Source organism: Chitinophaga sp. (assembly GCF_039596135.1).
Taxonomy (GTDB): domain Bacteria; phylum Bacteroidota; class Bacteroidia; order Chitinophagales; family Chitinophagaceae; genus Chitinophaga.
In genome coordinates this window covers 1-51535 of sequence record NZ_JBCNKH010000048.1, presented here as the reverse complement: position 1 = coordinate 51535, position 51535 = coordinate 1, and the positions used below count along the sequence as shown (strand labels likewise).

General features: G+C 45.8%; 46 protein-coding genes. 19 read left to right on the top strand and 27 right to left on the bottom strand.

Annotated elements, in window-relative coordinates:
• The 6 genes from ABDW16_RS22880 to hppD form a co-directional block, all read right to left on the bottom strand.
• Positions 1–1184: hypothetical protein (locus tag ABDW16_RS22880; RefSeq protein WP_343673000.1), on the bottom strand; the 1184-nt coding region annotated here is incomplete at its 3' end.
• Positions 1185–1325: 141 nt separating this feature from the next.
• A complete protein-coding gene (locus ABDW16_RS22875; RefSeq protein ID WP_343672999.1) occupies positions 1326–3020 on the bottom strand; it encodes a GMC family oxidoreductase in 1695 nt (564 codons plus the stop codon).
• Positions 3021–3070: 50 nt separating this feature from the next.
• A complete protein-coding gene (locus ABDW16_RS22870) occupies positions 3071–4768 on the bottom strand; it encodes a GMC family oxidoreductase (protein WP_343672997.1) in 1698 nt (565 codons plus the stop codon).
• Between the two features lie 66 nt (positions 4769–4834).
• Positions 4835–5410, bottom strand: a complete 576-nt coding sequence (locus tag ABDW16_RS22865) for a gluconate 2-dehydrogenase subunit 3 family protein (RefSeq protein ID WP_343672996.1) — start codon at positions 5408–5410, stop codon at positions 4835–4837.
• 166 nt (positions 5411–5576) lie between these two features.
• A complete protein-coding gene (locus ABDW16_RS22860) occupies positions 5577–6335 on the bottom strand; it encodes a L,D-transpeptidase family protein (RefSeq protein WP_343672995.1) in 759 nt (252 codons plus the stop codon).
• A gap of 638 nt (positions 6336–6973) precedes the next feature.
• A complete protein-coding gene (hppD, locus tag ABDW16_RS22855; protein ID WP_343672994.1) occupies positions 6974–8110 on the bottom strand; it encodes a 4-hydroxyphenylpyruvate dioxygenase in 1137 nt (378 codons plus the stop codon).
• 418 nt (positions 8111–8528) lie between these two features.
• On the opposite strand from hppD, the gene ABDW16_RS22850 reads away from it, so the two are divergent.
• A complete protein-coding gene (locus tag ABDW16_RS22850) occupies positions 8529–9584 on the top strand; it encodes a hypothetical protein (protein WP_343672993.1) in 1056 nt (351 codons plus the stop codon).
• Here the strand turns inward: ABDW16_RS22850 and ABDW16_RS22845 are convergent, their stop codons facing one another.
• Entirely contained in the window at positions 9585–10556 is a 972-nt protein-coding gene (locus ABDW16_RS22845) for an MBL fold metallo-hydrolase (RefSeq protein WP_343672992.1), read from the bottom strand.
• Positions 10557–10671: 115 nt separating this feature from the next.
• On the opposite strand from ABDW16_RS22845, the gene ABDW16_RS22840 reads away from it, so the two are divergent.
• The gene (locus tag ABDW16_RS22840) at positions 10672–11046 is read left to right on the top strand and encodes a helix-turn-helix domain-containing protein (protein ID WP_343672990.1); all 375 of its coding nucleotides are present in this window, start codon (positions 10672–10674) and stop codon (positions 11044–11046) included.
• A 77-nt stretch (positions 11047–11123) separates the two neighbouring features.
• Here ABDW16_RS22840 and ABDW16_RS22835 read toward each other — a convergent pair whose 3' ends face one another.
• Together ABDW16_RS22835 and ABDW16_RS22830 are read right to left on the bottom strand one after the other, a co-directional pair.
• Positions 11124–12116, bottom strand: coding sequence for an aldo/keto reductase (locus ABDW16_RS22835; RefSeq protein WP_343672989.1), 993 nt, complete (start codon positions 12114–12116; stop codon positions 11124–11126).
• 90 nt (positions 12117–12206) lie between these two features.
• The gene (locus ABDW16_RS22830; RefSeq protein WP_343672988.1) at positions 12207–13364 is read right to left on the bottom strand and encodes a homogentisate 1,2-dioxygenase; all 1158 of its coding nucleotides are present in this window, start codon (positions 13362–13364) and stop codon (positions 12207–12209) included.
• A gap of 528 nt (positions 13365–13892) precedes the next feature.
• On the opposite strand from ABDW16_RS22830, the gene thrA reads away from it, so the two are divergent.
• The 5 genes from thrA to rpe all read left to right on the top strand — a co-directional run bounded on the left by thrA (position 13893) and on the right by rpe (position 20449).
• Positions 13893–16340, top strand: a complete 2448-nt coding sequence (gene thrA / locus ABDW16_RS22825; RefSeq protein ID WP_343672987.1) for a bifunctional aspartate kinase/homoserine dehydrogenase I — start codon at positions 13893–13895, stop codon at positions 16338–16340.
• 37 nt (positions 16341–16377) lie between these two features.
• Complete coding sequence (locus tag ABDW16_RS22820; RefSeq protein WP_343672986.1) at positions 16378–17313, top strand: homoserine kinase; 936 nt, start codon at positions 16378–16380, stop codon at positions 17311–17313.
• Position 17314: 1 nt separating this feature from the next.
• Positions 17315–18601 carry a threonine synthase gene (gene thrC, locus ABDW16_RS22815; protein WP_343672985.1) on the top strand — a complete coding sequence of 429 codons (1287 nt, stop codon included), beginning with the start codon at positions 17315–17317 and terminating at the stop codon, positions 18599–18601.
• 149 nt (positions 18602–18750) lie between these two features.
• Complete coding sequence (locus ABDW16_RS22810) at positions 18751–19755, top strand: tetratricopeptide repeat protein (protein ID WP_343672984.1); 1005 nt, start codon at positions 18751–18753, stop codon at positions 19753–19755.
• A gap of 34 nt (positions 19756–19789) precedes the next feature.
• Positions 19790–20449 carry a ribulose-phosphate 3-epimerase gene (gene rpe / locus ABDW16_RS22805; protein ID WP_343672982.1) on the top strand — a complete coding sequence of 220 codons (660 nt, stop codon included), beginning with the start codon at positions 19790–19792 and terminating at the stop codon, positions 20447–20449.
• A 55-nt stretch (positions 20450–20504) separates the two neighbouring features.
• Here rpe and ABDW16_RS22800 read toward each other — a convergent pair whose 3' ends face one another.
• Together ABDW16_RS22800 and ABDW16_RS22795 are read right to left on the bottom strand one after the other, a co-directional pair.
• A complete protein-coding gene (locus ABDW16_RS22800) occupies positions 20505–20900 on the bottom strand; it encodes a response regulator (protein WP_343672980.1) in 396 nt (131 codons plus the stop codon).
• Between the two features lie 8 nt (positions 20901–20908).
• Positions 20909–23089: a PAS domain-containing sensor histidine kinase gene (locus ABDW16_RS22795; RefSeq protein WP_343672979.1), complete on the bottom strand. Its 2181-nt coding sequence runs from the start codon at positions 23087–23089 to the stop codon at positions 20909–20911.
• 264 nt (positions 23090–23353) lie between these two features.
• Here ABDW16_RS22795 and purE point away from each other — a divergent pair, with 264 nt between their 5' ends.
• The 4 genes from purE (at position 23354) to ABDW16_RS22775 (ending at position 26321) form a co-directional block, all read left to right on the top strand.
• Entirely contained in the window at positions 23354–23809 is a 456-nt protein-coding gene (purE, locus tag ABDW16_RS22790; RefSeq protein WP_343672978.1) for a 5-(carboxyamino)imidazole ribonucleotide mutase, read from the top strand.
• Between the two features lie 76 nt (positions 23810–23885).
• Positions 23886–24902, top strand: a complete 1017-nt coding sequence (locus tag ABDW16_RS22785) for a PhoH family protein (protein ID WP_343672977.1) — start codon at positions 23886–23888, stop codon at positions 24900–24902.
• 205 nt (positions 24903–25107) lie between these two features.
• Positions 25108–25581, top strand: a complete 474-nt coding sequence (locus ABDW16_RS22780) for a DUF4878 domain-containing protein (RefSeq protein ID WP_343672976.1) — start codon at positions 25108–25110, stop codon at positions 25579–25581.
• 200 nt (positions 25582–25781) lie between these two features.
• Complete coding sequence (locus ABDW16_RS22775; RefSeq protein ID WP_116854765.1) at positions 25782–26321, top strand: inorganic diphosphatase; 540 nt, start codon at positions 25782–25784, stop codon at positions 26319–26321.
• 66 nt (positions 26322–26387) lie between these two features.
• Here ABDW16_RS22775 and ABDW16_RS22770 read toward each other — a convergent pair whose 3' ends face one another.
• Positions 26388–27149 (bottom strand): C40 family peptidase, encoded by a 762-nt coding sequence (locus tag ABDW16_RS22770; RefSeq protein WP_343672974.1) that lies wholly within the window; start codon positions 27147–27149, stop codon positions 26388–26390.
• A 72-nt stretch (positions 27150–27221) separates the two neighbouring features.
• Between ABDW16_RS22770 and ABDW16_RS22765 the strand changes: the two genes are divergently transcribed.
• From ABDW16_RS22765 to ABDW16_RS22750, 4 genes are all read left to right on the top strand, one after another.
• The gene (locus tag ABDW16_RS22765; protein ID WP_343672972.1) at positions 27222–27782 is read left to right on the top strand and encodes a hypothetical protein; all 561 of its coding nucleotides are present in this window, start codon (positions 27222–27224) and stop codon (positions 27780–27782) included.
• Positions 27783–27786: 4 nt separating this feature from the next.
• Positions 27787–28848 (top strand): tetratricopeptide repeat protein, encoded by a 1062-nt coding sequence (locus ABDW16_RS22760; protein WP_343672970.1) that lies wholly within the window; start codon positions 27787–27789, stop codon positions 28846–28848.
• Between the two features lie 114 nt (positions 28849–28962).
• Positions 28963–29532, top strand: a complete 570-nt coding sequence (locus ABDW16_RS22755; protein WP_343672969.1) for a sigma-70 family RNA polymerase sigma factor — start codon at positions 28963–28965, stop codon at positions 29530–29532.
• 2 nt (positions 29533–29534) lie between these two features.
• The gene (locus ABDW16_RS22750) at positions 29535–29906 is read left to right on the top strand and encodes a zf-HC2 domain-containing protein (protein WP_343672968.1); all 372 of its coding nucleotides are present in this window, start codon (positions 29535–29537) and stop codon (positions 29904–29906) included.
• A gap of 418 nt (positions 29907–30324) precedes the next feature.
• On the opposite strand, the gene ABDW16_RS22745 is transcribed toward ABDW16_RS22750, so the two are convergent.
• A complete protein-coding gene (locus ABDW16_RS22745) occupies positions 30325–31578 on the bottom strand; it encodes a hypothetical protein (RefSeq protein ID WP_343672967.1) in 1254 nt (417 codons plus the stop codon).
• Between the two features lie 127 nt (positions 31579–31705).
• Positions 31706–34306, bottom strand: a complete 2601-nt coding sequence (gene gyrA / locus ABDW16_RS22740; protein WP_343672966.1) for a DNA gyrase subunit A — start codon at positions 34304–34306, stop codon at positions 31706–31708.
• Positions 34307–34698: 392 nt separating this feature from the next.
• Between gyrA and ABDW16_RS22735 the strand changes: the two genes are divergently transcribed.
• On the top strand, positions 34699–36024 hold the full coding sequence (locus ABDW16_RS22735; protein ID WP_343672965.1) for a saccharopine dehydrogenase C-terminal domain-containing protein: 1326 nt from the start codon (positions 34699–34701) through the stop codon (positions 36022–36024).
• A gap of 57 nt (positions 36025–36081) precedes the next feature.
• On the opposite strand, the gene ABDW16_RS22730 is transcribed toward ABDW16_RS22735, so the two are convergent.
• Positions 36082–36780, bottom strand: a complete 699-nt coding sequence (locus ABDW16_RS22730; protein WP_343672964.1) for a Sir2 family NAD-dependent protein deacetylase — start codon at positions 36778–36780, stop codon at positions 36082–36084.
• Positions 36781–36847: 67 nt separating this feature from the next.
• Between ABDW16_RS22730 and ABDW16_RS22725 the strand changes: the two genes are divergently transcribed.
• Entirely contained in the window at positions 36848–37726 is an 879-nt protein-coding gene (locus ABDW16_RS22725) for a phosphatase PAP2 family protein (protein WP_343672963.1), read from the top strand.
• Between the two features lie 42 nt (positions 37727–37768).
• Here ABDW16_RS22725 and ABDW16_RS22720 read toward each other — a convergent pair whose 3' ends face one another.
• The 7 genes from ABDW16_RS22720 to pdhA all read right to left on the bottom strand — a co-directional run bounded on the left by ABDW16_RS22720 (position 37769) and on the right by pdhA (position 45598).
• Complete coding sequence (locus ABDW16_RS22720; protein WP_343672961.1) at positions 37769–38305, bottom strand: hypothetical protein; 537 nt, start codon at positions 38303–38305, stop codon at positions 37769–37771.
• 35 nt (positions 38306–38340) lie between these two features.
• On the bottom strand, positions 38341–40986 hold the full coding sequence (locus tag ABDW16_RS22715) for an outer membrane beta-barrel protein (protein ID WP_343672960.1): 2646 nt from the start codon (positions 40984–40986) through the stop codon (positions 38341–38343).
• Positions 40987–41618: 632 nt separating this feature from the next.
• On the bottom strand, positions 41619–42032 hold the full coding sequence (locus ABDW16_RS22710; RefSeq protein WP_343672959.1) for an EVE domain-containing protein: 414 nt from the start codon (positions 42030–42032) through the stop codon (positions 41619–41621).
• 184 nt (positions 42033–42216) lie between these two features.
• Complete coding sequence (locus tag ABDW16_RS22705) at positions 42217–42936, bottom strand: (Fe-S)-binding protein (protein ID WP_343672957.1); 720 nt, start codon at positions 42934–42936, stop codon at positions 42217–42219.
• 223 nt (positions 42937–43159) lie between these two features.
• Positions 43160–43663 carry a 6,7-dimethyl-8-ribityllumazine synthase gene (gene ribH, locus ABDW16_RS22700; RefSeq protein WP_343672956.1) on the bottom strand — a complete coding sequence of 168 codons (504 nt, stop codon included), beginning with the start codon at positions 43661–43663 and terminating at the stop codon, positions 43160–43162.
• 79 nt (positions 43664–43742) lie between these two features.
• Positions 43743–44444 carry a tetratricopeptide repeat protein gene (locus ABDW16_RS22695; RefSeq protein ID WP_343672954.1) on the bottom strand — a complete coding sequence of 234 codons (702 nt, stop codon included), beginning with the start codon at positions 44442–44444 and terminating at the stop codon, positions 43743–43745.
• A gap of 143 nt (positions 44445–44587) precedes the next feature.
• A complete protein-coding gene (pdhA, locus tag ABDW16_RS22690; RefSeq protein WP_343672953.1) occupies positions 44588–45598 on the bottom strand; it encodes a pyruvate dehydrogenase (acetyl-transferring) E1 component subunit alpha in 1011 nt (336 codons plus the stop codon).
• Positions 45599–45725: 127 nt separating this feature from the next.
• Here pdhA and recF point away from each other — a divergent pair, with 127 nt between their 5' ends.
• Both recF and ABDW16_RS22680 read left to right on the top strand, forming a co-directional pair.
• Positions 45726–46802, top strand: coding sequence for a DNA replication and repair protein RecF (recF, locus tag ABDW16_RS22685; RefSeq protein WP_343672952.1), 1077 nt, complete (start codon positions 45726–45728; stop codon positions 46800–46802).
• Positions 46803–46818: 16 nt separating this feature from the next.
• Positions 46819–47106 carry a DUF721 domain-containing protein gene (locus ABDW16_RS22680; protein ID WP_343672951.1) on the top strand — a complete coding sequence of 96 codons (288 nt, stop codon included), beginning with the start codon at positions 46819–46821 and terminating at the stop codon, positions 47104–47106.
• A gap of 274 nt (positions 47107–47380) precedes the next feature.
• Here the strand turns inward: ABDW16_RS22680 and ABDW16_RS22675 are convergent, their stop codons facing one another.
• The 5 genes from ABDW16_RS22675 to ABDW16_RS22655 form a co-directional block, all read right to left on the bottom strand.
• Positions 47381–47911 (bottom strand): DUF4252 domain-containing protein, encoded by a 531-nt coding sequence (locus tag ABDW16_RS22675; RefSeq protein WP_343672949.1) that lies wholly within the window; start codon positions 47909–47911, stop codon positions 47381–47383.
• Between the two features lie 379 nt (positions 47912–48290).
• A complete protein-coding gene (locus ABDW16_RS22670) occupies positions 48291–48812 on the bottom strand; it encodes a DUF4252 domain-containing protein (RefSeq protein ID WP_343672947.1) in 522 nt (173 codons plus the stop codon).
• Between the two features lie 112 nt (positions 48813–48924).
• Positions 48925–49437: a hypothetical protein gene (locus ABDW16_RS22665; RefSeq protein ID WP_343672946.1), complete on the bottom strand. Its 513-nt coding sequence runs from the start codon at positions 49435–49437 to the stop codon at positions 48925–48927.
• Positions 49427–49942: an RNA polymerase sigma factor gene (locus tag ABDW16_RS22660; RefSeq protein WP_343672945.1), complete on the bottom strand. Its 516-nt coding sequence runs from the start codon at positions 49940–49942 to the stop codon at positions 49427–49429. The genes ABDW16_RS22665 and ABDW16_RS22660 overlap by 11 nt, the downstream gene beginning before the upstream one ends.
• A 166-nt stretch (positions 49943–50108) precedes the next feature.
• The gene (locus ABDW16_RS22655) at positions 50109–51161 is read right to left on the bottom strand and encodes an ABC transporter permease (protein ID WP_343672944.1); all 1053 of its coding nucleotides are present in this window, start codon (positions 51159–51161) and stop codon (positions 50109–50111) included.
• Positions 51162–51535 lie beyond the last annotated feature (374 nt).

Genomic DNA, 51535 nt, shown 5'->3' with positions numbered 1-51535 from the left:
TAAAAAGTCCCCTTCAATTTCCAATCCACATAAGACCTCAACCCCACACCCTGGTGCGTAAAAGCAATATGATTCCAACCCGTACCCATCCCTAACTTATAAGACACGCCTACACCAGCAGAACCATTTTTGTGAAACTTATATCCCACCTGTCCGGCAATATCCGTAGTAGTAGGATAATAAGACGTATTCTTCTGGAATTGCAGGTTGCCACCAAACTCCAACCGCTGTAGAAAACTCTTTGTCTTCATCGGGTTGGGTTTGAAATCAGGCATATCTCCCGCGTTATCTAAATTGGAATATTTATCCTTCAACTCATTCAACTGCGACTTTGCCTGCGCCATCTGCTGACTCACCGCCTGCTGCGCACTGGGATCATTCCCCAACCGCTGGGAGATAATTGACTCCACCTGGCTACGGGTCTGTAAGCCGGACAAACTGGCCGTACTGGAACTGCTGGCTCCAATCAGGTTGAACAAACTCGCATATTGTGAATGTTGTGTTATAAAATTATTATATGCAGGTAAGGTTTTCAGCAGTTTCACTGCCTTCTCCTCCGCTTTTTTTCTATCTGATAAGGTAGCCTTGTATTCATTGAGCTGCTGCCCATAATAATAAGCCTCTTTATTCAGGTTTGTCAGATCCTTGCCAAAACCCGTATAATTCGCCAGTTGCTGCTTTAATAACTGCCTTTGCTCCCGCAGGTAAGCCTTCACCTGCTCCGCCTGTTGCAGGCTATTTTGCAGGTTATCTACGCTCTGCGTAGCGCTCGCCAGTTTACTGCTACCCGCCCCCAATACATTATTCGACCCCTGCAGGAATTTCAACGAATTCTGCAATGTATCCATATAAGCCCCCCCGGCATTTGAGGTAATGCCACTCACCTTCCTTCCTAAACCGGCCTTCATGTTGTTGAGACTATCTATCGACTGGGAAAATATTCTTTTTGCGGCTGTCGAATCCACTTTCATCAGCTTCGCCTGCATTCTTTTTTCCTGACGTGCAAAGCGGTCCAGGGCCTGCGCTGTTCGCTTATCTACCTGCGCTTCGACGTGTGCTGATTTGCGTTTTACCTGGTTCAGGTACCTGTCAGGCAGGGTGATAATACTATCTTTTCTAAGGGTAGAATCGCTGGCCGGATTATTGAACAATGCAGCGAATGTAGCAAGTAAAAATAAATTCATAGTTGTATAGGAAAAGGTTTACAAACTTGTATAGCAAAAGTATTGCTATAAATGCAAGGCGAATATAACACCTTAGTACTAAATACGAATGCCCTCCCTACTACCAAAGATAGTAAAGAGGGCATTCACAAATAAAATTATTTATATATTCCTCTTCTTCAACTCCTGCACCGCATAATCGCAGGCCCTTGCCGTCAGCGCCATATACGTAATAGAAGGATTCTGGCAAGCCGACGAAGCCATACAAGCCCCATCTGTAATAAACACATTTTTTGCTGCATGCACCTGGTTGTACCCATTTAAGACAGATGTCTTTGGATCGCGCCCCATACGGGCAGTGCCCATTTCATGAATACAATGCCCCGGAGGCGGCATCTCATCGGCCGATTGTATGTTTTTCATCCCCACTGCTTCCAGCATTTCCACCGCACTCGCCACCATATCTTTCCGCATGGCCAGTTCATTTGCCTTGAATTCACAATCAATATCGAGGGTAGGCAATCCGTATTTATCTTTCTTGTCTTTATTCAGGGTCACCTTGTTTTCATAATAAGGCAAATGCTCCCCCCAGGCCCAGAAACCCATCGTCCACTTACCGGGTTCACTCAATGAATTTTTCAATGACGCTCCTACTCCATCTAAGAAACCTGGTCTGTCACGCCCCGCACCACCCTGATAACCGAAACCACGTACATAGTCTGAACGCTTCGTTGCTTCACTGATATTTCTGAAACGGGGAATATAAACGCCACTGGGTCTACGCCCCGCATTGTAATACTGATCTTCGAAACCATCAAACTCGCCACCTGCTCCCAGTCCATAATGGTGGTCCATCAGGTTATGCCCTACCTGCTCACTGTCATTGCCAAAGCCATTGGGAAACCGCCTGGATACAGAGTTCAATAATATACTGGCGGTACCTAACGTAGAAGCATTTAAAAATATTACTGGCGCATAGTATTCTGTCGTTTGCATGGTATGCGCATCTAACACTCTTACGCCTGTTGCTTTGCCTAATGTGTCATCATACATCACTTCCAGTACGATTGAATCAGGACGCAGCGTCAGATTGCCTGTTTTGGCAGCGGCAGGTAATGTGACCCCATTGCTGGAAAAATACCCCGTAAAAGGGCATCCTCTTGCACACAAATTACGATACTGGCATTGCCTGCCGTTATGCATTTCAGTAGCATGTGCCGCACGACCTATTGTGAGTATCCTGTCGTTGAATTTCTTTTTGAATTGCTCACGTGCGTGTTTTTCCAGGCAGTTTAGCTCCATTGCCTTCAGGAACTTCCCGTCCGGCAATTGCGGCAGCCCTTCTGCCTGGCCGCTGACACCGACGAAGGTTTCAACATAATCATACCAGGGGGCTATATCCTTATAGCGAATAGGCCAGTCTACCCCATGCCCGTCTTTGGCATTCGCCTCGAAGTCTATATCACTCCACCGATACACCTGCCTGCCCCACATGAGTGAGCGGCCGCCTACGTGATAACCACGCAGCCAATTGAACGGCTTTACCTGGTTGTATGGATTTTCTATGTCATTGACCCAGTACTGTTGCGTTGCTTCGTCAAATGCGTAGCACTGACTCTGGATGGGATAATCTGCACGAACGGCCTGGGTATTATTCAGGCGATGCGGAAACTCCCACGGGGCTTTGGTAGCGGTTGTATAATCTTTGATATGCTCTACGTTGTTGCCTCTTTCCAGTACAATGGTCTTGAGTCCTTTTTCACACAGCTCCTTCGCTGCCCAACCGCCGCTGATACCAGACCCTACTACAATCGCGTCGTAGGTATTTTCTTTGGTGGCTCTAAGGTTGAGGTTCATATGGGTTCATTTAAAAAAGGCTGACTTTTTGGAGTCAGCCTTTCTATGTTTTAGATATTGCCTTTCTTCAGTTCCTTGTACATGTAGTCGACTGCACGTGCAGTGAGCGCCATATACGTGAGCGAGGGGTTCACACAGGCTGCCGATGTCATACACGCACCGTCTGTTACGAATACATTCTTCACGGCATGCATCTGGTTATAACCATTCAGGACAGACGTTTTAGGATCACGGCCCATGCGTGCGGTACCCATTTCATGGATGGCCATACCAGGGTAAGAACCGTTGTCATAAGTCCTGATATCTTTCATACCAGCTGCTTCCAACATTTCCGCCGCATCGTTCATCATGTCTACGCGCATCTTCTTTTCATTTTCCTTGAACTCTGCGTCGAATTTCAGTACCGGCTGTCCCCAATCGTCTTTTACAGAGGTATCGAGGGTTACCTGGTTGGATTCGTAAGGCAGACATTCGCCAAAACCGCCCAGGCCTATTGACCATTTACCCGGTTCTGAGAGCATGTTTTTGAAGTCTTTACCTACACCCAGTTCTGCTACACCACGTGCCCAACCTTCGCGGCTGGCGCCACCCTGGTAACCAAAGCCACGCAGGTAGTCACGCTTGTCGCTGCCAATGTTGCGATAACGGGGAATATAGATACCGTTTGCACGGCGGCCAAAGTAATATTTATCGTCAAAGCCTTCGGCCCTGCCGGATGCACCGGTGCGGAAATGGTGATCCATCAGGTATTTACCAAGTACGCCACTGTCATTGCCCAGGCCATTCGGGAAACGGCTGGAGGTAGAGTTCAGCAATACAAAGGTGGTGCCCAGGGTAGAACCATTTACAAAGATGACTTTTGCATAGTATTCTGTCATCTGTTTGGTATGTGTATCGATCACACGTACACCGGTTGCTTTGCCCTGCTTTTCGTCGTAAATGATGGAGTTCACAATGCTATCCGGACGTAAGGTCAGATTGCCGGTAGCCACAGCTGCAGGCAGTGTGGAAGACTGTGTGCTGAAGTAGGCGCCAAACGGGCATCCACGGCTACACAGGTTACGGTACTGGCAATTGGTACGACCAGGCAATGGTTTGGTGATGTTTGCCACACGCCCCATGGTCATAATACGGCCTTTGAAACTGGCTTCAATGCGTTTTTTTACTTCCTTCTCTACACAGTTCATTTCCATTGCCGGCATAAACTGGCCGTCTGGCAGTTGCGGCAACCCTTCGGCCTGGCCGCTGATGCCCGCGAATTTTTCTACATAATCGTACCAGGGTGCTATATCCTTGTAACGGATGGGCCAGTCCACCGCAATACCATCTTTGAGGTTGGCTTCAAAATCGATATCGCTCCAGCGGTAAGACTGACGGCCCCACATAATGGATTTACCACCTACAATGTCAGGACGGAACCAGTCAAAACGCTTTACCTCGTTGTAAGGTGATTTGGAATCATTGAGCCAGAAGCGCTCATTGTATTCACTATATGGATAGTCACGGCTTAACTTAGGATGTGTTTCTTTCTGTTCAGCAGTGATTTTGCCACGGTGTGGGAACTCCCAGGGAGCCTTGGTGGCGGTATCGTAATCTTTAACGTGTTCTAATTTTTTGCCCCTGTCCAGCATGAGCACTTTGAGACCTTTTTCTGTCATTTCCTTGGCAGCCCAGCCACCACTTACGCCAGAGCCGATCACGATGGCATCATACGTGTTCTGCTCCTGAGCCTTAGTATTCAGATTCATGGAATTTCTACTTGAGTGAATGAATTAATGTGCGCGAACGAGTCTTATCTATTTAACGTCGAATTACTACATAGCCCAGGCTTTCTCGCCTTTGGCATAAGGTATACAACCTTCGTATTTGCCTGGTACCGGTACGTAGCGGAGGGCTTTGGTAGCGCCGGGTTCGGAGGTGAAATAACCGGTGAGGGTCAGTTCTTTCAGGATCTGGAAATAGTGCGCGGGATCCTTTTCGTTTTTGTGCTCACGTTTATTATAAGCTACACGTTCCTTGTCTATATCCGTCAGAATCGTTGTTTTCTCTTCTGCGGTCAGGTCTACGAATGGCTTTTTGAATTGCTTTTGTGCTGCATCGTCGATCTTTTTCAAACCATCCAATACCAGTTGCTGGTCTTCCGGTTTGTAGCAGTCATTCAGCATGAGGGCAATAAACTCGTCTACTTTGGCAGCCTTAGCACCAGGCGTATCGGTTTCCGGAATGATGGTTTCTACGATTTCGGCCAGCATCTTTTTAGTCTCAGGCGCCTGCAATGCATAATTGTCAGGGCCTTTTGGATTACAGCCTTCCAGGGCTGACAACGTGGACGCGGAAATTGCCGACCCTAAGAGAATGGCAACGTTCCGAATGGCTTCTCTTCTGTTCATAATAGTAAATTGATTTGACCTTTAGCCTCAAGTTTCGAAAAAAAACTGACTTTTCATAGAAAAAATAAATGAACGGAAGGAAAAGTTACAAAAAGAAAGGGGGGTATGAAAGCAAAAAGCGCTCCTGCCGGCGGCAGGAGCGCTTTTTATGGAAGCAATGAATTTCTTACATAATATATTGGCCTTTGTTGTCTACCAGGACAACCGGAAGGCGATGGTGCTCTTCAAAATAATCATAAGCGGTTTTCAGGTCTGCCCAGAACTTTGTCGACGTTTTATCATCCGGGTTCAGCTTTACCCCCTGCAGGTATTCCATGGAGCGGGTACGACCGAATTTAACCGGGAATACGTGTACGGGAATGAAGTCCTGCCCGGCGTTCTTGGCATTTACTGCCAGGATGTATACCTCCTCGATAAATTCGTCGGTGAGCGGAATACAGCCGATGGTCAGGCAACTACCATGGATATAAATCTCATTGCCAGGCTTCTTCTGATCGCTGAGGATCTTGTCGGAGAAGTTGGGATAATTGATGCCCAGTGACAGGTGGTAGTTACTATTCGGATTGAAGTCATTGATATAATAGAAACCTTCCGGTACCTGCTGGTCTCCTTCCTTGCGTTTAGGGCCCATTTTGCCTGACAGGGTACATACCCGGTAAGATTTAAACAGGCGGAAAGTGTCGGTAGCCTTGTTTTTCACCCAGATTTCCAGTTCACTATCCAGTTTGAACGAGCGCAGGAAGATGTACTTAGCCGGGTACTCCAGGCCTTTCTTTTCAAATTCCTTCTTTAACTGCTCCTCCTTATCCCTGTAGGCTACGCCTACTTTCGGGAACATCTTCTGGTTGTCCAGGAATGACTGCTGCTGGGCAAACACTTTTCCTACCCCAAGTAGTATCATTACTGCTAAAACGACCTGCTTCATAGATATTTTAACCCTTTTACAATTTCATGTTTCGTATCACTTTCAACTAATCCGCTAAGCTTATTGACTGGTAATCACCATATTGCATCAACTCCTATAAGCTTTCTCCGACTGTTGTTCGATTGTTCTTCGACTGTTGTTCGATTGTTCTTCGACGCGTCTTCGATGCTTCTTCGACGCTTCTATATCCGCCTTATGGTTTTACCGGTGTGGTGTCCGGTTGCGCATTGAAAGTTCTATATGCAAGATAAAACAATAATATTGAAAAAATAACGTATATCACGATTCCTACTTTCCGATTTGCGAAACGAAGGATGTAATGACGTTCTCCCTGATAGATCAGCACAGCTGTGATCATTTGAAAAATTCCTGCCAATAGAAATAACGCGCCTAATAATGTTTGTACTCTCATAAACAACGATCTCTTATGCAAATTATTTCAAATTTTGCAACATTAGCAATCCCCCGAATGTGGCATGCCGGAGGCATCTGCCCCATAGTCGCGGCTGATGGGCATAATGTGCTCATTGTCAAGGAAATGTTAAACTATAAAAAAGGGCTGCTCCTGTTGGAACAGCCCTGCTTGCTAAAACAACAATAGAACGGCGGATCTTCGATAGAACAGACTCACCCGGTTTTTACAGGTTACCTCTTAATGCCTGTTCTCTTTCAATAGATTCAAACAATGCCTTGAAGTTGCCCTTACCAAATGACTGGGCACCTTTGCGCTGAATAATTTCAAAGAAAACAGTGGGTCTGTCCTGTACGGGTTTTGTGAATATCTGTAACAGGTAACCTTCGTCGTCGCGGTCTACGAGAATACCCAGCTCTCTCAGTGGCTGCAGGTCTTCGTCGATCTCGCCGACCCTGTCCAGCAGGGTGTCGTAGTAAGATCCGGGTACTTTCAGGAACTCTACTCCCCTGTTCTGCAGGTCGGTTACTGTTTGAATAATATTGTTGGTAGCGATGGCTACGTGCTGTACGCCCGGGCCACCGTAAAAGTCGAGGTATTCTTCGATCTGTGATTTCTTCTTCCCTTCTGCAGGCTCATTGATGGGGAATTTCACACGGCCGTTGCCATTGCTCATCACCTTACTCATGAGGGCAGAATACTCGGTAGAAATGTCTTTATCATCGAAGGAGAGCAGGTTGCGGAAACCCATTACCTTTTCGTAGAAGTCTACCCAGGTATTCATTTCATTCCAACCTACATTGCCTACGCAATGGTCTACATATAAGAGACCTGTGTCAGTAGGGTTGTAAGTCGTTTTCCATTCTTTGTAACCTGGCAGGAAAGGGCCGTTGTAGTTCTTTCTTTCTACAAAGAGGTGTACGGTATCGCCATAAGCGTGAATGCCGCTACGAACTACGGTGCCAAATTCATCTTTTTCTTCTTTTGGCTCCATATAAGGTTTAGCGCCCCGCTTTACAGTTTCTTCAAATGCAGAGCGGGCATCGTCTACCCAAAGGGCGAGCACTTTTACCCCATCGCCGTGTGTGGCAATGTGTGCAGCGAGGTCATTGTTTGGCTGAAGCGGCGTGGTCAGTACAAAACGGAGTTTGTTCTGCACCAGTACATACGATGCGCGGTCTTTCACACCTGTTTCAGGGCCGGCGTAAGCGAGTGACTGGAAGCCGAAAGCGGTTTTGTAATAATGGGCAGCCTGTTTTGCATTGCCTACGTAAAATTCAACGTAGTCAGTGCCATTCAATGGTAAAAAGTCTTTTACATTGGCAGGAGCTGCTGCCAAAGCAGCATCAGGAGCAGTACTCATGGTGGTTTGATTTTAAAGAGATGTAGAAAGTTTTGGTGTATGTGAACGGGTGACGGCAATGCGGATATGCATTGACATCAATAAGGAGAGGTTACAGATATGTATGTAATAGAGAAAAATACCTGTAATCAGGCGATTGCAGCATCCATTGCCAGCGTAGCCATCAGGAAGTAGTACTTGCTGTGACGCTGATCTGATTTAGAGGAGTGGTATGTGCGCGTAATGTGCATTAGATAGTTGCTAATGCAATAATATGCAATAGTTTTGATAATAACAAGTGGGTGGTTGTGTCTCGGTTTCGATTTTTTTAGCCGGCCGCAGGCAAAAATGTAAACCGAGCCCGCACTTGTATTTTTAAAATTTGTCTGCTGCCTGCAGATAGTTTATTTTCATAACCATATCGAATAATCAATACCGCATGTACAAAATTCCCTTTGCCAGGAAGCTGATCGCCTGTATCATTGCAGGTTTGGTGATCGGAGCAGCTACGTTACGCTTCTGTATCACCTATCTCCGCACCTGGATACCTATCCCCCAACTTTCGATCATCCCCTTCATCTCAGTCCTTGCCGCTCTTATTTACCTTATTATATGGCAGTCCCGCAAGACCAATAATCCTGCTACGCTTGCTTTCTGGCAGGGTCTTATCCGCTATGGCGTAGCCTTTGACCTGGCTGAATTCGGGTGGTCAAAGATCTGTCACCGCCAGCTGGTAATGTCCTTATATCAGCTCGATCTTCCCTATCGCAGTCTATCGCCCAACCAATTGTTCTGGCTTTTTTACAGCCATTCTTATCTATTCGGTTGTATCATAGGTGGGCTTCAGATCATAGGCGCTATACTCCTGCTTTTCCGCAGAACAACGCTGGTGGGTGTCTTTGTATTGCTGCCTGTTCTTGCCAATATTTTATTGATGGACATCTTCTACCAGATCGGCGACAGCGTCGTTGTTCATGCCTCCTTCATGATGCTGGGTATCTTATATTTCCTGTTCATTGAATTCGACCGGCTGAAAGCATTCTTCTTTACCGTAACCAGTAACCTGCCCGTCGTACCTCTTTCCAGGTTCCTTAAAATGGCCATCCGCCTCTCTATCATCTATATACCGCTACTATTCATCGCTATGCAGGATAAGGTGGATAAATACCCACTGCTTACAGGAAAATATGCTGTCAGGCACCTGCGGATGGATCAACAGGATATTGACAGGGTTAACTGCAACGACAGCACGCTTACCGTTGTCTACTTTGACATTAAAAATACCTGTGTATTTGAATTTAACACAACGCAAAGAAGATGGTATGGAAAATTTACAAAGGATAACGATCACCTGGAGATAAAGTGGCAAACTCCCGGAGATAAGCCCGCCTTCAGTGGCACAATGTCTACTGCCGATGCCGGCAAACTGATGCTCCGGGGTACCCTTGGAACGGATTCAATGTATATAATACTTCAAAAAACAGCAGGTAAATAACTAAGCAGGATATGCATAAGTCTCAGGGACCCACTCAAACCCTGCTTCCTCCATCCGCACATGCCCTATACCCGGCCATGGCAGATGATATCCTATTACTTTTATTTTCTCATCTGCCAGTGTTTTCATCACACGCCTGCGGGTACTGGCTGCCATCTCTATATCCGTATCCCCGTTAAATCCCCATTCAGGGTGAGGGAACAACAACACATCAGAATGTACGAGATCTGCAATATGCACCATCTTTTCATTGCCGGAGTATATATGCGTGATGGAATGCCCGGGGGTATGACCTGGTGCTATTTCCATTCGTATACATCCCAACAGCTCCGCATTGTGCTCAAATAACTGCAACTGTGGTTGTAAGATTCTGAAAGTCTTCTGCGTAGCAGCCGTAAATACAGCCAGCAGCTGCTTGTCCGGGAACCTGGACTTTGAAAAATCCTGTTTCGCCGCCATCCAAAATGCATGTTCTACTTTCGAAAGATAGATAGTAGCTGCAGGAAATACGGGTTTATCGTCTTTTGTCAGTAATCCCCCCACATGATCCGGATGCCCGTGAGAGATAATAATGCTTGTGATATTTTCAGGTCGGATACCCGCATCAGCCATTGACGCTAACAACCACCCGGAAGAAGGTCCAAATGCCGGTCCTGTACCTGTATCGATCAATATATAATCACTCCCTTTTTTAATGACCAGCATATTCATTCCCAGATCGACCCCATCTGTAGGACGAAAACGCTGTTGTAACAATGCCTTCTCTGCATCCTCACTGCCATTAGGGAATGCCGCCTGCACAGGGGCCAGGTTAATGTGCCCATCTGTTAATACGGTCATTTCAAGGTCGCCCAACTGGAACTGATGATAGGGCCTTTTTGAAAAAGCAGGTAATGCGGATAATCTTTTCAAAGGGATTACTGCTCCTGCCCCCAGTAAGGCCAGGCCTTTTAATATTGTTCTGCGATCCATATGCTTAATTTGGTTCGAAATTACCAGTATGGTAACTTTATAACAAGTAGATACTTTTAAGTAGCCTAGGCACTAAAATGATACTATTATTGGTAACCAGCAAAATAGAACTTCCTTGAAAAAGAAAATAGATGATGCGCATGAGCCTATGTGTTCTGTAGATTATGCTTTCCGAAGAATAGGCGGTAAATATAAAGGACGGATCATATACTACTTAAAACGGTTTTCTGTTATGCGTTATGGGCAGCTGCGCAGAGGGATCGTGGATATCACTCCTAAAATGCTGACCCAGACATTACGGGAGCTGGAAGAAGACGGGCTGATAGATAGAAAAGTGTATCATGAAGTGCCGTTAAGAGTGGAGTATTCCCTTACGGAAGTGGGAGAAGAGCTGATTCCTTTTATTGAACATTTGCGGGCATGGGGAGAGAAAAGAATGGTAATAGAAAATATTCCTATTATCCAGCAGGGGTATTGCGAAACTAAATAATGCTACTCTTGGCAGCTTCGCTGCTTTTATCTTTTCCCGCCCCCCACCCTTTGGGTGGGGGCCGGCGTTGTTGAAATTTAAATCAATTCTAACTGGTATAGTTTATCGTTAATGTACTTTATCTCTTCTGCACTTAGTTTTACATTGATCGCTCTTGCATTCTGTATCGCCTGATTCGCATCGCGGGCACCTACCAATGCCACTGTAATACCCGGTCTTTCAATCGTCCAGCGGATCACCAGCTGGGCTAAGGTCGCATTCTTACTTTCTGCCATGGGGCGGATCTGGTCAAGGAATGCATTGATCCGAACCAGGTTGTCTTCTTTATAGTATTTAGAGCCGGGACGGGTATCACCTTCGCCAAATGGATGACCGGGTTTGATCTTACCCGTGAGCAAACCACGTTGCAGTGGACTATAGGCCAGGATACTCTTTTTGTTTTCTATACAGTAAGGCACTGTTTCTTTTTCAATATCGCGCGCTACCATGCTGAAAGGCACCTGGTTGGAAACAAGTTTCACTACAGCATCTGCCTGCTTCATGAGCGCTACATTGTAGTTGCACACACCTGCCTCGCGGATCTTACCCTGCTGCTTTAATTTTAAAACGGCTTCAAAGGTTTCTTCCACCGGTGTGGTTGAATCAGGCCAGTGAATCTGCAACAGATCGATATAATCTGTGCCCAGTCGCTTCAGACTATTCTCACATTCGAGAATAACGCTTTCCCGGCCGGCATATTTGTAAATATCAATATCCTTACCGCTGTTGTCTTTGCTCTTGAAACCAAATTCTCCTTTTGCCAGGTCCCAGCGCATACCAAATTTAGTGAGGATCTGTACTTTGCTGCGATCTGTGCCTTTCAGGGCTTCGCCTACAATTTCCTCACTCAATCCCTGGCCGTAGATCGGTGCAGTATCAATAGATGTCACGCCTTCGCCGATCGATGCTTTAATGGCTTCTACAGCGTCTTTGCGCTCCGCACCACCCCACATCCATCCACCTATCGCCCATGCGCCAAATGTAATAGCACTTACCTTCAGTTCGCTTTCCCCTAATTGTCTAAATTCCATTTTTGTTTCCGTTTTAGTCTTGCAATATAAAAAAATCGCTTTTGCCCGAAGACAAAAGCGATCCTGCATCGATACTATCTTTTTAAGGAGTTACTCTTTCCAGCTCATTACATAACTTTCATCCTCTATGCCCAGCGCATCGTCTGTAATCTGCAACGGATGAAAGGTATCTACCATCACCGCCAGCTCTTTCGTTTCCGTTTTACCAATGCTCTTCTCTACTGTACCCGGATGTGGTCCATGAGGAATACCACCGGGATGTAAGGTGATCATACCCCGTGTTACATGCTTGCGGCTCATGAAATCGCCATCTACATAATACAGCACTTCATCGCTATCAATGTTACTATGATTGTAAGGCGCAGGTATAGACTGCGGATGGTAATCATACATTCTTGGTACAAATGAACACACCACAAAATTGTGCCCTTCAAACGTTTGATGCACAGGCGGCGGCTGATGCACACGACCTGTGATAGGTTCGAAATCATGTATGGAAAAAGCAAACGGGTACTCGCATCCATCCCACCCTATTACATCAAATGGATGATGCGCATAGTGAATAGGATACATCATGCCTTTCTTTTTTATCTTAATTAAATAATCACCTGCCTGGTCTACCGTTACCAGGTTCTCCGGCTGGCGGATGTCGCGCTCACAATAAGGGGCATGCTCTAACAGCTGACCATACTTACTTAAATAACGCTGCGGATAACGAAGCGGGCTAAATGATTCTACAATAAACAACCTGTTGTCTGCACTATTGAAATGGATCTGGTATATAGTACCGCGTGGTATTACCAAATAATCACCATACCCAAATGACAGCTGTCCGTATTGCGTGAGCAGGGTACCACTACCTTCGTGCACAAAGATCATTTCATCTGCATCGGCATTTTTATAAAAGTATTCTGTCACACTTTCCTGCGGAGCAGCTAATACGATGTGCAGATCACTATTTACCAATACCGGTTTTCTACTCTGCAGGAAATCCTTTTTGGGTGCGATGTTAAACCCCTGGAAACTGCGATGTTTCAGCATCTTTTCTTCCGCCACTTTGGGCGCTGCTGAATAAGGAGTATCTACTTTTACAATTTCGGTAGGGGGATGACAATGATATAGCAGGGTAGAATTGGAAGAAAAACCTTCTGTGGAAAATAACTGTTCAGCATACAACGACCCATCCGGTTTGCGGAATTGGGTATGACGCTTGTGCGGGATCTCTCCCAGCTTATAATAATGAGGCATTGCAAATATGTTTTGGATGTATGAGTTACAATTCTATGACAAACGACTATTTAGAGAAAGGGCCGTCCATTGCCAGTGCTGCCAGTAGAAAACAGTATTTCCAACGGCGCTTATCGATATAATATGTGAAGTTGCGAAAATAAGGCATCGTAACGTGGTTGTAACAAATGTAATGAATTACCGGATATTACACGCTTTATTGTCCGGGACAAACCATTACCCGGAAATTTTTACAAAAAACCACCCTTTATTTTAAATTATTTCAAAATTCTGACAATTCATTTGCTAATTCAAAAGTAATTCCAGACTTTTGTTTGCGAATAGTAAATTAAACAAAATAGTGCTACCTATAGTTACATACTTCACTTCTGTATCCCGCACCATCCCCGGTGCAGGCTTCAGCACTATTATTACTACCACAATTATTACCCCGCTCCGGGGTTAATTTTCACATATCATCCAACGACCACTGAGCGTGGTAACCAGCAGCAAAAGCGATAGGATCTTTACGTATTAACAATTACAGACATGCAAGTATTAAAATTTGGCGGTACCTCCATGGGAAGCGCCCAGGCGATAGAACAGGTTTGCGAGATCGTAAAAAATAAAAAACAAAACGGACGCCTTACCATTGTGGCTTCTGCTATGAGCGGCATCACCGATAAACTCATACAGGTAGGCACCCTCGCCGGACAAGGACAGGAACAATACAAAACCGTATTAGAGGAGATTGAAAACAAACACCTCGACACCATCCGAACCCTCTTCCCTATCACTGCGCAGAGCAGCATTATCTCTCAGGTGAAAAAACGCGTAAACGTACTGGAAACACTGTGTGACGGTATCTTCCAGGTAGGTGAACTGAGCGCGAGATCGTTGGATAAAATCATGAGCTTTGGTGAACTGGTATCTTCTTACCTGCTCGCTGAAAAACTCAAAGTCAGCGGCCTTACTGCCGCATGGAAAGACAGCCGCGAACTGATCGTAACCGATGGTAACTATGGTAACGCAGCTGTAAATTTCATCGCTACCAATCATCAGACTAACCAGTATTTTCAGCAGGAAACCGCTACCTACGTGGTGCTCCCGGGCTTTGTAGCCGCTACTGCTGATGGCGAAACCACTACCCTGGGCAGGGGTGGTTCCGACTATACTGCTGCTATCATCGCAGCCGCCCTCAATGCCGACGTACTTGATATATGGACCGATGTAAGCGGTATGATGACCGCCGATCCACGCCTGGTATCACAGGCTATTCCAATCCCTCACATCAGCTATGCTGAGGCCATGGAACTGTCTCACTTTGGCGCCAAGGTGATCTACCCGCCTACCATCCAACCGGTAATGGACAAGAAAATACCTATCTGGATCAAAAATACTTTTGCGCCCGATGATTATGGTACTCTCATCCATACGCCTGATGGCAATGGTCGCAACTACCCGGTTACAGGTATCAGCGGTATCCAGAAGATCGCCCTGCTCACCCTCGAAGGTAGTGGCATGGTGGGTATTCCCGGTTTCTCCAAACGCCTGTTCGAAGCCCTGCTACAGGAAAAGATCAATGTGATCCTCATCACCCAGAGCTCTTCTGAACACTCTATCACCGTGGGTATCCATGAAGCTGATATGCTGAAATCCAAACAGGCGGTAGACAGCGAATTTGCACAGGAAATACAGGAAAAACGCATACAACCGCTCGTAGTTGAAAGAGATATGAGCATTGTGGCGGTAGTGGGCGACAAGATGAAAAACCACCACGGCACCAGCGGCAAACTCTTTGCTGCACTGGGTCGCAACGGTGTGAACATCCGCGCCATCGCACAGGGTTCTACTGAAAAGAACATCTCGGTAGTGATCAATAAAAACGATGTAAAGAAAGCGCTGAACGTGATCCACGAAGCTTTCTTCGAAACCCCGCTGAAACAGGTGAATGTATTCATTGCCGGTGTGGGCAACGTTGGTGGCAAACTGCTGGAACAACTGAACCAACAGCACAACTACCTCATGAATGAACTGGGTTTGCACATACGTGTGGCTGGTATTGCAAACAGTAAGAAAATGGCATTCGGCCATACTTCTATCAACCTGCCCGAATGGCGCCAGTTGCTGGAAAATGGCGAAAACTCCGATATGAAAGGCTTTGCTCAAAAGATCAAAGCCCTCAACCTGCGCAACAGCGTATTCGTGGACAACACCGCCAGTCCTGAAGTAGCCGCCATCTACGGGGAGTTCCTGCAACATGGTATCTCTGTCGTAACCTGCAACAAGATTGCATGTTCTTCTGACTACAACTACTATAAGAGCCTGAAAGAAACTGCGCGTAAATTCAACGCTTCTTTCCTGTTCGAAACCAACGTAGGCGCCGGCCTGCCGGTGATCAACACCCTGAATGACCTGATCCGCAGTGGTGACAAGGTAAACAGCATCGAAGCCGTACTGAGTGGTAGCCTGAACTTCGTGTTCAACAACTTCGTGGATGGCGCCAGCTTCCGTGAAGTAGTAAAAGCCGCGCAGGACGAAGGATATACCGAACCAGATCCACGCATCGACCTGAGTGGGGTGGATGTAATGCGCAAAATCCTGATCCTGGCCCGCGAAAGTGGCGCCAGAATGGAGCTGGAAGACATCACCAACCATTCCTTCCTGCCTGCCGAAGCACTGCATGCACCAAATGTAGCTGCATTTTACGAGCAGCTGGATGTGCATGCCGCTCACTTCAAAGGACTGTATGAAGCTGCTGCCAAAGAAGGCAAACGCCTGAAGTTCGTGGCCCGCTATGAAAATGGCAAAGCTTCTGTAGGGCTGCAATCCGTAGCGCCGGATCATCCTTTTTACAACCTGCTTGGAAAAGATAACATTGTGCTCTATACCACTAACCGATATGCTGACCAGCCACTCATCGTAAAAGGTGCGGGCGCCGGCGCAGATGTAACCGCTTCTGGTATCTTTGCAGATATTATCCGTTCTGCCAGATAATGTTTATCTTAAATGTTCAATCACAAAGCAAAGATCGATGGAAAATGATTGTATAAAAGTATTTGCCCCCGCAACGGTAGCCAATGTAGCCTGTGGCTTTGATGTGATCGGGTTGGCCATGGACGCACCCGGCGATGAATTCATCATGCGCAGGAGCGACAAACCAGGCGTAACTATCACGAAGGTACATGGTGCAAATCTGTCTACAGATCCTGCACAAAACGTATGCGGTGTGGCAATACAGGCATTGTTGCAAAAGCTGGGAAATCCGGATGCTGGTATAGAACTGGAATTATTTAAGAATATCACGCCAGGCAGCGGCATTGGCTCCAGTGCCGCCAGCAGTGCAGGTGCCGTAGTAGGTGCCAACCACCTGCTGGGCGAGCCTTTCAGCCGCAAGCAACTCGTACGCTTTGCCATGGAAGGAGAGCGACTGGCCAGTGGCGCTGCGCATGCAGACAATGTAGCCCCCGCGATCCTGGGCGGCTTCACCCTTGTAAGAAGTTATAAACCGCTTGATATTACAGGTCTCCATACACCATCAGAACTCTGGGTGACGGTGATCCATCCCCAGATTGAAGTGAAGACTTCCGATGCCCGCGAGATCCTGAAACAAAAAGTGCTCATGACCGATGCTATCCGCCAGTGGGGCAATGTCGGCGCACTCGTAGCAGGGCTCTACCAGGAGAACTATGACCTCATCAGCCGTGCACTGGAAGATGTGATTGTAGAACCGGTACGTGCTATTCTCATCCCCGCATTCTACGAACTGAAAGTAAAATGTAAGGAAGCAGGCGCCCTGGGTGGTGGTATCTCTGGTTCCGGCCCTTCTGTATTCATGCTGAGCAAAGGCGAAGCCAATGCCCGCAGTGTAGCAGAAATGATGAATACCGTATATGCACCTTTGGGCGTGGATTACAAAATCCATGTTTCCAAAATCAATACGGAAGGTGTAAAAATATCAAAAGCGTAAAATGAAATACTATAGTTTACAGAATCATCAACATATCGTATCGTTCGAAGATGCAGTAGTAGCAGGTCTTGCACCGGACAAAGGGCTGTACTTCCCGGAGCGCATCCCTGCATTTGACAAAAGCTTCTTTGACAATATCGACAAACTGGATGCCGTTGAAATTGGCTATGCCGCCATCAAACCTTTTGTAGGTGAAGAAATTCCTGACGAGGTGCTGCGCAAAATCATTGCCGATACCCTGAGCTTCCCTTTTCCGGTAGCACCTGTTCATGACAATATCTATTCCCTTGAACTGTGGCATGGCCCTACCCTCGCCTTCAAGGATGTAGGCGCCCGCTTTATGGCTGGTTGCCTTGGTTACTTCCGCAGGAATGATACCCGCCCGGTAACGGTGCTGGTAGCTACCTCCGGCGATACAGGCGGGGCCGTAGCCAATGGCTTCTACGATGTACCGGGTGTAAAAGTGGTGATCCTCTACCCCAGCGGTAAAGTGAGCACCCTGCAGGAAAAACAACTGACTACACTGGGTAAAAATATCACTGCCCTGGAAATAGCGGGTACCTTCGACGACTGTCAGCGTATGGTGAAAACCGCTTTCCTGGATGCAGAACTGCAGGCACACAGCCTGCTTACCAGCGCCAACTCTATCAACGTGGCCCGCTGGCTGCCACAAATGTTTTATTACCTGCTGGCTTATAAACAACTTAAAAAAGAGGTTGTATTCTCCGTACCTTCCGGCAACTTCGGCAACATCTGCGCAGGCATGATGGCTGCTGCTATGGGGCTACCAGTAAAGCACTTCGTGGCCAGTACGAACGTAAATGATACGGTGCCCCGCTTTATGGAAAATGGTCAGTACGAACCCGGGCAGGCTAAGCCTACACTTTCCAATGCCATGGACGTAGCCGATCCGAGCAACTTTGTACGAATACTGCAACTGTTTACCAACAGCCTGCCTGCGCTGAAAGAAAAGCTCACTGCCTACAGCTTTGATGACCAGGCTACAGTAGCCACCATGGAAGAAGTATGGAGTAAATATCACTACATGCTGGATCCACATGGGGCCGTAGGTTACCTGGGCCTGCAAAAGTACCTGGCAGGATCTGGCACAACAGGAGTGTTCCTCGAAACTGCTCACCCGGTGAAATTCGCAGACACTGCACCAGCCAGCCTGCAATCACAGATTGTAACACCAGACAGGGTGCAAAACCTCTACTCCCTGGAAAAACAATCCGTACCACTCCCGAACGACTATGCAGCCCTGAAAGACTGGCTGATGAAGCAATAAAGGTTTTAAAAAAATGAGGTTGGATCAAAACCAAAATAACCTCCTGAGAATCGGTTAAAACGATGCCTGTTTCCATCAGGTACCCGAATAAAAATAGCCTGTATCTTACTTTTGATACAGGCTAATTTTTTTTATTTTAATATTGCTGTATGAAATACCTGGCCCTTATTGCAATGCCTATCCTGTTTGCCTGCAACTCCAACTCTACGGAGCATACAGCAGATGCAACATCCGACTCCGCGCTCTATGCGCCTATGATACAGCCATTGACAGACTCTCTCAGTAAATTTCCTGGCAATGCAGACCTGCATTTCAGAAGAGCCCTTTTATTATTCAACACAGACCCGGGGCTGGCACAAAAAGACTTCGAAAAAGCAGCCCAGCTCAAGCCCAACGTACCTGACTACTGGGCAGGAGCCGGAGAAGCTGCCATCCTGGTCGAAAACTACAAACAGGCTGTGACCAACTTCGAAAAGGCCCTGCACCTGGCGCCAAAGTATGCTTACCTGCAATACCGCCTTGCCACCGCCCTGATTGAAAATAAACAATACAAACGTGCAGACAGTCTGGCCTCTAAGCTGGCCAATGACCCTGCCAATCACGATAAAGCCTATTATCTCAAAGCTAAAATTGCAGAAGAGAATAAAGATACCACACTCGCTATCCAGCACCTGAAAACAGCCATTGACCAGGCCGGATTGCAAAGTGATTACGATGCCGTTATGGAACTGGGCGACCTGCTGGCACAGCGCCATGCACCTGCTTCATTGCAGTACTATCAACTGGCCGCCAGAATGGATTCTACCAATGACGATGCTACCTATGCCATCGGTAAATTTTACGAGCAGGAAAGCAAACTGGCCGCCGCCATTACCGCATTCAAGAATGCCATCAATATCGATCCTGAAGATGGCGACAACTATTTTGCCCTGGGAAAAATCTATTTCAGACAACAGGAATGGCAGCCGGCATACAACTACTTTAACATGGCTTGTAAGTCGGGGCCTACTGATGGTGAAGCCTATTACTACCGTGGCAGGTGCAACGAAAAACTGGGTAGAAAACAGCAGGCTATAGACGATTACAGCAAGGCCGTGACCTTTAAGAAGGATTTCACGGAAGCCAAAGAGGCGCTGGCCAACATACAGAAATGATTTACATTCGTAGCTTAAAAAAAACGTTGTTCCTTTGAAAAAGAAGAATACCCTTATCGCACCCTCCCTCCTCGCCTCCAATTTCCTGGAGCTCGGCAAGGAAGTAGACATGCTGAACAACAGTGAGGCGGACTGGTTGCACCTCGATGTAATGGATGGACGTTTTGTGCCTAATATCAGTTTTGGACTACCCGTCATTTCCCATATTAAAAAAGCAGCCCGCAAGATCTGTGATGTGCACCTGATGATTGAAGAGCCTGAAAAGTATGCGGAAGACTTCAAAAAAGCCGGTGCAGACATTCTTACCGTACACTACGAAGCATGTACCCACTTACACCGCAATATCCAGCAGATCAAAAATCTTGGCATGCAGGCAGGCGTAGCCCTGAACCCGCATACACCTGTACACCTGCTGGAAAATGTGATCAAAGACCTCGACCTCGTACTTATCATGAGTGTAAACCCCGGTTTCGGCGGCCAACACTTTATAGAGCAGTCGCTGACTAAAATAAAGCAACTGCGTGCCCTGATAGAAGCGCATCAGGCACATGCATTAATTGAAGTAGATGGAGGTATTACTACGGACAATGCTGCGGAAATAATAGCGGCCGGAGCCGATGTACTGGTAGCTGGCAGTTCGGTGTTCAACGCCCCTGATCCCGCTGAAGCCATAAAGGCACTGAAGTATGCATAATCGTGTTCAAACACATATTTGGTCCCGCCCTTTATAAGTGGCGGGATTTTTATTTTTACTCCGCCTGGAGTTTGTTGATAATCTCGCTGGACAAGGGTTTGGTGAGATACCCTTTTACAAAAGCATAATCGTCTACTTTCTTTCTGTCACTATCGTCGATAGAGGAAGTGAGTACAAAAATGCCGATCTTTTTAGGTAGCTTTTCGTAAAACCCGGCATAATCATTCAGGAAATCCCAGCCATCCATGACTGGCATGTTCAGATCCAGCAAAATCAGGTCTGGCAGCAGGTCTGGCTCGTAGATATATTCGCGCAGGTAGTTGAGCGCGTCCTGTGCTTCGGAAAAAGCCTTCACTTTCTCCCCGATCCCTTGTCGTTTGATCATCAGGTTTGCTATTTGCTGATGAATCGGGTCATCGTCAACAATAAAGATCATATTGAGCAATTGCATACAGGGATTTATTCGGTTTTAAAGGTAATAATAAATTTGGTACCCCGGCCAGGTGCACTCTCTGCACTTATACTTCCGCCCATTGCTTCTACCTGGGTTTTGGTGATAAATAAGCCGATTCCCTTTGCATCTGAATTTTTATGAAATGTCTTTCTAAAGCCAAACAGCTTGCTGCCAAAGCGATTCATATCAATCCCCATCCCGTTGTCCTGGGCAGCAAGCGTGATCACCCCTTTTTCTTTCCGGCTGCTGAAGTGCAGAACCGGCGTTACCTCCGGCTTTCGGTAACGGATGGCATTGGTGATCAGGTTTAGCAGAATGCTGTCCAGGTATATGCGCGGAAACCTGATCGTTGGCGCTTCCTGCAGGTCGGTGGTGATTTGCAGACCGCTCTGGTTTACTTCCAGCATCAGCACATGCAACACATATTGCAGCCTGTCTTCGAAGGAAATCAGCTCCCGTCCTATGTCTGTTTCCTTTCGTATCTGCACCACATTTACCAGGTCGTTGAGCGTTTCATCCGTTTTATTGATGACGGCTTCGAGCATGCCCAGGTATTCTTCCTTCTCGGCTTCTTCGTCAGAGCGATTGTGCAGTTGCATCAGTGCTTTCAGGTTGGCGATCGGTGCCCGCAGGTTGTGCGATGTGATGTGCGCAAAATCTTCCAGCTGCTGGTTTTGGTTCAATAAGTTCCGGTTCAGCTTACTCAGCTGACTGTTGGCCCTATGTAATTCTTTTTGCAATTTACGGCTACCTGTAATATCCCGGATGAAAACAGAGACGGTGTTGTCACGCATAGGTGTGACGAGGAAATCGTACCACTTGTCCACCCGGTAAAAGTAGCTGCTGAATGACTCTGATACAGTACTTTTCATAGCCTGCGCCAGTCTGTCTAAAAATGGAGACGGCGTTCTGAACTCAGGGATAATGTCAAAGATATTACACCCGGGTTGAATTTCCACACCTGCCATTTGAGCAGCTTTCCGGTTGATGAAGTTTACCCGGCCATCGCGCTCCAGGGTGGCGTATCCCATATCGACCGCATCGAAAAAGAGGTGCAGCTGCTCGGTATTGCGCTGCAGCTCTGTACGCATGAAATGCTCCAGCTTCCTGTCTGTAATATCGTTGATGAGGGCTACGACGATCATCTTTTTGTCGACAGGGTCCTGGAGGGGAAAGAGCGTAATGTCCATCCAGCGCACCTGTGACTGTTCTGTATAGATAGTTTCCGCCGAAAAGTCGACTTCGATTTCTTTGCGGATCATCCTGTTTTCCGTCACCACGGTCATGAACAGTTCGTTGAAGCCATACAGCCTGGAAAAAGGATCGCTCATGATGTTGAAGCTTCCTTCCTCCAAACCAGGGCGTATCTGCAAAAACTCGCGGTGTGTATGATTGATCCGGCGCATGAACCCATGGTGATCAAACTGTACATAGCCGATGGGCAGGTGTTCTACCACACTGTCCAGCAGGCGGGCACTTTTTTCCAGGCCCATGAGGGTGAGCTTCTGGGCGGTCACCTCTTTGAGCAAAAGATAGAGGTCGGTGATTTCTTTTTGCAGGTTAAAGGCCGGAAAAACGGTTGCCTCATAGTAACAGGGAGATAACCGGATGGCATCGCCAACGGCATATTCCTGGTAGCGTAACAGGATTTCTTTCTTAGCGGGCCGGCCGGTTGCAACAGCTTCTTCAAACAGCTGGCTGAGGCCGATCTGGCGGTATACGGGATCCTGGAGGATATTATATCCCGGCTGGATGAAAATAGGGTGATGAGGTCCCCAGTTGTCTTGCTGTAAGCTATTGCTTTTTATAGGGAAGCCATCCACGGAGAATTGTTGGATACCTAGTGGAAGGTGATTAAATAATTTATCTGGCTGGGCTATTTCCTGCCCCAGTAATACAAAATATTCATCCTGGGCCAGCAACTGCCATGCTGTCCACTGCCCACCCGTACCTGCAAATTCCACACCCGCTTTTAGTCCGTTTTGTAAGGTTGCGCATAGTGCTCCCCAGTATATGCCGGTGCTCTCCCCAATCAGGTGATCATAGTGGACTTTTCCTGCATTCCCCCCCGGTAACTGCACAAGTCCCCTGGCCCGATCATTGGCCGATAATAGGTTTCCATTAAGGTCTAGTAACAGTGCCGGTACAAACGAAGCGATAGCCTTGTTTATAATGGCATCATTCATAAATTTCTGTAGGATAAGTTCTTAAAAATAGGGAATATATTATTATTTTTTAAAGGATATTTTCAGGAGAGGTAACAATCTTTTCATGTAAGTTTTGAACTTCCTGTTAATATTCCCTGTTAAAAATTGCATAACGGCTATTTTCCCCCTAATTTTGCGTTTTTTCCACCCATTGTGGATTTTGCTTTTTCCACAGAATAGAAATGGCACCTATCTTTGGCCAAATCAGAGAGGACCTTCTAAAACTCAAAAAAGAAAAATAGAATGAAAGTTTTAATTCTCATGGGCTCAGAGAGCGACAAGCCTGTAATGGATGAATCGGTAAAATTCTTACAGTTTTTTAACATTGAAAGCGAAATGATTGTTGCGTCTGCACATCGCAATCCTGACAAAGTAAGAGAACTGTGTATCACTGCCAAAGAAAAAGGCTTTGGCGTGGTTATTGCCGCTGCTGGTATGGCTGCCGCACTGCCGGGCGTGGTATCTGCTTACACTTCCCTGCCGGTACTGGGTGTACCTTTGGAAGGTGGTTTACCGGGGGGTATTGACGCTTTATATTCTATTGTGCAGATGCCAGCTGGTCTGCCTGTAGGTACACTGGCGGTGGGTAAAGCAGGTGCCAGAAATGCTGCCGTTCTGGCCGCACGTATACTCGCACTGAGCAACCCCGCAATCGCGGAAAAGGTAGAAGCCTTCAAAGCGCAGGGCTACAAACTCTAGGATACCGTAGGGACTGATGGGTATCCGGTTAGCCACTTAACCATCGGTCCCTTTTCACTTTTAAATAAGACAACACTTGACAGAATCAATCATCAACTTAGACAGCATTAACCCTATCGAGTTTTTTGGGGTCAACAACGGAAAGCTCGACCTGCTGAAGAAAAAATTCCCGCTGCTAAAGATTCTCTCCCGGGGTACTCAACTCAAAATATCCGGTGCACCGGAAGAAGTAGCTACAGCACAGGAAAAAATCACGCAAATCATTTCTTACCTGGAGCGCAATGGTAACCTTAGTGAAAATTACTTTGAACAAATTTTAGGAGACGAAGAAACGGTTGACAACTTCAAAGACCGTAATTCCAACGAAATCCTCGTCTTTGGCCCTAATGGCCGCAATGTAAGAGCAAGAACCGCCAACCAGAAAAAGATGGTAGCGATGGCTGAAAAGAATGACATCATCTTTGCCATCGGCCCCGCCGGTACCGGTAAAACTTATACTGCTGTGGCACTTGCCGTACGCGCACTGAAAAATAAAGCAGTCAGGAAAATCATCCTTACCCGCCCCGCGGTAGAAGCTGGTGAAAACCTGGGCTTCCTTCCGGGCGACCTCAAAGAAAAGATTGATCCATACCTGCGCCCACTGTATGATGCCCTCGACGACATGATTCCAGCTGATAAACTGAGCTATTACATGACCAACCGCGTCATTGAAATTGCTCCACTGGCATACATGCGTGGCCGTACGCTGGACAACTCTTTCATTATCCTGGATGAAGCGCAGAATGCGACCGACCTCCAGATGAAAATGTTCCTGACCCGTATTGGTCCTAACGCAAAGGCGATCATCACAGGTGATATGACCCAGGTGGACCTGCCCAAAAATCAGCAATCAGGGTTGACAAAAGCCAGCCGTATTCTTCGTAACGTCGATGGCATTGGTTACCTGGAACTGGATGAAGAAGATGTGGTAAGACACCGCCTGGTAAAAGCCATCATACGTGCATATGATGCGGCAAAGGAAAAAGAGGAACAACATCAACATCACAGGGCCAGGGAAAGGGATAAAGAAAAAGAGGAACGGAGGGACAATTAACACTTCCTTAACAGCGTTTATTGTATGTTCACTTTTTATTATGCGAATTGAACAACAATATGAACCTGTACCGATGGCCAGACACAGTAATTACTCATTTAGGGAACACAAGTCTGCAACCATGGCCAATGACTCCTTATCGCTTTTTTGTAAATTTCTACTTTCCTCCTATTTTTGTTACCTCTTATCTATAATGAACAATTGCATGACCAAATATCTGCGCTTTCTTGTCCTGATTTTAATATCCGGTGTTGTACTGAGCGGCTGTAAAAAACGTGCTTCCCCACAGGAGGTAGCACTGAATTTTATGCATGCTATTCAGGAATCTAACTTCGACCTCGCCAGGGATTATGCGACGAGGGAATCGCAGCAGGTGATCCAGTTATATTCATTTTTCGATGCACGCCGCAATGAAACCGAAAGGGCAAAAATCAAAAAGGCAGGTATCGAAGTAGTAGACACACAGGAAAATGGAGACAAAGCGACGGTAACGGTGCTGAACTCTTCTTCTAAACAACAGGAGAGATTACAGCTTGTGAAGGAAAACGGTCAATGGAAAATATCGCTGTCATTAGAAAGCATAATTCCTAATTATATGCCTCCGGCTACCCCTACCATGGATTCTGCCACCATCATGCAGCAGGATACAATCGGTGTACAGTCTCCGGATCAAAAATAGTCCTACCATCCCTGTAAATTTGGATTTACAGTTGAGTTCCTTATTTTTGCGACGCGCCAGCAAAAGTTAAATTCCACATTGCATAAGGTTAAAACAGCTGACCAAAGTCCCGCAACCGACTTGGACAGCCTTTTTCTTTTTGTAATACTGACAATGCCGGTGACACCAAAATAATAATAAACAAAAAAATAGTTTTGAAGATGACGACGAACAATCCCTGGCATCAAGTCAGCACAGGATCTGAATCACCCAAAGTCGTAAATGCGATTATTGAAATACCGAAAGGCTGCCGCGCTAAATATGAGCTGGACAAGGAAACCGGTCTGCTTAAACTGGACAGAGTGCTGTATTCTTCCGTATACTATCCGGCAAACTATGGCTTTATTCCTCAGACATACTGTGATGATCATGATCCACTGGATATCCTGATCCTGTCACAGGTGGATGTAGTGCCAATGTGTATCATGGAAGCAAAGGTGATCGGTGTAATGCAGATGATCGATGGTGGTGAAGCGGATGATAAGATCATTGCTGTAGCTGCGAATGATATGAGCGTGAACTATATTAACGATATTACTGAATTGCCGCCTCATTTCACTGCTGAAATGCGTCACTTCTTTGAAGAGTACAAGAGACTTGAGCACAAAGAGGTAAAAGTGGCTGAATTTCAGAATAAGGAAGTGGCTGAGAGGATTATTCTTGAGAGCATTGAAGGGTATAAGAAGAAGTTCAATAAATAATTACGTAACAAAAAAGCTTTTGCCGGTGGCAAAAGCTTTTTTGTTTGAGAAGGGAACTACCCGCCCCTAGAAATATCTTTTTATAATCCTCAGGTTGTGCGTCCTTACCCCTGTCTCCGCATTAATTATCCCCTGATTATCTATCGGATCTACCCTTACCTTACCAGATGAATGTATAATCTCATGATCGTTTAGCAGGATGCCTACATGTGTAATCCGCCCTGCTTCATTGTCAAAAAACGCCAGGTCACCCAGCTTCACTTCCTGCAGAAAATCTACCACCGTTCCCTGTGTGGCCTGCTGGTAAGCATCCCGCATCAATGAGATGCCCAGTGTTTTAAACACCGTCTGCGTAAAGCCGGAACAATCTACGCCGTATACAGACTTTCCACCCCATAAATAGGCTGTATTCAGGAACTGGAACGCCCGGGCACGTAGCCCTGTTTCGTCCAGAAATGGAGTTTTGAGCGTTTCCTCAAACTGTACCTGCCACTTTCCCCAAACTGTTACAGCCCCATCGGTGGCTTTCACCAGGCATCCCAAAGGAACCTGCATGGGCTGGCCATTCATTTTGACAGTATTGACCCAATTGGCAGTATAATGTGTATATGGCGCGTTGAATAAGTCTTCTTCTATGATTTCCAGGTGGTTAACTGTCGCCCATCCTTCGTAGTCATCATACTGACATTTTACCCTCACCCAGCCATCTTGTCCGTGTACTGTGATGGTTACGCATTCTCCCCACAGCGCCTGTGAGATCATTTCACTTCTATGGGCGGGTTCTGCCCTTAAAGGCATGACAGGCACCACCGTAATTGCATATGGCATATTAATTGTCTAAAATAATTATATGTCTAAATGGAACCTTTTAGGTTTTCATATGTAAATATAGGTAACACTATGCTACAGCAGTTAACTAATTTGTCGGACAAAGAATTAATATCCAGGGCGAGAAAGTTGAAAGACCAGGAAGCCGAAGGTGTTCTTTTGGAAAGGTATAGTCACTTGATGGTGGCTGTATGTCTACCCTATTTAAATACCGCACCGGGAACGGGCGCGGATGACGTGTTTCCGGTACTGCTACAGCGCCTGAGCAATTCTTTGAAGACCCAGACCATTCACAAGGTGAATGAGTGGATTCATTACAATATCAAGGCCATGCAGGATAAGTCTGACAGGAACCTGCCCTTCTTCTCTACTACAGAATCCAGGGAAATTCAGCAAGTCGAAAACAGGATTGAGCAAGCTGCTATGAATCAAAAGGAACAGCAGCAGCTCTTAGCGCAGGTGAATACGGTGATTAGTCAGTTGCCCGCAGAAGAGAAGTATTTCCTGACGAAATTTTACCTGGAACAGCAAACCCTGGCCCAGTTGGCAGCGAGTAAGAAATATTCCATCGATAAGACCAGGCAAATTCTGAAAAATGCTAAACAGCATATGGCTTCAATACTGATGAAATAAACCTATGAGCAGTAATAACGATAAGATACTCAAGATCTTCAGCACGGTTCGGTGTATGAACAGGGATCAGTTGCCCCGTTATTTAGACGGGCGGCTCACAGACCTGGAAAAGCATTTGCTGGAACAGCACCTGGTAGATTGTGATCTTTGCTTTGATGCATTGCAAACGTTGTCGCAGGCAAAGTACAGGGAGCAATATCAACCACTGTCAGTGAGTATACAGCAGTATATCCGAAACAGTATCCGCAAAGTATCAACTACGCAAAAGGTAGAACGGTACCAGCGGTTGGAGCAGAAGAAAGAGAGTTTCCTGATCTATTTCTGGGTAGTGGCGGCGGTAGCGCTGGGTGCTGGCGGAGTTTATCTTGTGCAACAGCAGAATAAGTTCAAGGCAATGAATCCGCCACAACCGATTGCGGCGGTCGATAAAGTGATGGAACCGATTCAAACAAGTCAGAGTCAGCCGGTGGTGCAACAGGCAGAAACGGCGGCAGCGCCGGTGGCTTCAGGAACTTCGGGGCGCGATACATTGCAACGCAGACCTACACCGGCAGAGGTAAAGCCTGTGGCTTTAGTGAAAAAGGATACGGTTAAAGCTGCCCCTGCAACGCCTAAACCTGCGCCACCAAAGGATACAATCAAGAAGCTCCCACCCGCCGAACAAAAGGAAGAGAAATCGACCCTGCAGCCGGCCAGGGAAACACCTGCACCTGTAGCAGAGAAAAAAGATACCCCTCCTCCTGCTCCGAAACCTGTTCCTAAAAAAGAGAAGGAGAAGGATGATGATGATACGAAAACTGTTGATGCGCAACCTACAGGTACAGACGAGTTCCTGTATAAAGCAGCCATGGTTTACCACCAGCAGGGTGACCTGAACGAGGCCATCTCCAGGTATAAACACCTTACGGATAGTAAATCCAAATATGGGGAGCTGTCCCGGTATCAACTGGCAGTTTGCTACCGTAGCAAAGGCCAGACGGGAAAAGCCCGCAGGATGTTTAAGGAGGTGGTGCGGATGAATGGGCCGATGAAAGAAAAGGCCCAGTCTGCACTGGACAGTTTGTAGTTGTTTCTTCCAGTTTACATATGCCTTGCCTGATTGAATCCGGGCAAGGCTTTTTCTTTTTATGGAAATCCTTGCATCCTGCATCTATATATTATAAGTTTCTATCTTTATCCCGTGAATATTAAGAATAGCCAGGAATTAACAGACGAAGAACTGCTGCAACGGTACAAATCCGATGACAACAGCCACTGGATAGGTATCCTTTTTGACAGGTATGCCATCCTCTTACTCGGTATGTGCATGAAGTACCTTAAAAATGAGGAAGATGCAAGGGATAGTGTACAGCAGATCTTTTTGAAAGTATTAGCAGATATCAATAAGCACCAGGTGCAATATTTCAGGGCATGGATTTATATGGTGACAAAAAACCATTGTCTTATGCAACTCAGGCAACGTAACCAGGTAAGACAGGAAGAAGTGAATGAAAAGCTCCTGAATGATCCCGCCCCTCCTGAAGAAAAAGCTACCTTAGTGGAGAAAGAGGTGCTTCTGGATAATATGGAACAGGCGCTGGAACAGTTGAATGATGAACAACGCATCTGTATAAAATTGTTCTATCTTGAAAAATGCTCTTATTCGGAGATTTCGGAAAAGACAGGATATAGTTTGCTGCAGGTAAAGAGCTATATTCAAAACGGGAAAAGAAATTTGAAGTTGTTATTAAGCAAACAAGGAAAGCAATAATCATGGATGATTTTATGAATGATGCATATAATGATTTGTTCACGACGACGCAGTGTCCGGGTCAGCAGGAGCTGATGGATTATGTGCAGGGGAAGTTGTCGCCGGAGAAGCAGCATGAGATTGAGTTGCATCTGTCAGATTGTGAGTTGTGCAGTGAAGCGGTGGAAGGTTTGAGTGCGTTTGAGAAGAAGGAGATTATTCCTGTGTATTTGAGGCAGATGAAGTGGCAGATGTTGCGTAAGTTAAAAAGCAGGAAGCAGAAGAAGGATCAGATAGCGGGGCATACGCAACTGGCGGTTATTTGTATTATAATATTGTTTATGCTGCTGGCAGCGTTTTGGGCGTATCATTTTATGACGCATCCGGCGAGGTAGTGGCCTGCCGGCAGCAAGGAAGAATTTCTTCTTTTTAGGCTGACGCCTGGATGGCGTGTTTGATGGCAATAACCGTATGAGTGTTTAATTTTTTATATCCGTAAAAAGCCCGCAGGGAAAGAAAAATACTCATCTTTTTAGGCTGACGCCTGGAGGGCGTGCCTGATGGCAATAACCGTATGAGTGTTTAATTTTTTATATCCGTAAAAAGCCCCGCAGGAAAAGAAAAATACTCATCTTTTTAGGCTGACGACTGGAGGGTGTGCCTGATGGCAATAACCGTATGAGTGTTTAATTTTTTATATCCGTAAAAAGCCCCGCAGGGAAAGAAAAACCTCCCTTCCTTGCTGCCGGCAGGCCAAATAAAAAAGGGACCGTAGTCAACCTACAGTCCCTTTCTATTTTAATATCGTATCTCTTAGTTCAAAGAATCCAACTTCTTCTTAGTCGCTTCTACCTTTGCATTATCATTCTTAATCGCATAGATCTTCTGCAATGCATACAGGCAGCTCTGGTAAGTTTGCTTATCACTAGGATCCAGTGAAGAAGCCTTAGCAGTAAAATTCTGGTCAGCTTTCTCAAAATAAGGCAGTGACTGATCCATCAGCGCCTGCACCTTAGTCTGCAGTTCCTTTGCTTTTGGAGAATTCTGCTGTTTGCTATCCATTTCGTTCAGTTCCTTGTTGAAACCAACCGCACGGTTGAAGTACAGTGCACCCAGCTGGAAGTTTGCAGTAGCATCATCCGCTTTCAGTTCAATCGCTTTTTTGTAAGCACCTTCAGCTTTACTCATCAGTTCTTCGTAATTAGCTGGTTTAGCAGCATCTTTACCATCTTCTGAACGTGGGTTAGCTACGTTATCTACACGAATACCGTAATCCAGTACTGTATTGAAATCATTTGGATTTTCAGCCATCTTCTTCTCCAGGATACCCAGCAGCTCGTTAGTTTTGCCGGTCTTGGAGTAGTAGATCATCTCCATATCATTGAAACGCTTGTCTTTAGGGAAAGCTGCTTTACCTTCTTCGATCGCTTTCAGCCAGTTGTCATTCTGACCTTTCTCTTCGTAAGCCTGAGCCAGGATTACATACAGCGCAGGTTCAGTTTTGAACTGCAAATCAGCTGCTTTTCTCAGGTAAGTGATGGCATCATCTTTCTGACCTGCCTGGCTGGCTGCATAACCAGTGTAAAAGGTCATGGATGTATCAGTTGGAATAGAACCACCCAGGCTCTTGCTGTTGTAGAATTCAGCGATAGAGAACGCTTCTTTGAAGTGGGTATATGCAGAATCCCATTTCTGATCGTTCAGGTTACCATAACCTGCGTTACCTACGGTAGCATACAGGTTGAACATGCGCTGATTCAGTTCCAGCAAGGCTTCTGGCAATTTAGGATTGATTTCCAGTGCTTTCTTATATGCTTCGAATGCTTCCAGTGCTTCAGCAGAGCTCTTATGCTCGGTAGCCTGTGCTTCCAGGATCTTACCTTTTACATAGAAAGTCTTTGCATCATTCTTGGTCTTATCATTTTCCAGCGCAGCCTGAATATCAGCAGTTGCTTTCGCGTAATCTTTGCTTTTCAACGCTTCTTCAGCACTATTCACCTTAGCACGCTGAGCCACAGCCGCTAATCCTGCACTGCAAAAGACAAATGATACCAATAGTTTTTTCATGATCAATTTTTTTTATTTGCTATAAGTATGGTTAAGTATTATTTTACGAGTTCAGCATTTATAGTAAATACAACCAACCGCCGCTTAACCATTAGTTCGCACAGGCAAATTGCGGTAATTTTATGAATTATTCATTAGGTGTTTCCTCAGTTCCAGCCTGATCTTCATCAGTTGGTTCTTCGCCGCTGGTGGCTGCTGCATCACTGATTTCCTGCTGAGCGATCTCCTGCTCTACGTTTTCCAGATCCTGCTCTACCTCCTGTTCCTCCTGCTCATCCAGACGTGCTACTGCCGCGATCTGATCAGTATCATCCAGGCGAATCAGCCTTACCCCCTGGGTCGCCCTGCCCGCTTCGCGGATATCGGCTACTGCCATACGGATAGTGATACCAGACTTACAGGTGATCATCAGGTCATCCTTTTCAGTTACGTCCAGGATAGCAATCAGACGACCGGTTTTTTCTGTCACGTTAATGGTTTTAACACCTTTACCGCCACGGTTGGTCACCCTATATTCTTCGATATCTGTACGCTTACCAAAACCGTTCTCAGACACTACCAGCACGGTACGATTTTCGTCTTTATTTACACAAATCATACCAACTACCTCGTCCTTGTCATTGTCCACTTCGATACCTCTTACACCGATCGCACCACGACCTGTGTCGCGCACAGTATTTTCAGGGAAGCGGATCGCGCGGCCACTCCTGATTGCCATCATGATTTCGCTATTACCGTTTGTGAGTTTAGCTTCCAGCAGCTGGTCGCCTTCATTGATGGTAATTGCGTTTACACCATTCTGACGTGGACGGGAGAACTCTTCCAGCAGGGTCTTCTTGATGATACCATTGCTGGTGCAGAGTACGATATAATTACTGTTGATAAAGTCTTTATCACCCAGGTCCTTGATATCAATAATTGCACGGATTTTATCGTCGCCAGGCAGGTTGATCAGGTTCTGAATCGCTCTACCTTTCCCGCTCTTCTCTCCTTCCGGGATTTCGTATACTTTCAGCCAGTAACAACGTCCTTTTTCTGTAAAGAACAACATGGTATGGTGTGTAGAAGCTACGAACAGGTGCTCGATATAATCTTCTTCACGGGTCTTGCCACCCAGTGCGCCACGGCCACCACGCTTTTGCTGACGGTAGTCGTACGCAGAGGTACGCTTGATGTAACCCAGGTGTGAAATGGTGATCACCACATCTTCTTCTGCGATGATATCTTCCATTCTCATTTCGCTGGCCAGGTACTGAATTTCAGTTTTACGCTCGTCGCCAAAACGTTTCTTTACATCTTCCAGTTCTTCGCGGATGATTTTGAAACGCAGCCCTTCGTCGTTCAATACATCTTTCAGGTAGCCGATGAGTTTCATAATTTCATCGTATTCTTCCTTGATCTTATCGCGCTCCATACCTGTCAAACGTTGTAAACGCAGTTCCAGGATGGCTTTTGCCTGAATCTCGCTGAGTGCGAACTGAGACATCAACCCGTCTTTTGCTTCGTCAGGTGTACGTGAACCACGGATCAGTGCAATCACTTCATCCAGGTGATCGAGGGCGATCAGGTAACCTGCTAAGATGTGTGCTTTTTCTTCTGCTTTGCGCAGGTCGAAACGGGTTCTTCTTACCACTACTTCGTGGCGGAAGTCTACGAATTCAGCCAGCAGGTCTTTCAGGCACAATACACGTGGACGGCCTTTCACAAGCGCCACGTTGTTGATACCATAAGAAGTCTGCAACTCAGAATATTTATACAGCTGGTTGATCACCACGTTTGCAATAGCTTCACGTTTCAGATCTATTACCAGGCGCATACCTTCACGGTCGCTCTCATCGCGTACTTCAGCGATGCCTTCAATGATTTTGTCATCGGCCAGTTGTGCAATCTTCTGGTGCAGCACGGCCTTGTTGATCTGGTAAGGCAGTTCATAAATCACCAGGCGCTCACGACCGGCTTTGGTCGTTTCCACATTGACTTTACCACGTACTACCACACGGCCACGGCCTGTCTCAAATCCCTGCTTCACACCTTCGTAACCGTAAATGATACCACCGGTTGGAAAGTCGGGCGCCTTCACATATTTAATAAGGTCTTCGTTGGTGACCTCTTTATTTTCAATGTAAGCGATCAGGCCATCCACTACCTCGCTCAGGTTGTGGGGCATGATGTTCGTAGCCATACCTACCGCGATACCGGAAGCACCATTTACCAGCAGGTTCGGGATGCGGGTAGGCAATACAGTAGGTTCTTCGAGGGTATCGTCAAAGTTCAGGGTAAAGTCCACTGTTTCTTTGTCAATATCTTCCAGCATGGCTTCTGCAACCTTTTGCAGACGGATTTCCGTATAACGCATGGCCGCTGGCGCGTCACCATCCACAGATCCGAAGTTACCCTGACCGTCTACAAGAATGTAGCGCAGTGTCCAGGGCTGTGCAAGACGTACAATGGTGTCATAAATGGAAGCATCGCCGTGCGGGTGATATTTACCCATTACCTCACCCACAATACGGGCAGATTTCTTGTAAGGCTTATTGCTGTTGTTGCCCAGCTCATTCATACCAAACAGTACCCTGCGGTGTACGGGTTTCAAACCGTCCCTTACATCGGGAAGCGCACGCCCTACGATTACTGACATAGAGTAATCGATATAAGCCGTTTTCATCTGCTCCTCGATGTTAATCTGGACAATCCTTCCTTCCTGAGAATTTTCAGTATTTTCTGACATGTAGATAGGTTGTTTTGCTTAAAAAACAAATGAGCGCAAATATAGCCATTTCAAGGCGAAATACAGCCATTTTGACATTAAATGTGAATAAAAAAGGAATTGTCATATTGCGTTAAAACACAATGCGATAAATAAATATTTTCTGTAGCAGAGTCTGAATAATCTTTTAAATTGCAGTCACTGCCAATATTTATTCCATATAATAAACAATTAGAATATGGAGAAAATGAAATATTGGCAAACAATTTGTTTTTAACCCTATGAAAATCAAACTCTCATGGGACAGCGCTCAGTAAAAGAGTCGAAATTTGCTAAAATTTCGAACATTACTATTACCACTGATGTTAAATCCCTGTTCCGTAAACCATAGTAAAGAATTATATTAAGGTAACATGAAGAATATTTTATTGTTTGGTGCCGGTAAATCGGCCACCTGCCTGATAGATTATCTGCTGGTAAACGCCCCCCGGCAGAAATGGCATGTGACCGTAGCGGATCATGACTTGATGCTGATCAAGTCGAAAACCGGCAAATCCTACTACGTAACCCCGGCTGCTATCAACATCCAGGACGAAGCAGCCAGACAACAGCTCATACAGGAAACAGACCTCGTAATTTCCCTGCTCCCTCCACCCCTACACATTTTTGTAGCAAAAGACTGCCTGAAATATGGTAAGAACCTGCTCACCGCATCTTATATCGATCCGGAAATAAAAGCACTGGAAAAAGAAATCGAAAACGCCGGCCTCCTGTTCATGTATGAAATGGGACTGGATCCCGGTATCGATCATATGAGCGCTATGAAACTGATCCACTCTATCGAAAAGAAAGGCGGGCAAATTTCATCCTTTAAATCTTACTGCGGCGGCCTCATTTCGCCCGAGAGTAATGATAATCCCTGGCAGTACAAGATCTCGTGGAATGCCCGCAATATCGTAATGGCAGGTAGCTCCGGCGCTATCTACAAAGAGAAAGGAAAGGTGAAGGAAACCGATTATGCGCACCTCTTTGACCAGAGCAAAACCATTCAGATTCCTACCCTGGGCAAACTTGCCTGGTATCCCAACAGGGATTCCCTGGCCTATATGAAAGCCTATAAGCTGGAAGATATCCAGACCTTCATGCGCGCTACCCTGCGCTATCCTGACTTCTGCGAAGGCTGGAGCAGCCTCGTAAAACTGGGTCTCACCAACGATACTAACAAGGTTCAGACGGATAACATGACCTATTACCAATGGGCCAGCCAAAACCTGAAACCTGCAAAGGAGCTGAGTAATGAAGAAAACATCGCTCATTTCCTGGGCATCTCTGCCAAGTCAAAAATCATTCGTCAGCTCAAATACTTAGGCTTACTAAACGGTGAAACCATTCACCAGGGAGAACTCACCAACGCCGCCGTGCTGCAGAACATTGTGGAGTCCAAACTGGCCATGGAACCGACTGATAAGGATATGATCGTGATGATTCATGAGATAGAATTTGAGCGCAGGGGCATTACCACCCGCCTGCATAGTTACATGATTGTACAGGGTGAAGATCACCTGCGTACGGCCATGGCAAAAACGGTGGGACTGCCCTTAGGCATCATGGCAAAAATGATTTTACAGGGTAAGGTGAACCTCACAGGGTTGCAAATACCTGTCACACCTGATATATATAATCCGGTTCTGAAAGAACTGGAAGAGTATAATATTCGATTTGAGGAGAGTTTCGAATAGAAAAAATATTTTCCTATGGTAAATGACCCTCGTTAAAGAAAAAGGCTGACCAACTGGTCAGCCTTTAATATATGTTTGCAATAATTCTTTCAGTGCTGCCACCCCCGCTGTAGCCGGCTTCTCAATCAAGTGCAGATAAGGCCGCTGCTTCACCTGCGGCAGGTTCTTATCTATCACGTATACGGGTACATGTCGCGGTACTATATCCAGTAATCCTGCAGCAGGATATACCAGTAAAGAGGTACCAATCACCACAAAAATATCCGCCTGCCTTACCAGTGTAACTGCCTGTTCTATCATCGGCACCTCTTCACCAAACCATACGATGAAAGGCCGTAATTGCCCCCCGTCTGCAGCCAGATCCCCCAACCTGAGGTCTTCATTATATGGGTAAGTACGCGCCGTATCGAGCACACTCCTCATTTTAGTGATCTCTCCATGTAAATGCCATACCTGCCTGGCGCCTCCCCTTTCATGCAGGTCGTCAATATTTTGAGTAACAATGTGCAGGTCAAAATGCTCCTGCAGGTCCGCCAGTCCTGTATGTGCAGCATTGGGTTTCGCCGCCAGTATGTCACGCCTGCGCATATTATAAAAGTCCAGTACCAACTGGGGATCCTTCTTCCAGCCATCGGGAGATGCCACTTCGTACACATTGTAGCCTTCCCACAGGCCATCGCTGTCGCGGAACGTTCTCAATCCACTCTCCGCACTGATGCCCGCACCTGTTAATACCACCATCCGTAGCTTCTTCATACAATTTTGATTTTCTTCTTCGAATATACAACGTAACTTTATATATTATTTCAAAACAGGACCAGCCTTGAAGATCACCAGTACGCTTATTTTCTGTTCGCTGATACTATTACTGCATACAACAGCCAGCGCCCAGAATGATACCATCCATGTACCAGCAGATAGCGCCCGCGCTAAAGAACAACTGGATAGCTTACAGCACAATAAACCATTGACGGAGGAGGATACCGCGATCAGTTATCGCATCAATGGTGTATACCTGAAGAGTATCTGGACAGATTTAAAATATACGGTAGCACGTCCTGCACACTGGGAAAAGCGTGATTTTATACGGTTGGGCATCGTGCTGGGTGGTACAGGTATATTAATGACGGCAGCGGATTATGAAGTAAAGCAGTTTATGCTGCGCAATCATACCGCAGGATTAAACAAAATCACCGGCCAGATCGAACCTTTCGGCAATGCCTATTCGCCTTACCTGATTGGTGGTATGTACCTGGCAGGGGTGATAGCAAAGGACAGAAAACTCGAAAATGCGGGCCTGATGTCAGCAAAATCCTTATTAATTTCAACGTTGATCTATACAACTGCCAAGGCGGTGATTCGCCGCGGGCGGCCTACCTATTTTGATTCTCCGTTTGATTACAACCGGCCGTTTACGATAAATAAGGAACATTCATCTTTTCCTTCAGGACATATGAATACCGTAACTACGGTGGCGACTGCACTGGCGGAGATTTATGGGGAGAAGCATCCGTGGGTACCGTGGGTCACGTATAGTATTGCGATTGCGACGGGAACGACAAGATTGTACCAGATCAGGCATTGGAGTAGTGATGTATGGATAGGGGCTTCGCTGGGGTATTTTGTGACGAAGAGTGTGTTCAGGCACCAGCGGGAAATGGAACGGAAGAAGGCATTGGCGGCGAGAGCAGCTGCTATGTAAAAAAAATAAGGTTGCAGCCAATGGGCTGCAACCTTATTTTTTTTAATCACCATAAGTCAGGAATATCCTCAACGGCGTAGGATAAGTCTCCCCTGCTGCAATCGGCAATGGCGCCGTATAGGTATAAGCACCCGCCGGAACAGTTGCCGTTACGGTCTGCCCATATCCCACTGTCACAGAAGGCCCATAAAAGAACGTCTCTGTGCCATTAGGCTTTGTAAACCCAATGCCAATCCGTACTGTTTGAGATCCTGAATTGGCATTATAAATAGTCGCAGTGTAACCTGACAATACCTGTATCGTCACAGGCGTAAACAAGGTTGGATCAGACCAATATGCACCATAAGAAAACTGTCCGGAAGGATTGGTGTAGTAACCACCTGGTGCCGTATTGGTCCAGCTTTCCGTCACACCCGGTGAGGTGGTCTGGGAAGTCGTAATACCAATATTAGTCGTCTGGATTACAGCATAGCCGCTTGTAAAATTACCGGCTGATACAATGTAATACTTGGTAGGGGGATCTGCTTTGGCAATCATGGAACAGGCACAAAGCAAGAGCAAAATGATTGTTTTTTTCATGTGAGGGATTTTGGGTTTAAAAAAAAATTTTGTGGTTATTTGAAATGCCTGAAATTGTATATTAAACTGATTAATAAATAACGCCCCCGCGTCCTTGTCCATGAATCAGCAACCACCGAAGCGTTCACACTCCTGCTGGCACCAGACTGCTGATTCAACAAATCCACACATGTCATACTCGCCTGCATCGCCCTGTTTTTTAAGAACCGGTAGCGTACCACTGGTGAAAGAATGGGAAAATCAGGCTGGTAATTTGAGGGTAGACTGCTGTTGAAGTTATAATACCAGGTTAACCCGCCTTCCAGGTTCTGCCATGAATAGAAACCTTTACCAGTGATACCAGTCTGGAAATAGGTGGTCGTTACGCCACTGCTTGTCGTCATGATATTATACCCCGGGCCAACGCTAAGACTCAGGTCCCAGCCTTTCTGGTTATTGTAGGTACAGGTCAAATCGCTATTGGTAGTGAAAGTGCGACTGTCATTCCGTACACCATTGCTTATCACAGGACTCTTTGAATAGGCAGCAGCACCCATCATATTGAACATCAACTTCCCCTTCGCTGCAGCAGTTGAGTAATTGAGTGTGATGTTGGCACTTTGCGCACCTTCCAGGTTCACTGGTTTAGTTAGCTGGCCACCATTATCGAGTAAGGTGGTAGACTGCGCAATGCTATGTGCTGTGACACTGGCACCCATGCTGATGGTAAAGAGCTGCATAGTGCCCATCTTAATGGCATTGTAACTCAGGTTAAAGGTGTGGGTATATGGTTGTTTCAGATCAGGATTGCCTTCCTGTATGAAGAGAGAATCTGATGTTACGGTCACCGGCTGTAATTGCTGTATAGATATCGCCATCGGCCTGCCGTTATAACCCAGCATCAATGTTTTTCCACCTTTCGGGCTAATGCTCATCATCACCTGTGGCAGCAGGTTCACGAAGCGACGGGAAAGTTGTGTGTGTGCACTCACATTTTCTGTCAGCAGCCAGTCGCCTTGCAGGCCTCCACCCAAAGTGATATTTAGTTTGCCTGCCTGCCCCCTGATGGAAGCCTGTGCTACCCCGCTGTGATAGTTGCTGACGAAGTTATTACTCTGGCTGGAATCCAGTTGGTCATAGTGTTGGTTGACATCGTTGAATTTGTAAGTGTTGTAGCTATTATTGTCTCTGTTAAAACCATAACTACCCTGTGCTGTGAAATTATATTTTTCTCCCAGTGGTATGGTATACATCGCATTGGCACCGACATTGAAGCTACCGCTTTTATTGTCCGCCAGCTGGTGAATATTTTTGTTGTAGGATGTATATTCTGTCAGGGTTTCGTTCAAAGAAGTACGCTTGTTTTCATTATTGCGTATGTTCAGGTTTGCCATCAGCAATTCTCCCGCCTTTTTAGCCCGATGGGTGAGTTGGAAATTTGAACTTAGCTGTGTGTTATTACTATTAGAATTGCTTGTACCGGATGACTGATAGATCTGCTCACCTGAAGCTGCATAATGTTGCGTACTTTGTTGCACACTGGTATTATCCGAACTTTGCAGATTTACCATCGGTATGATGCTGAGTGTGGTTCGCTCATCCGGATTAACGTCTATCTTACCATTAAAGCGGTGTGAGCGCATATCATTTACGCCATTGACAGATTGGTTCAGGGAAGTAGAGGAGTCACCTGGAAATATGTTGAGTGTTTGTGATCTGGATTCAATTTCGCTGTGGGTGTCGTTGGCCTGATAGTTACCGTTAAACTTAAATAAAGCATTACGGCTGTCGCGGTAGTTCACACCGCCGTTCATAACCCGTTTGATCCCATTGCTTTGTTGTACGGGATCAGTGCCGGTTTTCTCTTTGTCTACATTACCTGCATCTGCAATGATGGAGAGTTGCTGCCCGCCATTCATATGGTTCAGGTCACCGTTCACGATGTAGGTATCTCCTGTACCGGCACCTGCACCAGCTTTACCGAAGTTCCCTTTTCTTTTGTCTGCCTTCAATACGATGTTCAGGGTTTTGTTGCCCGGAAAACCTGGTGGGGGCGGTGGTCCGGGCATATTGTTGTTGCTGTTGCCAGCATATACCTGGATCTTTTTTACAATTTCTGCGGGCAGGTGTTCAAGTGCAATAGAAGGTTCACCTGAGAAGAAGGGTTCACCGTCTACTGTGATCTGGTCTATAGGCTGACCATTGATAGTAATAGTGCCGTCATTCCGGATCTGTATACCTGGAAGCATTTTAAGCAGTTCTGCAAGTGCAGCATATTCTTTTGTTTTGAAGCGACTGGAGTTATATTCAAGCGTATCTTTCTTCATCACGATGGGAGGTTCCTGTACTACAACGGTATCCAGTTCTTTTACCCGGATGAACATATAGATGGTATCCATGTTTACTATCTTTTGATTGCCATCGATGGTAAAAGCTTTTTGTACAGGGGCGAGGCCCTGAAAGGAAATGTGTAAGGTGTACTGCCCAAAAGGAATATTGTCAGCGCTGAAACCACCTGTATGATCTGAGAAGATGGATTGCCTGATAACGTTATCCTGTGTGATAGTAATAAACGCGTTTTTGAGCTGTTGATGGGTAACGGTATCAGACAGCTGGCCATATATTTTGCCGGTTTGTTGGGCGTGCACGGTAAAGGAGGCAAATAGTATCAGGTAAACAAGTACATGCTTATAAAGGCTCATTCCGAGGGAGTTAGACAAGCATCTTTCGCTATGAAAGGCGCTTGCAGAAATAAACTAATTTGCAGTATATAAGCCAAATGAAATCAGGATAGGGGTCGTGCCAGATCCTGGATCATATGTATATATAAGTATAAGAGCTGGAAGGGAAAGTAACCAGGCCGCATATAGCGACAAGGCAGGTAAACAACCACTTTTTCATGTTTGTTTTTATTTGGGTTTAAAAAATCTCTCAGATGAGCATAGAAAATCCTACAAAGCGGCGAGCGTGTTTAAAGACTGAGTGATTGCTCTTTAATCATAACGGATTCTGAAAGTAGCCGGGCACGATACCTGTTGCAGCATAAGTAGGGTCATACGCATCGTCGTTGTATAAGATAGTTTAAGTCTCTGCCTCCAATGGGTAACATTTAAGTATTGAAAGTGATAAGGTATATGGTATTAAATTTCGTGTTTAATTTACAACTAATTCTTTACAATGCAAGTTAGCGACAGTCAATTCCTGCGAACAATGGTTTTTCATCGTCGATAGAAACAATTTCATCTTTTAACAGCTGTTTTTGAAGCTTGTGTCTGGTTGATAAGTTAGCGGGCAGTTATTTGGCTCTTCCCTGCTGCTGCAGGCCATCTTCGAATTATTTCTTCATCTTTCCCATTTCCAGGATTGTATTATACTCATCTTCTGTCACCGCACATACTGAAAGCCTCCCCTGCCTGACCAGCTGAAAATTCTCCAGTCGCTTTTCCGCCTTCATCTGTGCCAGTGTCACCTGCTCTTTTAACGGCTTTACCGGTTGCAAATCTACCACCACCCAATTCGGATCGGGTGTAGTCGGGTCCTGGTAAGCTTCCTTCGCCACTTTTGCAATTCCTACTACTGCCAGTCCTTCATTACTATGGTAAAACAATACATGGTCTCCCTTCTTCATCGCCTTCAGATTATTCCTGGCCTGGTAGTTCCTTACTCCATCCCAAAATGTTTTCCCGTCTTTTACAAACTGTTCCCAGGAATATTTAAACGGCTCCGATTTGACTAACCAATAATTCATGAAAAGAAAGTTTTAAGATTACCAGCTACTACATAGGCAGTAAGCGTGGTGCGAATATTCAAGTTATGTTTCCTGAAATTACCAGCCACTATGCTGTGCAATATGCCGGTATTAAGGTCATGTTTCCCCAATTTCCAGCCACTACGCTGTGCAATATACCGGTATTAAGGTCATGTTTTCCCAATCACCAGCCACTGGCCAGTACATCGGCAATATGCATGGTTTTAATATTCAGGTCATGTTTCCTGATATACCCATCCAGGTGCATCAGGCAGGAAAGATCCGTAGATATCAGATAATCCGCCCCTGTGGCTATTGCATTATGTACCTTCTGCTCACCCATCCCAATAGAAATAGGTTCATATTTCACGGCAAAAGTACCTCCAAAACCACAACAGGTTTCACAATCATTCATCTCCGTCAGTTCCAGCCCTTTCACCTTACTCAGGAGATTCCGTGGCCCCTGCTTGATATGACATTCTCTCAGCGCTGCGCAGGAATCATGATAAGTGGCTACGCCATTCAGCGTTGCACCTACATCAGATACATGCAGTACCTCCGTCAGAAACTCTGTAAATTCATACAGCTGCTTGCGCAACAGCTTTACATCATTATGAGCGGCAGAGTTATCGAACAGCTTCCCGTAATAATTGCGTACAAACCCGGTGCAGGAACCGCTGGGTGCTACGATGTAGTCAAAGGTGTGAAAATCTTTTACAAATTTGGTTGCCACGGCTCTCGACTCATCCCAGTACCCTGCATTAAAAGCAGGCTGTCCACAGCAGGTCTGATTTGCATTATAATTTACATTACAGCCCAGCTTCTCCAATACTTTGACCATATTGAAAGCTGTTTCGGGGAATAACTGATCTACAAAGCAGGGAATAAAAAGCTGAACGTTCATCGAGTTAGTCTTTATAAGTAGCCTGCAAGCTACTGGAAATTTACGTACACTACTGTAACTTCCGCTTAATGCTGGTAATTTACCGGTTTGCAAGTAACAGGGGATTTACATACCCCGCTGTAGCTTATACCGATAATTTTTACCGGCTTACAAGCCACGAGAGATTTACAAACCCCACTATAACCTATACCGATACCCTACCAACCTGCAAGCTACAGGAGATTTACTTGCTCTGCTGCATCTTCCGCATCATACTGATCATCTTCAGTGCGGTCAGCGCAGCTTCTTCACCTTTATGTCCATGTTTACCACCCAATCTATCAGTCGCCTGTTCCATATTGTCTACCGTCAGAATCCCAAAGATGACAGGTACAGGCAATTCCAGGTTCAGCTGCATCAACCCTTCTGTTACGCCTTTACAAACGTAGTCAAAATGTGGGGTTTCCCCACGGATCACACAACCAAATGCAATAATAGCGCCAGGCTGTGCACCTGTGCCCTGGGCATGCTCCCAATATTGTTTAGCCGCGAAAGGCAGTTCAAATGCACCCGGTACCTTTACTTTAGCAACTTTAGATACGTTGTATTGTGCAAGTGTCTTATCACAGCCCGCCACCAACTCATTGATGACAGTATCATTCCATTCGGTATACACTATAACAACACTGGCATCCTCAATTCCGAGAATGCCAGTATCGTCCAATAAACTTTGATTATGTATTGACATGTTGAATATATTCTACCGGGAGTGAGAATACGCCATTACGAAAATATTCCACAATGTGTAATATTCCCCTCTTCCGAAATTATTCTCTAACTACACCCAGTCTGGCCAGATATTTATCCATCTCACGGCCTTCGTTTGACTGAGGGTATTTTTCGCGGATCTCTTTGTAGATAGAGATCGCTTCGTCGTTTTTACCAGCCAGTTCCAGGGCTACACCTGCACGGAACAGGTAAGTTGGACCGGTAAAATCGTTGTCGCTGTACTGACCAGCTTTTTTGTAGTATTTGATACCTTCTTCAGTATTCTTCAGTTCCATGTAAGCATCGCCGGTTACACCATAAGCCATCGCCTGCACCAGCTGATCACCTGCATTGAAATCTTTCAGCATATCAATACCTTCCTGGAACTTGCCCAATCTTACGTAGCAAATACCAGCATAGTATTTTGACAATTGACCGGTTTTGGTACCGCCGTATTTTTTGATTACCTGTAAGAAACCGTCGTTGTTACCATCTCCGTTCAGGGCCAGGTTAAATGAATCTTTTTCAAAAGCTTTCTGTGCGTGGAATACCATGTCCGCTGCTTTCTTTTCATTCGGAGCTTTAATGAACCTGTTGTAGGCAAAAGTACCGCCTATCACCACAACGATAACGAGGAGGGCAATATTGATGACGTTCTTGTTCTTGTAATAAAAATCTTCCGCCTTGTGTACAGAGCTTTGCAAGTCGAAGTCCTTGGTTACAGGAGCAGATTCAGCGGCCTTATTTTTTGTTTCGGTCATTGTAATTGTGATCGTTAAATTGTTATTTCTTGTTAGGGTACAGGTACGGCCTGATCGCCATATTCCCGCAAATATAAAAAAGGTTAGCGAATCTCCCATGCCATTTCATGCACGGACGGGACCGCTAACCTATTAAATATCACTTAGTCAACAATGAAAGGGTAATCCTGTTGGGCATACACATCTTTCAGCAGTTCATCGTCAGAAGGCCATGGAGAATTTTCTGCAAATTCTACGCAATGCTCCACCTGTTGTTTCACCTTTTCAGTGATAGCTTCGATTTCTGCATCTGTAGCCCATTTGTTTTTCTGAATGGTCTTCAGCACTACTGTCAGCGGATCTCTTTCTTTGTATTCTTCTACTTCTTCCTTAGTACGATACTTGGCAGGATCACTCATAGAGTGGCCACGGTAGCGGTAAGTCTTGATTTCCAGTAAGGATGGACCTTCGCCGGTGCGTGCACGCTTTACAGCTCTTTCCATACCTTCATGCACTGCTTCGCAGCTCATACCGTCGATAGTATCGCTCGGCATGTCGTAAGCGTTAGCTAACTTATAGATATCCAGTACGTTAGAAGTACGTTCTACTGAAGTACCCATTGCGTACATGTTATTTTCGCAGATGAAAATTACTGGCAGTTTCCACAGCATGGCCATGTTGAATGTCTCATGCAGCATACCCTGACGGGCAGCACCATCTCCAAAGAAGACTACTGCTACGTTGTCAGTACCTTTGTATTTCTCAGCAAATGCCAGGCCCGCACCAGTACCAATCTGAGCGCCCACAATACCGTGACCGCCAAAGAAGTTATGCTCTAAAGAGAAAAAGTGCATACTACCACCCTTACCCTTAGAACAGCCAGTAGCTTTACCATACAGTTCAGCCATACAAGCATCCGGAGACATACCCTTGGCAATTGCCAGTGCATGGTCACGGTAAGCAGTGATGAATTTATCTTCCGGTTTAGTCGCAGTCATACAACCCGCAGCAATCGCTTCCTGTCCGATGTACAGGTGGCAAAAACCACGAATCTTCTGCATTCCATATAATTGGCCGGCTTTTTCCTCAAAGCGGCGCAGCAAGAGCATCAATTCATACCAGTACAAATACGTCTCTTTGGTGAACTTCGTCTTTACGTCTGTTTTTGTAGCCACTGTTTCTTAATTTGTCCGCAAATATAACAGGAAAATCCTAAAAACTAAATACTTTGCAACTTTGCTGGAAATACATACTATAATAATATAATAGACACCTGCCATACAGGGGTTAAAAAAATATAATTTGCTGTCGCTCAAAAAGATAACATTAGTACAATTTAAGAACTATACCCGGGCAGATCACCGGTTTACCCAGCGGATCATCGGCATTACCGGGCGCAACGGCTCTGGTAAGACGAACCTCCTGGATGCCATCTATTACCTCTGCTTTACCAAAAGCTACTTTACCAGCAGCGAAACCCAGAATACCCAGTACAACACCAATGGCTTTCGTATCGATGCCCTGCTCGATAAAGACGGCCATGAAGAACATATTGTATGCACTGTCAAAGACGGCAAAAAGGAGATAGCCCTCAATGATGAGTCGTATGAACGCTTTTCCCAGCATATCGGGAAATTTCCCGCCGTCATGATCGCCCCCGACGATGCCGAAATCATCCTGGGGGGTAGTGAGGAACGCCGTAAGTGGCTGGATGCCCTGCTCTGCCAGCTGCATCCCGGCTACCTCGACCACCTTATTACTTATCAAAAGGTGCTTCAGCAGCGCAACAGCCTGCTCAAAGCTACCCCTGCCGCAGGCCAGGACCTCCTGCTCGATGTTTTTGACGACCAGCTCATTCAACATGGTACGCCTATATATGAATGGCGTAAAAATTTTCTGCCGGCATTTATACAACAGGTGCAATCATTATATGATTATATCGCCGGCCAGCATGAGGTGGTGAACATTCAGTATCTCTGCGGGCTCCATGAGCAATCTTTTGCACAACTGCTGCATGCCAATCGCTATAAAGATCAGCTGATGCAGCGTACCACTGGTGGTATTCACAAAGATGATCTGCAGTTTCTGCTGGATGACCATGCTATGAAAACAAGCGCATCGCAGGGACAGCGTAAAAGTTTTTTGTTTGCACTGAAACTGGCGCAGTATGAAGTGATCAGAAAACACAAAGGCTTTGCACCATTACTGTTGCTGGATGATGTGTTTGAAAAACTGGACCAGGAGCGGGTTTCAAGGTTGATACAGCTGGTAAGCGGGACTGAGTACGGACAGGTGTTTATTACTGATACACATGCCACAAGATTACTCGATGCATTTAATGAAAAAGAAGCAGGTTTTCAATTGGTAGAGATGGAGTAATCCGTATCTTTGTGGCATGCGCTATGGTATTACGACAATGGGAGATGCCCTCAGGGATTTTATGGACAAAAGCCGGATGAAACCACGGCTTACAGAAGTACGGATCAGAGAGAACTGGGAACAAATTATGGGTAAGACAATCTCCAGGTATACCGAAAGTATTCAGTTGATAGATGGAAAGTTGTTAATCTCTACTAATGTAGCGCCATTGAAGCAGGAACTCTCCTATTCGAAAGATAAGATTATTAAGTTGGTGAATGAGATGCTGGGTGAGCCAGTAGTGAGGGAGGTGGTGATCCGATGAGGATCCGGAATTTTCTGAGCAATTGTTGGTAAAAAAGTGGTGATCCGATGAGGATCATTTTTTTTCCGGTATAAGTTGCTGAGCAAATCGTTGGTAAAAAAAGCGATGATCCGATGAGGATCATTTTTTTCGGCATAAGTTGCTGAGCAAATCGTTGGTAAAGAAAGCGATGATCCGATGAGGATCATTTTTTTTCCGGTGTAAGTTTTCGGCCCCTCCTTTTCTAAAACGGCGAAAACATTAGCTGCAGCTAATGTCCTCTACCGGTTGTGGATTATAAACTTGCCGTTGACTTCGACTTTGTATTAAACTCTTTGATCAGCATATTAATATCATCTACATGCAAGCTGGTATGTAAATGTACAATGACCATATCTTTCTCATCCTGGATCAACAACACTACATTTCCCAGGTTATCATCAGTCCCCTTATTCAGTACATGCACCACACTGCCATGGTCCCTTGCTTCCATCAGTAAATCAAAGTGTTCCTTGTCGATCAGCTTCTGTTTCAGTTTTAGCAGGTCACTGGTAGGTATAGGTCCGTCATACCCTTCCATGACATAGAGCTTAATCCGGTGGATCTTTGAAAACAGCTTCTTTGCATCTACACCGTCTTTATCGATCTCATTTGGAATAAATCCGCCTGCTAAGCGCAATGGGAACCAGCCTATGCCTATTTTGAAAGTCTCGGCTACGCCTCTGTGGGCATTGTAGAACTGCATGAGCAGTCGGTCCTGTGCGTGTGTGGTGCTTGTGCCCAGGAATAAACAGCAAACGATTGATAATACTAGGCAATGTTTCATACGGGTTATTTTAAATTCAATGCTTTTTTACTGAGTGCTTTAGTTACTGAATACTTTCTTATTCCGTACTTTCTGCTGAGCGCTTTTTCTTAATCAGCGCTTTAGTTACTAAACACTTTCTTATTCCGTGCTTTCTGCTGAGCGCTTTTTCTTAATCAGTGCTTTAATTACTAAACGCTTTCTTATTCCGTACTTTCTGCTGAGCGCTTTTTCTTAATCAGCGCTTTAGTTACTAAACACTTTCTTATTCCGTGCTTTCTGCTGAGCGCTTTTTCTTAATCAGTGCTTTAGTTACTAAACGCTTTCTTATTCCGTACTTTCTGCTAAGCGCTTTTTCTTAATCAGTGTTTTAGTTACTAAACACTTTCTTATTCAGTACTTACTTCTTATTCAACGCCTTCAGCCTATCCATACCACCAATATTCATATCATTAGCGATCTGGCTGATTTCATTCAGGTCAATATCACCTAAAAGGCTCATAGCCACAAATTCATCCGTACTACCCACAAGCATAATCAGCTCTGCGATATTTCCCTTACTGTTTTCCTTTACCATGAATTTTACAAGATCTCCATCACTGCGCACAGTCATTAATTCTTCGTATTCTTTTGTGAGCATGGAAGCCGCTTCCTGGTATAGTCTGGTCCCATCTTTGGTATTTTCCTTTACAAGGACTCTCAGACCTTTCAGCTTCTTTACAATGGTCATGAAGCTTTTTCCTTCAGCAGAATTGATATCAAATTTGCTGAACATAGAGAACATCTTGGGTGTGACACTAACCAGGGTAAAAGACTGGTCGTTTTCATACTTTTGAAAAAAACGGTCGATCACACTTACCTGTTGGGCAAAAAGGCCCGTGCCTGCTGTTAATAGCAACAGCAATAAACATAATCGTTTCATTGTCTAAATTTTATATTAAAGGAATTAGAATGGCCAGATTTGCTTTTGTTACGTTTTATTTTTTTACCTAAATCCTAAATCATGAATCGCCACGTTTTAATTTACCTATTACCTAATCCGCCTTTATATACTCCGTCGCCTCATTGAAATAAGCTATCTTCTTCGCCTGCGCCGTCCCCTTATTCAGGTTCTTCGCCAGCAACTCCAACGCTTTCTTCGTTGCCACATATGCCTCTTTCGGATCGTCATAGGTATCTGCCTGGTTCAGGGCCTGTGCCATCGCATCATTTCTACCTCCCTCCTCCTGTTTGATTTTGTACTGACGGCCACCATACACCAATCCTACTCCTAAAAGCAGTACCGCCGCATACTTCATCCAGTGCTGGTAAGGCCGGGGTATAGCAACAACCACGGCAGACTTGTCTGCATAATCAGCAGTCATCTCCCCCACTTCCCGCGCTGCCTCTACCGCAAAATACCCGAACAGCGGCGCTGCCTCCTGCAAATCTGCAGGTAATCCCTGTTGATGCTCAGCAAAAAAACCGCGCAACAGTTCCTCTTCTTCCAGTGAAGTTTCTCCTTCCCAATACCGGGTCAGCAATGCTCTGATCTCATTATACTCCATACACTTGCAGTTTTTGTAATTGTTCACGTACTGATTTGCGGGCACGATGTAAATTCACTTTCACGTCGCTTAGCTCTATCTCCAGGATCTCAGCAATCTCCTGGTAACTGTGCCCCTCTATATCACGCAATTGCATAATAGTACGGTATTTTTCCGGCAATGCCCGCATGATCCTATGAACGCTGTTCATAACATCCTGTTTCGCAGCCGCTTCGTGCGGGTTGTCCTGTTGTGTCACAACTATCTCAACAGCTCTGTCCAGTTCTTCCGACCTGCGATGCTTTTTGGATTTCAGTTTATCCAAAGCCAGGTTACGCACTATACGCATACACCATGCTTCCATATTCTGCAGCTCTGCCATCCGGTCTTTTTGCTGCCAGACCTTCATGAGCGCATCCTGCGTGATGTCCCTTGCGTCTTCTTCGTTTCCCAGCAGGTGATATGCAAAGCGATAGAGCTTTTGCCTGACCGGGACGACTTGTGATTCAAATATTGCAAGAGACATATGTTATACCAGGGCGTTTATATAAGGAAGACGACTCGTGGAAAGGTTTGTTACAAAAGTTTCAAATTTTTTTTCAAAAGGGCGAAAAAAGCGGCAACTTGCTTCGCAACCTGCCGCTTTTCTCAAAAGGAGCCCCCCCTACGGGGAGCTTTATATACAATGCTTATTACAATTTTATTCTCGGATCAATCACACTATACAACACATCCGCCAGTAAATTGATCACCACAAATATCCCCGCCGTAAACAACACGGCCCCCATCAACACCGGGAAATCAAACTTCTCCAACGCGTCCACAGTCATTTTCCCAATCCCCTTCCATCCAAATATATACTCCACAAAAAATGCCCCTGCCAGCAACTCTGCAAACCACCCCGTTATCGCCGTCACCACCGGGTTCAGGGCATTCCGTAAAGCATGCCTGAAAATCACCGTTCTTTTCTGCAACCCTTTGGCATATGCCGTTCTGATATAATCCTGGTGCAATACATCCAGCATGGCCCCCCTTGTCAGCTGCACTATAATGGCCAAAGGCCTGATGCCCAATGTAATAGCCGGCAAAACCAGGTTCCGCAGGGAGAGCGTTCTCCCCGAAAATGCGTCATAATCAAACAAACTCCCCGTCATATGCAACCCGGTATAATCGCTCAGCACAAACCCAAACAGGTAGGCCAGCACGATCCCCATAAAAAACGATGGTGCCGATATGCCGACTACACTCCCAAACACCGCTCCCGTATCCATCCAGGTATCCTTCTTCACTGCCGATAATATCCCTAATCCTATCCCCGCCACTGTGGCAAATAATATAGCAGCTACCGCCAGCACCAATGTTCCCGGCAGTGCTTCCGTCAGCATCTCCCACACATCCTTCTTGCCCTGGTAGGATCTTCTTAAATAAGGCGTTTTCAACACCAGCAGGCGATCCCCACTCAAATGCAGGAGGCTTATGTAATGCAACACGCCGGCGGCTTCCTCCTGGGAATGCACGGCAATAGGCGACAGATCGTTCAGGTACAATAGAAACTGTACCGCCACCGGCTTGTCCAGGTGCAACTCCTTGCGCACATTTTCCAGCGACGCCACATCCGCCCGCTGCCCCAGTGTCAGTCTTGCCGGGTCCCCGGGTAGCACATTAAATAAAAAAAATACCAGTGCAACTACGCCGAGCAGCACCAGTATTCCGTAAGTTATTTTTCGTAAGAGAAATCTCAGCATATTCAGTCTGTAGTAAATGCCAAATCAGGGTAACACTCCCTTCCATAAAAACACCAGCCCTATGGTATATCATGATAATGCCACTTCCCCTTTATCGTCCCTTTTTCCAAAAGAATCAAACAAGGATTACTCCGCCCCGCCGTCTTTATCGCCGTTCCATCCATATTCAAAAAATACCATACTCACGGTATATCATGATAATGCCACTCCCCCTTTATCGTTCCTTTTTCCAAAAGAATCAAACAAGGATTACTCCGCCCCGCCGTCTTTATCGCCGTTCCATCCATATTCAAAAAATACCATACTCACGGTATATCATGATAATGCCACTTCCCCTTTATCGTTCCTTTTTCCAAAAGAATCAAACAAGGATT

Coding starts and splice junctions, on each gene's coding strand:
- ABDW16_RS22765 (WP_343672972.1), top strand. CDS start 27,222: ATGCTACAGCAGTTAACTAATTTGTCGGACAAAGAATTAATATCCAGG.
- ABDW16_RS22875 (WP_343672999.1), bottom strand. CDS start 3,020: ATGAACCTCAACCTTAGAGCCACCAAAGAAAATACCTACGACGCGATT.
- ABDW16_RS22735 (WP_343672965.1), top strand. CDS start 34,699: ATGAAGAATATTTTATTGTTTGGTGCCGGTAAATCGGCCACCTGCCTG.
- ribH (WP_343672956.1), bottom strand. CDS start 43,663: ATGTCAATACATAATCAAAGTTTATTGGACGATACTGGCATTCTCGGA.
- ABDW16_RS22810 (WP_343672984.1), top strand. CDS start 18,751: ATGAAATACCTGGCCCTTATTGCAATGCCTATCCTGTTTGCCTGCAAC.
- purE (WP_343672978.1), top strand. CDS start 23,354: ATGAAAGTTTTAATTCTCATGGGCTCAGAGAGCGACAAGCCTGTAATG.
- ABDW16_RS22845 (WP_343672992.1), bottom strand. CDS start 10,556: ATGGATCGCAGAACAATATTAAAAGGCCTGGCCTTACTGGGGGCAGGA.
- ABDW16_RS22780 (WP_343672976.1), top strand. CDS start 25,108: ATGACCAAATATCTGCGCTTTCTTGTCCTGATTTTAATATCCGGTGTT.
- ABDW16_RS22675 (WP_343672949.1), bottom strand. CDS start 47,911: ATGAAACATTGCCTAGTATTATCAATCGTTTGCTGTTTATTCCTGGGC.
- ABDW16_RS22835 (WP_343672989.1), bottom strand. CDS start 12,116: ATGGAATTTAGACAATTAGGGGAAAGCGAACTGAAGGTAAGTGCTATT.
- ABDW16_RS22745 (WP_343672967.1), bottom strand. CDS start 31,578: ATGAAAAAACTATTGGTATCATTTGTCTTTTGCAGTGCAGGATTAGCG.
- ABDW16_RS22680 (WP_343672951.1), top strand. CDS start 46,819: ATGCGCTATGGTATTACGACAATGGGAGATGCCCTCAGGGATTTTATG.
- ABDW16_RS22850 (WP_343672993.1), top strand. CDS start 8,529: ATGTACAAAATTCCCTTTGCCAGGAAGCTGATCGCCTGTATCATTGCA.
- ABDW16_RS22665 (WP_343672946.1), bottom strand. CDS start 49,437: ATGGAGTATAATGAGATCAGAGCATTGCTGACCCGGTATTGGGAAGGA.
- ABDW16_RS22660 (WP_343672945.1), bottom strand. CDS start 49,942: ATGTCTCTTGCAATATTTGAATCACAAGTCGTCCCGGTCAGGCAAAAG.
- ABDW16_RS22795 (WP_343672979.1), bottom strand. CDS start 23,089: ATGAATGATGCCATTATAAACAAGGCTATCGCTTCGTTTGTACCGGCA.
- ABDW16_RS22775 (WP_116854765.1), top strand. CDS start 25,782: ATGACGACGAACAATCCCTGGCATCAAGTCAGCACAGGATCTGAATCA.
- thrA (WP_343672987.1), top strand. CDS start 13,893: ATGCAAGTATTAAAATTTGGCGGTACCTCCATGGGAAGCGCCCAGGCG.
- hppD (WP_343672994.1), bottom strand. CDS start 8,110: ATGAGTACTGCTCCTGATGCTGCTTTGGCAGCAGCTCCTGCCAATGTA.
- ABDW16_RS22715 (WP_343672960.1), bottom strand. CDS start 40,986: ATGAGCCTTTATAAGCATGTACTTGTTTACCTGATACTATTTGCCTCC.
- ABDW16_RS22710 (WP_343672959.1), bottom strand. CDS start 42,032: ATGAATTATTGGTTAGTCAAATCGGAGCCGTTTAAATATTCCTGGGAA.
- ABDW16_RS22820 (WP_343672986.1), top strand. CDS start 16,378: ATGGAAAATGATTGTATAAAAGTATTTGCCCCCGCAACGGTAGCCAAT.
- ABDW16_RS22670 (WP_343672947.1), bottom strand. CDS start 48,812: ATGAAACGATTATGTTTATTGCTGTTGCTATTAACAGCAGGCACGGGC.
- ABDW16_RS22830 (WP_343672988.1), bottom strand. CDS start 13,364: ATGCCTCATTATTATAAGCTGGGAGAGATCCCGCACAAGCGTCATACC.
- ABDW16_RS22770 (WP_343672974.1), bottom strand. CDS start 27,149: ATGCCATATGCAATTACGGTGGTGCCTGTCATGCCTTTAAGGGCAGAA.
- ABDW16_RS22705 (WP_343672957.1), bottom strand. CDS start 42,936: ATGAACGTTCAGCTTTTTATTCCCTGCTTTGTAGATCAGTTATTCCCC.
- ABDW16_RS22750 (WP_343672968.1), top strand. CDS start 29,535: ATGGATGATTTTATGAATGATGCATATAATGATTTGTTCACGACGACG.
- ABDW16_RS22655 (WP_343672944.1), bottom strand. CDS start 51,161: ATGCTGAGATTTCTCTTACGAAAAATAACTTACGGAATACTGGTGCTG.
- ABDW16_RS22870 (WP_343672997.1), bottom strand. CDS start 4,768: ATGAATCTGAATACTAAGGCTCAGGAGCAGAACACGTATGATGCCATC.
- ABDW16_RS22720 (WP_343672961.1), bottom strand. CDS start 38,305: ATGAAAAAAACAATCATTTTGCTCTTGCTTTGTGCCTGTTCCATGATT.
- ABDW16_RS22800 (WP_343672980.1), bottom strand. CDS start 20,900: ATGCAATTGCTCAATATGATCTTTATTGTTGACGATGACCCGATTCAT.
- ABDW16_RS22760 (WP_343672970.1), top strand. CDS start 27,787: ATGAGCAGTAATAACGATAAGATACTCAAGATCTTCAGCACGGTTCGG.
- ABDW16_RS22695 (WP_343672954.1), bottom strand. CDS start 44,444: ATGACCGAAACAAAAAATAAGGCCGCTGAATCTGCTCCTGTAACCAAG.
- ABDW16_RS22730 (WP_343672964.1), bottom strand. CDS start 36,780: ATGAAGAAGCTACGGATGGTGGTATTAACAGGTGCGGGCATCAGTGCG.
- thrC (WP_343672985.1), top strand. CDS start 17,315: ATGAAATACTATAGTTTACAGAATCATCAACATATCGTATCGTTCGAA.
- gyrA (WP_343672966.1), bottom strand. CDS start 34,306: ATGTCAGAAAATACTGAAAATTCTCAGGAAGGAAGGATTGTCCAGATT.
- ABDW16_RS22865 (WP_343672996.1), bottom strand. CDS start 5,410: ATGAACAGAAGAGAAGCCATTCGGAACGTTGCCATTCTCTTAGGGTCG.
- ABDW16_RS22860 (WP_343672995.1), bottom strand. CDS start 6,335: ATGAAGCAGGTCGTTTTAGCAGTAATGATACTACTTGGGGTAGGAAAA.